53 protein-coding genes and 1 tRNA gene (1 of these 54 running past the window's edge) are annotated in these 56,888 nt (G+C 67.5%); 23 read left to right on the forward strand and 31 right to left on the reverse strand.

All coding sequences use genetic code 11. The annotated features are described in order from the left end of the window. The 6 genes from VH88_RS04275 to guaB form a co-directional block, all read right to left on the reverse strand. Positions 1 to 951: integrase arm-type DNA-binding domain-containing protein (locus tag VH88_RS04275; protein WP_045810165.1), on the reverse strand; the 951-nt coding region annotated here is incomplete at its 3' end. 317 nt (positions 952 to 1,268) lie between these two features. Further along, positions 1,269 to 2,831, reverse strand: a complete 1,563-nt coding sequence (gene guaA, locus VH88_RS04280) for a glutamine-hydrolyzing GMP synthase (protein WP_045810166.1) — start codon at positions 2,829 to 2,831, stop codon at positions 1,269 to 1,271. Continuing rightward, on the reverse strand, positions 2,828 to 3,541 hold the full coding sequence (locus VH88_RS04285; protein ID WP_045810167.1) for a 5'-methylthioadenosine/S-adenosylhomocysteine nucleosidase: 714 nt from the start codon (positions 3,539 to 3,541) through the stop codon (positions 2,828 to 2,830). Before VH88_RS04285 ends, guaA begins: the two co-directional genes overlap by 4 nt. Continuing rightward, complete coding sequence (locus tag VH88_RS04290) at positions 3,538 to 4,947, reverse strand: RsmB/NOP family class I SAM-dependent RNA methyltransferase (RefSeq protein ID WP_045810168.1); 1,410 nt, start codon at positions 4,945 to 4,947, stop codon at positions 3,538 to 3,540. The genes VH88_RS04285 and VH88_RS04290 overlap by 4 nt, the downstream gene beginning before the upstream one ends. Positions 4,948 to 4,956: 9 nt before the next feature. Then, the gene (locus tag VH88_RS04295) at positions 4,957 to 5,352 is read right to left on the reverse strand and encodes an MAPEG family protein (protein WP_045810169.1); all 396 of its coding nucleotides are present in this window, start codon (positions 5,350 to 5,352) and stop codon (positions 4,957 to 4,959) included. Between the two features lie 6 nt (positions 5,353 to 5,358). Then, a complete protein-coding gene (gene guaB, locus VH88_RS04300) occupies positions 5,359 to 6,816 on the reverse strand; it encodes an IMP dehydrogenase (RefSeq protein WP_045810170.1) in 1,458 nt (485 codons plus the stop codon). Positions 6,817 to 6,943: 127 nt separating this feature from the next. Between guaB and VH88_RS04305 the strand changes: the two genes are divergently transcribed. Further along, positions 6,944 to 7,489 carry a DUF2061 domain-containing protein gene (locus VH88_RS04305; RefSeq protein WP_045810171.1) on the forward strand — a complete coding sequence of 182 codons (546 nt, stop codon included), beginning with the start codon at positions 6,944 to 6,946 and terminating at the stop codon, positions 7,487 to 7,489. A gap of 4 nt (positions 7,490 to 7,493) precedes the next feature. Here the strand turns inward: VH88_RS04305 and VH88_RS04310 are convergent, their stop codons facing one another. Next, positions 7,494 to 8,219, reverse strand: a complete 726-nt coding sequence (locus tag VH88_RS04310) for an RlmE family RNA methyltransferase (RefSeq protein WP_045810172.1) — start codon at positions 8,217 to 8,219, stop codon at positions 7,494 to 7,496. Between the two features lie 72 nt (positions 8,220 to 8,291). On the opposite strand from VH88_RS04310, the gene VH88_RS04315 reads away from it, so the two are divergent. From VH88_RS04315 to VH88_RS04325, 3 genes are all read left to right on the forward strand, one after another. After that, on the forward strand, positions 8,292 to 8,753 hold the full coding sequence (locus VH88_RS04315; RefSeq protein ID WP_017504078.1) for a peptidylprolyl isomerase: 462 nt from the start codon (positions 8,292 to 8,294) through the stop codon (positions 8,751 to 8,753). Positions 8,754 to 8,822: 69 nt separating this feature from the next. Continuing rightward, positions 8,823 to 9,920 (forward strand): glycosyltransferase family 4 protein, encoded by a 1,098-nt coding sequence (locus VH88_RS04320; protein WP_052689487.1) that lies wholly within the window; start codon positions 8,823 to 8,825, stop codon positions 9,918 to 9,920. Beyond that, complete coding sequence (locus tag VH88_RS04325) at positions 9,913 to 10,965, forward strand: glycosyltransferase family 1 protein (RefSeq protein ID WP_052689488.1); 1,053 nt, start codon at positions 9,913 to 9,915, stop codon at positions 10,963 to 10,965. The genes VH88_RS04320 and VH88_RS04325 overlap by 8 nt, the downstream gene beginning before the upstream one ends. Here the strand turns inward: VH88_RS04325 and VH88_RS04330 are convergent. From VH88_RS04330 to VH88_RS04360, 7 genes are all read right to left on the reverse strand, one after another. Beyond that, entirely contained in the window at positions 10,911 to 12,143 is a 1,233-nt protein-coding gene (locus VH88_RS04330; protein ID WP_052689489.1) for a glycosyltransferase, read from the reverse strand. The two genes, VH88_RS04325 and VH88_RS04330, sit on opposite strands and share 55 nt — an antisense overlap. Beyond that, the gene (locus VH88_RS04335) at positions 12,119 to 13,306 is read right to left on the reverse strand and encodes an O-antigen ligase (protein WP_156146749.1); all 1,188 of its coding nucleotides are present in this window, start codon (positions 13,304 to 13,306) and stop codon (positions 12,119 to 12,121) included. The genes VH88_RS04330 and VH88_RS04335 overlap by 25 nt, the downstream gene beginning before the upstream one ends. Before the next feature lie 35 nt (positions 13,307 to 13,341). Beyond that, on the reverse strand, positions 13,342 to 14,256 hold the full coding sequence (locus VH88_RS04340) for a glycosyltransferase family 2 protein (RefSeq protein WP_045810175.1): 915 nt from the start codon (positions 14,254 to 14,256) through the stop codon (positions 13,342 to 13,344). Beyond that, on the reverse strand, positions 14,253 to 15,401 hold the full coding sequence (gene glf / locus VH88_RS04345) for a UDP-galactopyranose mutase (RefSeq protein ID WP_045810176.1): 1,149 nt from the start codon (positions 15,399 to 15,401) through the stop codon (positions 14,253 to 14,255). The genes VH88_RS04340 and glf overlap by 4 nt, the downstream gene beginning before the upstream one ends. Beyond that, complete coding sequence (locus tag VH88_RS04350) at positions 15,385 to 16,638, reverse strand: oligosaccharide flippase family protein (RefSeq protein WP_045810177.1); 1,254 nt, start codon at positions 16,636 to 16,638, stop codon at positions 15,385 to 15,387. The genes glf and VH88_RS04350 overlap by 17 nt, the downstream gene beginning before the upstream one ends. 101 nt (positions 16,639 to 16,739) lie before the next feature. Then, on the reverse strand, positions 16,740 to 17,153 hold the full coding sequence (locus tag VH88_RS04355; protein WP_039245498.1) for a DUF2177 family protein: 414 nt from the start codon (positions 17,151 to 17,153) through the stop codon (positions 16,740 to 16,742). 11 nt (positions 17,154 to 17,164) lie between these two features. Beyond that, the gene (locus tag VH88_RS04360; protein WP_045810178.1) at positions 17,165 to 18,190 is read right to left on the reverse strand and encodes a cyclopropane-fatty-acyl-phospholipid synthase family protein; all 1,026 of its coding nucleotides are present in this window, start codon (positions 18,188 to 18,190) and stop codon (positions 17,165 to 17,167) included. Positions 18,191 to 18,524: 334 nt separating this feature from the next. On the opposite strand from VH88_RS04360, the gene VH88_RS04365 reads away from it, so the two are divergent. Beyond that, positions 18,525 to 19,250 carry a CoA transferase subunit A gene (locus VH88_RS04365; RefSeq protein WP_045810179.1) on the forward strand — a complete coding sequence of 242 codons (726 nt, stop codon included), beginning with the start codon at positions 18,525 to 18,527 and terminating at the stop codon, positions 19,248 to 19,250. Positions 19,251 to 19,252: 2 nt separating this feature from the next. Beyond that, positions 19,253 to 19,909, forward strand: a complete 657-nt coding sequence (locus VH88_RS04370) for a 3-oxoacid CoA-transferase subunit B (RefSeq protein WP_045810180.1) — start codon at positions 19,253 to 19,255, stop codon at positions 19,907 to 19,909. Between the two features lie 20 nt (positions 19,910 to 19,929). Here the strand turns inward: VH88_RS04370 and VH88_RS04375 are convergent, their stop codons facing one another. After that, positions 19,930 to 20,709 (reverse strand): hypothetical protein, encoded by a 780-nt coding sequence (locus VH88_RS04375; protein ID WP_045810181.1) that lies wholly within the window; start codon positions 20,707 to 20,709, stop codon positions 19,930 to 19,932. 76 nt (positions 20,710 to 20,785) lie between these two features. Between VH88_RS04375 and trmFO the strand changes: the two genes are divergently transcribed. Then, entirely contained in the window at positions 20,786 to 22,180 is a 1,395-nt protein-coding gene (trmFO, locus tag VH88_RS04380; protein ID WP_045810182.1) for a methylenetetrahydrofolate--tRNA-(uracil(54)-C(5))-methyltransferase (FADH(2)-oxidizing) TrmFO, read from the forward strand. Positions 22,181 to 22,199: 19 nt separating this feature from the next. On the opposite strand, the gene VH88_RS04385 is transcribed toward trmFO, so the two are convergent. Further along, on the reverse strand, positions 22,200 to 23,405 hold the full coding sequence (locus tag VH88_RS04385) for an MFS transporter (RefSeq protein WP_052689490.1): 1,206 nt from the start codon (positions 23,403 to 23,405) through the stop codon (positions 22,200 to 22,202). Positions 23,406 to 23,471: 66 nt separating this feature from the next. On the opposite strand from VH88_RS04385, the gene VH88_RS04390 reads away from it, so the two are divergent. Beyond that, positions 23,472 to 23,963, forward strand: coding sequence for a MarR family winged helix-turn-helix transcriptional regulator (locus VH88_RS04390; RefSeq protein ID WP_039245510.1), 492 nt, complete (start codon positions 23,472 to 23,474; stop codon positions 23,961 to 23,963). 1 nt (position 23,964) lies between these two features. On the opposite strand, the gene VH88_RS04395 is transcribed toward VH88_RS04390, so the two are convergent. Both VH88_RS04395 and VH88_RS04400 read right to left on the reverse strand, forming a co-directional pair. Next, the gene (locus tag VH88_RS04395; protein ID WP_045810183.1) at positions 23,965 to 24,600 is read right to left on the reverse strand and encodes a squalene/phytoene synthase family protein; all 636 of its coding nucleotides are present in this window, start codon (positions 24,598 to 24,600) and stop codon (positions 23,965 to 23,967) included. After that, entirely contained in the window at positions 24,597 to 25,613 is a 1,017-nt protein-coding gene (locus tag VH88_RS04400) for a polyprenyl synthetase family protein (protein ID WP_156146750.1), read from the reverse strand. The genes VH88_RS04395 and VH88_RS04400 overlap by 4 nt, the downstream gene beginning before the upstream one ends. Before the next feature lie 123 nt (positions 25,614 to 25,736). On the opposite strand from VH88_RS04400, the gene VH88_RS04405 reads away from it, so the two are divergent. From VH88_RS04405 to tgt, 3 genes are all read left to right on the forward strand, one after another. Beyond that, a complete protein-coding gene (locus VH88_RS04405) occupies positions 25,737 to 26,495 on the forward strand; it encodes a tRNA1(Val) (adenine(37)-N6)-methyltransferase (protein WP_082064375.1) in 759 nt (252 codons plus the stop codon). Positions 26,496 to 26,558: 63 nt separating this feature from the next. Continuing rightward, positions 26,559 to 27,032, forward strand: coding sequence for a hypothetical protein (locus VH88_RS04410; RefSeq protein ID WP_045810184.1), 474 nt, complete (start codon positions 26,559 to 26,561; stop codon positions 27,030 to 27,032). Beyond that, entirely contained in the window at positions 27,033 to 28,145 is a 1,113-nt protein-coding gene (gene tgt, locus VH88_RS04415) for a tRNA guanosine(34) transglycosylase Tgt (protein ID WP_045810185.1), read from the forward strand. Between the two features lie 3 nt (positions 28,146 to 28,148). Here the strand turns inward: tgt and VH88_RS04420 are convergent, their stop codons facing one another. Then, positions 28,149 to 28,688 carry a hypothetical protein gene (locus tag VH88_RS04420; protein WP_045810186.1) on the reverse strand — a complete coding sequence of 180 codons (540 nt, stop codon included), beginning with the start codon at positions 28,686 to 28,688 and terminating at the stop codon, positions 28,149 to 28,151. A gap of 112 nt (positions 28,689 to 28,800) precedes the next feature. Between VH88_RS04420 and VH88_RS04425 the strand changes: the two genes are divergently transcribed. Then, positions 28,801 to 31,230 carry a PAS domain-containing protein gene (locus tag VH88_RS04425; protein WP_156146751.1) on the forward strand — a complete coding sequence of 810 codons (2,430 nt, stop codon included), beginning with the start codon at positions 28,801 to 28,803 and terminating at the stop codon, positions 31,228 to 31,230. Between the two features lie 45 nt (positions 31,231 to 31,275). Here the strand turns inward: VH88_RS04425 and VH88_RS04430 are convergent. Continuing rightward, positions 31,276 to 31,352, reverse strand: a tRNA-Lys gene (locus VH88_RS04430). Between the two features lie 88 nt (positions 31,353 to 31,440). Here VH88_RS04430 and VH88_RS04435 point away from each other — a divergent pair. The 4 genes from VH88_RS04435 to VH88_RS04450 all read left to right on the forward strand — a co-directional run bounded on the left by VH88_RS04435 (position 31,441) and on the right by VH88_RS04450 (position 38,935). After that, positions 31,441 to 32,529 (forward strand): CaiB/BaiF CoA-transferase family protein, encoded by a 1,089-nt coding sequence (locus VH88_RS04435; protein ID WP_197070991.1) that lies wholly within the window; start codon positions 31,441 to 31,443, stop codon positions 32,527 to 32,529. Positions 32,530 to 32,601: 72 nt separating this feature from the next. Continuing rightward, a complete protein-coding gene (locus VH88_RS04440; RefSeq protein WP_045810188.1) occupies positions 32,602 to 32,865 on the forward strand; it encodes a hypothetical protein in 264 nt (87 codons plus the stop codon). Between the two features lie 44 nt (positions 32,866 to 32,909). Continuing rightward, positions 32,910 to 34,700, forward strand: coding sequence for an autotransporter assembly complex family protein (locus tag VH88_RS04445; RefSeq protein WP_045810189.1), 1,791 nt, complete (start codon positions 32,910 to 32,912; stop codon positions 34,698 to 34,700). Next, entirely contained in the window at positions 34,697 to 38,935 is a 4,239-nt protein-coding gene (locus VH88_RS04450) for a translocation/assembly module TamB domain-containing protein (RefSeq protein WP_045810190.1), read from the forward strand. Before VH88_RS04445 ends, VH88_RS04450 begins: the two co-directional genes overlap by 4 nt. Positions 38,936 to 39,281: 346 nt before the next feature. On the opposite strand, the gene arsC is transcribed toward VH88_RS04450, so the two are convergent. Both arsC and VH88_RS04460 read right to left on the reverse strand, forming a co-directional pair. Next, positions 39,282 to 39,623, reverse strand: a complete 342-nt coding sequence (gene arsC / locus VH88_RS04455; protein WP_045810191.1) for an arsenate reductase (glutaredoxin) — start codon at positions 39,621 to 39,623, stop codon at positions 39,282 to 39,284. After that, complete coding sequence (locus VH88_RS04460) at positions 39,623 to 40,165, reverse strand: hypothetical protein (protein ID WP_045810192.1); 543 nt, start codon at positions 40,163 to 40,165, stop codon at positions 39,623 to 39,625. The genes arsC and VH88_RS04460 overlap by 1 nt, the downstream gene beginning before the upstream one ends. A 97-nt stretch (positions 40,166 to 40,262) precedes the next feature. On the opposite strand from VH88_RS04460, the gene VH88_RS04465 reads away from it, so the two are divergent. From VH88_RS04465 to VH88_RS04485, 5 genes are read left to right on the forward strand one after another with little or no spacing between them, the layout of a single operon-like run. Further along, the gene (locus tag VH88_RS04465) at positions 40,263 to 41,513 is read left to right on the forward strand and encodes a hydrolase (RefSeq protein WP_045810487.1); all 1,251 of its coding nucleotides are present in this window, start codon (positions 40,263 to 40,265) and stop codon (positions 41,511 to 41,513) included. Between the two features lies 1 nt (position 41,514). Then, a complete protein-coding gene (locus tag VH88_RS04470; protein ID WP_045810193.1) occupies positions 41,515 to 42,522 on the forward strand; it encodes an arginine N-succinyltransferase in 1,008 nt (335 codons plus the stop codon). Then, positions 42,519 to 43,934 (forward strand): succinylglutamate-semialdehyde dehydrogenase, encoded by a 1,416-nt coding sequence (gene astD / locus VH88_RS04475; protein WP_045810194.1) that lies wholly within the window; start codon positions 42,519 to 42,521, stop codon positions 43,932 to 43,934. Before VH88_RS04470 ends, astD begins: the two co-directional genes overlap by 4 nt. Then, the gene (gene astB, locus VH88_RS04480) at positions 43,931 to 45,268 is read left to right on the forward strand and encodes an N-succinylarginine dihydrolase (protein ID WP_045810195.1); all 1,338 of its coding nucleotides are present in this window, start codon (positions 43,931 to 43,933) and stop codon (positions 45,266 to 45,268) included. The genes astD and astB overlap by 4 nt, the downstream gene beginning before the upstream one ends. 7 nt (positions 45,269 to 45,275) lie before the next feature. Beyond that, a complete protein-coding gene (locus tag VH88_RS04485; protein ID WP_045810196.1) occupies positions 45,276 to 46,562 on the forward strand; it encodes an MFS transporter in 1,287 nt (428 codons plus the stop codon). A 6-nt stretch (positions 46,563 to 46,568) separates the two neighbouring features. On the opposite strand, the gene phhA is transcribed toward VH88_RS04485, so the two are convergent. Together phhA and hspQ are read right to left on the reverse strand one after the other, a co-directional pair. After that, positions 46,569 to 47,444, reverse strand: coding sequence for a phenylalanine 4-monooxygenase (phhA, locus tag VH88_RS04490; RefSeq protein WP_045810488.1), 876 nt, complete (start codon positions 47,442 to 47,444; stop codon positions 46,569 to 46,571). A 55-nt stretch (positions 47,445 to 47,499) separates the two neighbouring features. After that, positions 47,500 to 47,808 carry a heat shock protein HspQ gene (gene hspQ / locus VH88_RS04495; protein WP_017504111.1) on the reverse strand — a complete coding sequence of 103 codons (309 nt, stop codon included), beginning with the start codon at positions 47,806 to 47,808 and terminating at the stop codon, positions 47,500 to 47,502. Positions 47,809 to 47,953: 145 nt separating this feature from the next. Between hspQ and VH88_RS04500 the strand changes: the two genes are divergently transcribed. Beyond that, the gene (locus tag VH88_RS04500) at positions 47,954 to 49,054 is read left to right on the forward strand and encodes a Ppx/GppA phosphatase family protein (RefSeq protein WP_045810197.1); all 1,101 of its coding nucleotides are present in this window, start codon (positions 47,954 to 47,956) and stop codon (positions 49,052 to 49,054) included. On the opposite strand, the gene VH88_RS04505 is transcribed toward VH88_RS04500, so the two are convergent. The 5 genes from VH88_RS04505 to gyrA are packed head-to-tail and all read right to left on the reverse strand — an operon-like array spanning position 49,055 to position 55,022. Further along, a complete protein-coding gene (locus tag VH88_RS04505; protein ID WP_045810198.1) occupies positions 49,055 to 49,930 on the reverse strand; it encodes a peptidylprolyl isomerase in 876 nt (291 codons plus the stop codon). Between the two features lie 24 nt (positions 49,931 to 49,954). Then, entirely contained in the window at positions 49,955 to 50,818 is an 864-nt protein-coding gene (locus tag VH88_RS04510) for a peptidylprolyl isomerase (protein WP_045810199.1), read from the reverse strand. A gap of 13 nt (positions 50,819 to 50,831) precedes the next feature. After that, positions 50,832 to 51,317 (reverse strand): pantetheine-phosphate adenylyltransferase, encoded by a 486-nt coding sequence (coaD, locus tag VH88_RS04515; RefSeq protein ID WP_017504115.1) that lies wholly within the window; start codon positions 51,315 to 51,317, stop codon positions 50,832 to 50,834. A 53-nt stretch (positions 51,318 to 51,370) separates the two neighbouring features. Beyond that, positions 51,371 to 52,204 (reverse strand): aminotransferase class IV, encoded by an 834-nt coding sequence (locus VH88_RS04520; RefSeq protein WP_045810200.1) that lies wholly within the window; start codon positions 52,202 to 52,204, stop codon positions 51,371 to 51,373. 40 nt (positions 52,205 to 52,244) lie between these two features. Continuing rightward, positions 52,245 to 55,022: a DNA gyrase subunit A gene (gene gyrA / locus VH88_RS04525; protein WP_082064377.1), complete on the reverse strand. Its 2,778-nt coding sequence runs from the start codon at positions 55,020 to 55,022 to the stop codon at positions 52,245 to 52,247. A gap of 122 nt (positions 55,023 to 55,144) precedes the next feature. On the opposite strand from gyrA, the gene VH88_RS04530 reads away from it, so the two are divergent. Continuing rightward, entirely contained in the window at positions 55,145 to 55,720 is a 576-nt protein-coding gene (locus VH88_RS04530; protein WP_045810201.1) for a superoxide dismutase family protein, read from the forward strand. 85 nt (positions 55,721 to 55,805) lie between these two features. On the opposite strand, the gene VH88_RS04535 is transcribed toward VH88_RS04530, so the two are convergent. Beyond that, positions 55,806 to 56,744 carry a DMT family transporter gene (locus tag VH88_RS04535; protein ID WP_045810202.1) on the reverse strand — a complete coding sequence of 313 codons (939 nt, stop codon included), beginning with the start codon at positions 56,742 to 56,744 and terminating at the stop codon, positions 55,806 to 55,808. 114 nt (positions 56,745 to 56,858) lie between these two features. Continuing rightward, positions 56,859 to 56,888, reverse strand: the 3' end of a protein-coding gene (ssb, locus tag VH88_RS04540; RefSeq protein WP_045810203.1) for a single-stranded DNA-binding protein. It continues 483 nt past the right edge of the window; only the last 30 of its 513 coding nucleotides appear in the window; the start codon falls outside the window, past its right edge; its stop codon occupies positions 56,859 to 56,861.

The following is a 56,888-nucleotide window of genomic DNA, read 5'->3' on the forward strand; positions in this document are numbered from 1 at the left end:
CCACCAAACCGAGGGAGGATCAGTGGCCCGCGACATCGGCGCGTCAGCGTCGTAGCGCGACGGCAGGACGTATTTCGAGTTACCGGCGCAGGTCTTGAGAGCGATGAAGATGTCGAGCATTTGCTGCGATAGATAGACGTTGTGCGCCTTCGAGCGCTTCATTCGCTCCTTGGGGATCGACCAGACGGCGTTCTCAAAATCGACCTCGTCCCAGACTGCATCCTGCAATTCGCTCTTTCGCACCATCGAGAGCAGAATCAGCTTTATCCCGAGACGGATCGTCGGCAGCGTCGGGACATGCTCAAGCTGTCCGAGCATGATGCGGATCTCCGCGGGAGATAGCGACCTGTCCTTCGGCACGAAGGTCGCGATCGACGATGGGCCAACCTCGTCGGCCGGGTTGGCGACCTTCTCCCCGTGCAGGATGGCGAAGGCGAAAACCAACTTCACAATGTCTCTGACGTGGACCGCTGTTGCCGGCGCCCCGCGTTCCTTTACCTTCGCGCACAACCCGCGCAGATCCTCCGGCAGGATCTCGGTTAGCAGTCGATTGCGAAACGCCGGGAGGATGTCGCGCTCGAAGATCGACCGCCGCATCGCGCGTGTACTGTCCGCCATCCTCGCTTCCTGAAGCCAGCGCTCACCGAACTGGCCGAAGCTCTTGGCTTCCTTGATCCTCCGCTTCTCGCGCTGCTTTTCCTGCGCCGGCGAGCGACCCTCGGAAATCGCGCGCTTGGCATCAATCAGCTTCTCACGCGCCCGAGCCAGAGACAGACCCGCCGGGCCATAACGACCCAACGTCAAGGTCTCCCGACGGCCGTTGAGCCGGTAGTCCAAGCGGAACACGATTGAACCCGAAGGTTGGACCACGACGTACATACCGTCACGATCCACAATCTTGTATAATTTATCTTTTGGTTTCAGTGCCTTGATGGCAGTGTCGGTCAGCATCTGCACCCTCCAGATCGGTCAAAAAATGCAGGAGAGCACCCAATTATACCGTCAGTCCAAAATTGGGTCGCCTGACAGGATTTTATTCAGTACTTACAGTTGTTTAGGCCAAAAAATATACCGTCAACAGCTCTCTTGCCCCTGACGGTATATGCGTTTTTCGGTTGAGACAAGACGCGCCATACCGCCAGCCATACCGTCAAACGGGAGGCTAACTCGGCGATAGATGCCGAAAGTCTCAGAGAGATTTTTTCAGCATTTTCATTGGCTTATGTCGTATTATAGCGTGATTTCGGATACGCCCGGAGGGGCAAAAATTATTCCCACTCGATCGTCCCGGGCGGCTTGGACGTCACGTCGTAGACGACGCGGTTGACGCCGCGGACCTCGTTGATGATGCGGGTGGCGGTCTTAGAGAGGACGTCCCAGGGGAACTGGTAGAAGTCGGCGGTCATGCCGTCGGTCGAGGAGACGGCGCGCAGGGCCAGGACCTTTTCATAGGTGCGGGCGTCGCCCATGACGCCGACGGTCTTGACCGGCAGCAGGACGGCGAAGGCCTGCCAGATCTTGTCGTAGAGGCCGGCCTTGCGGATCTCGTCCAGATAGATGGCGTCGGCCTGTTGCAGGGTCTCGACGGCGTCCGGCGTGATCTCGCCGGGGATGCGGATGGCCAGGCCCGGTCCGGGGAACGGGTGGCGCCCGACGAAGGCGTCGGTCAGGCCCAGTTCGCGGCCCAGCGCCCGGACCTCGTCCTTGAACAGTTCGCGCAAGGGTTCGACCAGTTTGAGTTTCATATAGTCCGGCAGGCCGCCGACGTTATGGTGGCTCTTGATGACGTGGGCCTTGCCGCTGGACGAGGAGACGCTCTCGATCACGTCGGGATAGAGGGTGCCCTGGGCCAGGAATTCGGCCCCTTCGATCTTGGCGGACTCGCGATCAAACACCTCGATGAACAACCTGCCGATGGTCTTGCGCTTGGTCTCGGGGTCGGAAATGCCGGCCAGTTCGCCCAAAAATTCCTTCGACGCATCAACGTGCACCAGCGGGATGTTGTAGTGCTCGCGGAACAGGGTCGTGACCTGTTTCGCTTCGTCCTTGCGAAGCAATCCGGTGTCGACGAAGACGCAGGTCAGTTGATCCCCGATGGCCTCATGGATCAGGACGGCCGCGACCGATGAATCCACACCGCCCGACAGGCCGCAGATCACCTTGGCGTCGCCGACCTGTTCGCGGATCTGGGCGATCTTCTCGTCGCGGTAGGCGGCCATGGTCCAGTCGCCCTTCAAACCCGCGATGCCGTGGGTGAAGTTCTTCAGCATCTGATGGCCGCGCGGCGTGTGCATCACCTCGGGGTGGAACTGCACACCGTAGAAGCGGCGGGCCTCATCGGCGATCACCGCATAGGGCGACCCTTCTGACGAGGCGACCACGTCAAAGTCTTGCGGGATGGCGACGATCTTGTCGCCGTGGCTCATCCAGACCTCTTCGTTCTCGCCGACGGGAGCCAGATCGGCCAGCAGGGGCGAGGCCTTCTGAACCGTGATCTCGGCGCGGCCGAACTCGCGCGTGTGGCCGCCCTCGACCTTGCCGCCCAGCTGCTCGCACATCGTCATCTCGCCGTAGCAGATGCCCAGCACCGGCACGCCCGCCTCGAACACGCCCTGCGGCGCGCGAGGGCTGCCCTCTTCATGCACGCTCTCGGGACCGCCCGACAGGATGATGGCCGCCGGTTTCATGGCCGTCAGAGCTGCCTCGGCCTTCTGGAACGGATGGATCTCGCAATAGACGCTGGCCTCGCGCAGGCGGCGCGCGATCAGCTGCGTCACCTGGCTGCCGAAGTCGACGATGAGGACCTTCTGGTGGTCTTGCGGCGTGGTCATGGCGTGATCGAATCCGGGGCAGGAGGATGGGCGGGGTCTTGGCCGGGCGGGGCCGATATTTCAAGGGCGGGAAGCTCAAGAGCGGCGGGGCCGTCGGCCTCCAGCACGGCGATCAAGCGATCCAGGGCGGCGGCCAGGTTCTCGTCCACATGATGCAGGGTCGAGGTCCAGTCCTCCAACGCCTTCAACTCGGCGCGGCCGTCCGACACGCCGCGCAGGGCGATCAGGGGCACACCGAAGGTCTGGGCGGCGCGGACCAGGGCCCAGGTCTCCATGTCCACCATCTCGGCGTCGATGGCGTCATAGGCGGCGCCGGAGACGACGTTCGCTCCGGTCGACAGGGTCGCCGTCGGCACGCCGGGGATTGGGCACGGCAAAGACAGGACGGCGGGCTGGTCCAGCAAGGGGGTCACGCCCTTCGGAAATCCCAGCGGGCTGGCGTCCATGTCGCGATAGGCGACGGACGCGGCCTGATAGACCGCCGCATGGTCCAACACCCGCGACCCGCACGAGCCCAGCGATACGATCAGATCCGGCAAATCGCCCGCCGCCTCCAGCCGCGCCAGGGCGACGCCAAGGTTCACGGCGGCCTCGACCGGGCCGACGCCGGTCATCAACGGCGCGATCCGGGCCTGAAGGTGCAGGCCATATTCAGCAGGCGCGGCCATGACGTAGAGCAGCGAAACCCCGCCATGCCGCGCCAGCTTCATGCCGCGCGCTCGTAGACGGCGGCGAAGAAACCGTCCGTGTCGGCCGAGGCCGGCGACAGGCGCAGGCGCGCCCCGGACGCCAGCTCGGCGAACTTCGCCTGAGCCGCCGTCGTCAAAAATCCTCCCCCGTCCACGGGGGAGGGGGACCGCGAAGCGGTGGAGGGGGCGAACGCATCCCCGGCGCCGGAACTGGGGTCGCCCCCTCCACCACGCTGCGCGTGGTCCCCCTCCCCCGCTTCGCTGGGGAGGATCGGGACGGGATGGAATTCGGGATGCAAAGCCTCGAAGGCGTCCACGCTGGCCTCGTTTTCGCGCGCCAGCATCGAACAGGTGACATAGACCAGTCTGCCGCCCGGCTTCACCAGCTTGGTCGCCTGGCTCAAGATACGCACCTGAAGGCCGTGCAGCTTTACGACATCTTCGGCGGTCAGACGCCAGGCGTCCTCGGGCCGACGACGCCAGGTGCCGGACCCCGAACAGGGCGCATCGACGAAGACCAGATCGGCCTGCCCGTTCAGATCTTCCAGGCCCCCGCCGTTCTGGCCGATCAGGACCAGCTCCGCCTCGACGCCTGCGCGCTGCAGGCGAGGACGGATATTCTCCAGCCGCTTGTTGACGACGTCCGAGGCGACAAGCTTGCCTTGCGCCTTCATCGCCTGGGCCAGACCCAGCGTCTTGCCGCCCCCGCCGGCGCAGTAATCCACCACCGTCATGCCGGGCGCGGCGCCCGCCAGCCAGCAGACGACCTGGCTGCCTTCATCCTGGATTTCGAACCGGCCGGCCTTGAAGCCCTCCAGCGCCTGGATGTTGGGCGGCGGTTCCGACGGCGCGCGCAGGCCGACGGCCGACCAGGGCGTGCGCGACACGTCCAGCCCGGCGGCCTTCAGCTCGGCCTCGACCTCATCGACCGTGGCGGCCGCATCATTGACGCGCAGGTCGATCGGCGCGCGCGGCGCCATCAGGGCGTGGGCTTCCTCGGCCCAGCGGTCGCCGAAGGTGGCCTTGAAATCCTCGACCACGAACTCGGGCAGGCCGGCGGCGACCCAGCCCGGCAGTTCGCCCTGCCCCGCCGTGATGCGGCTGCGCTCCTGTTTGGACAGCGGACGCGGGCCATAGCCGTCGCCCGAATGCAGGGCCTCGATCTCTTCCAGCGAAAGGCCGTCGATGGCGTGCAGCGAACCGATGACCAGAGCCCGACCGTCTTCACGCCCGCCCATGATCCACGACAGGCGGCCGCGCGCGCGCAGCACCTTGTAGACCCGGTCGGCGATGGCGCGCCGGTCCTTGGACCCGGCGTAGCGGTTGGCCGTGCCCCAGGCCTTCATGACGGCCTCGGCCGGTTGGCGGCCCTGGGCGATGGAGTCCAGGACGGAGGCGGCGGCGGCGAGGCGAGCGGCTGGGGTCAATTCAGGCTTTCAAACGAAGAACAGGGACGCCAGGACCATGACCAGCCCCGCAAGCGAGACCACCCAGACCAGCGACCGGATATAGGGAACACCGAAGGCGTAGAGCGGCACATAGACCACCCGCCCCCAGAAATAGAGCGCCGCGCCCCACACTGTCAGGGCGCTGGACGCGCCGATGACATGGGCGATCAGCACCGCGGCGATGAACAGCGGCAGGGTTTCGTACAGATTGGCCTGGGCGCGTTCGAGACGGCCGGTCAGCGGCTTCTTAGCCTCCGGCGTCTCGTCGCGCGGACCCGCATTCCATTTCGAGCCGAACTCGGCCGTCCGCGCCCCGGCGGGCAGGAAGATCTGAACCAGGGCCAGGATCAGCGTCAGGGCCATATAGGTGAGTTCGGTCGTCATGGTCGCCTACCCTTGCCGATAGTTGGGCGCTTCACGCGTGATCATCACGTCGTGGACGTGGCTTTCACGCAGACCCGCGCCGGTGATGCGCACGAACCGGGCGCGTTCCTGGAACTCCGGGATCGTGCCGGCGCCGACATAGCCCATGGAGGCGCGAAGACCCCCGACCATTTGGTGCAGGACCGGGCTGATCGGCCCCTTATAGGGCGTCTGGCCCTCGATGCCCTCGGGCACCAGCTTCTCGGACGAGACTTCCTTCTGGAAATATCGATCCGCCGAGCCGCGCGCCATGGCCCCGACCGAGCCCATGCCGCGATACGACTTGTAGCTGCGGCCCTGGTACAGGAAGACCTCGCCGGGGCTTTCGTCGGTGCCGGCGAACATCGATCCCATCATGGCCACGTTGGCGCCGGCCGCGATGGCCTTGGCCAGGTCGCCCGAATATTTGATGCCCCCGTCCGCGATGACCGAGGCGCCCGTGCCCTTGGCCGCCCGCGCGGAGTCCATCACCGCCGTCAGCTGCGGCACGCCCACGCCGGCGACGATGCGGGTGGTGCAGATGGATCCGGGACCGATGCCCACCTTCACCGCATCCGCGCCTGCGTCGATCAGAGCCCGCGTCGCATCATAGGTGGCGACATTGCCGGCGATGATCTGCAGCCGGTTGTTCTCGCGCTTGATCCGCTCGACCACCTGGGCGACCGAGGCGGAGTGACCATGGGCGGTGTCGATCACCACCACGTCGCAACCCGCTTCGGCCAGCGCCATCGCGCGTTCGTATCCGGCGTCGCCGACGGTGGAGGCGGCGCCGACCAGCAGGCGGCCCTGCTCGTCCTTGGCGGCGTTGGGGAAGGCCTGGGCCTTTTCGATGTCCTTCATGGTGATCAGGCCGACGGCCCGATAATCCTCGTCCACCACAATGACGCGTTCGATCTTGCGGGTCTTCAGCAACTCGCGCGCCTCGTCGCGGCTGGCGCCTTCGCGCACCGTGATCAGGTCGCCCGTGGTCATCAGCGAGGCGGCCGTGACGTTGAGGTCGCTCTCGAAGCGCATGTCGCGGTGGGTCAGCATGCCGACCAGCTTGCCCGTCGCCGGATCCACGACGGGGAAGCCGGTGATCTTCTTGCGCGCCACGATCTCGCGCACTTCGCCCAGAGTCGTTTGCGGGTCGACCGTCACCGGATTGACCACCATCCCGCTCTCATAGCGTTTGACGGCGCGGACCTCGTCGGCCTGCTCCTCGATGGTCATGTTGCGGTGCAGAACGCCCAGACCGCCCGACTGGGCCATGGCGATAGCCAGACGGCTTTCCGTCACCGTGTCCATGGCGGACGACAGCAGCGGGATGTTCAGTTTGATGTCGCGCGTCAGCTGGGTCGAGACATCGACCATCGCCGGCATGAACTCGGATGCGCCGGGTTCCAGCAAAACATCGTCGAAGGTCAGTCCTTCGCGTATCTCCATAGGGAGTCTCCGTTTTGCGGGCCGCGTATAACGGGATGCGGGGGTCGGGGGCAAGGCCGATTGCGGTTATAGGCCCGATAGATTTTATTGCTTTGCAACCCGCAGGGCCGCTCACCATTCTCTCCGCATGGTCGGCGTCATCCTCAGCACCGCGCGCAAACTGGCTCTGAAGATCGCCAGCTATGGCGTCATGCACCTGATCGTCGCCATCCTGGTCGCCTTCGCGATCACCCGCGACTGGCGCATCGCCCTGGCCGTAGGCATGGTCGAGCCGATCTTTCAGACCATCGCCTACACCGTCCACGACCGCGTGTGGCACAAGGTCGAGCGGCGGCGCATGGCCTCCAGTATCGAGGAAGCGACCGAGGCCTTCACCGCCCGCCTCGACATCATGTCGCCCGAGGAACAGCGCCGCTCGCACGATGCCCATCACGGCCACAGCCATGCCCTGCCCCGGTCGTTCAAACAGATCGCGCTGAAGACCGTCACCTATGGCGTCATGCATTTCGCCGTGGCGGTCGCCGTGGCCTACGCCCTGACCAACGACATCCGCACGGCGCTGACCATCGGCATGGTCGAGCCTCTGGTGCAGACGCTCTTCTTCGCCCTGCACGACCGCATCTGGTCGCGCCTGGAAGATCGCAGAGCCCGCGCGAGCACAGCCGCCGCCTGACGCGTCAGCGCTTGTTCAGCGCGACCAGAAACACTTCGGCGCTGTCCTTACGGCTCGACGCCGGCTTGACGTATTTCACCGTCTCGAACTCCTCGCGCAGCCGCGCCAGAACGCCGCCGGCGTCTCCGCCCTGGAAGTTCTTGGAGACGAAGTTGCCGCCGGGCCGCAACGTGCGGATGGCGAAGTCAGCGGCGATCTCGATCAGGGCGATGATCTTCAAATGGTCCGTCTGGCGATGCCCGACCGTATTGTGCGCCATGTCCGACAGAACCAGGTCCGGCGCCCCGCCGATGGCGTCGATCAACTGCTGGTCCACGCCCGGATGGGTGAAATCGGCTTGAAGCAGGGTCGCGCCCGGGATCGGCGCGATCATCAGCAGGTCCACACCCGCTACGGCGCCCGCACCGCGGTTCAAGGCCACCTGGACCCAGCCGCCCGGCGCCGCGCCCAGGTCGATGACCTTCGACCCGCGCTTGATCAGCCGGAACCTGTCGTCGATCTCGATCAGCTTGAAGGCCGCGCGCGAGCGCCAGCCCTCGGCCCGCGCCTTTTCAGACCATTTGTCAGACAGCTGGCGCTTGATCCACTGCTGGCTCGACATCGACTTGGTGTCGGCCGTCTTCATCTTGGTGCCCATGCCGCGTCCGGCGGCGGTTCCGCCGCTGGGCGGTCTCACCATCCGGCGGCGTTCTCCCGCCGGTTGATTCTGGGGCTTTTCGTCTTCGCTCATCGTTCCCACATAGCCCCGACCGGCGTTGCGGGCTATGTCCCGCCTCAAATCAACCCAAAGAGGACGACCGACATGGCCGACACCCTGACCTTCACCCTGGACACCGGCGACGGCGAAGCCCGCGACGTGGTCATCAAGCTGCGCCCCGACCTGGCCCCCGGCCACGTCGAACGCATCACCGAACTGGCCAAGGAAGGCTTCTACGACGGCGTGGTCTTCCACCGCGTGATCCCGGGCTTCATGGCTCAGGGCGGCGATCCGACCGGCACCGGCACCTCGGGTTCCAAGAAGCCGAACCTGAAGGCCGAGTTCTCGGCTGAGCCGCACGTGCGCGGCGTCTGCTCGATGGCCCGCACCTCTGACCCCAACAGCGCCAACTCGCAGTTCTTCATCGTCTTCGACGACGCCACCTTCCTGGACCGCCAGTACACCGTTTGGGGCCAGGTCGAATCGGGCATGGAACACGTCGACGCCCTGCCCAAGGGCGAGCCGCCGCGCAGCCCCGGCAAGATCGTCAAGGCGACGGTCAACTAACCACGCAATCTTGACGTTTCTCGATGATGGCTTTCAGTTGCAACGCTGAGCCATCGTCGGGGGACGACATTGCGCATTCTTCTGGTCATCGAGCCGTCCGGCGGCGGCTCGGGGCGTCATGCGGTCGATCTGGCCCGCGCCCTGATCAGAAGCGGCCATCAGGTGTCTCTGATCTGGTCGCCACGCCGTGCAGAGCCTTGGTTTCAGGCCGCGGTCGCCGCTCTGCCCCTCCACGCCAATGAACGCCTGCCTATGCGACGCAGCGTCGGACCGTGGGACGTCGCCGCGCTTCACGCCCTGAATCGCCTGATCGCCCGCCTCGGCCCGTTCGAGATCGTTCACGGCCACAGCGCCAAGGCCGGCGCCCTGGTCCGCCTGGCCCACGCGCCCCGCGCCGCCAAGATCTACACCCCTCACGCCCTGCCGATGATGGGCCCGGCCAGCCCGGCGACGATCAGCGCCGGCGCGGCCGAGGCGCTTTTGGCCCGGTCCGGCGACGCCATCATCGCCGTTTCTGAGGAAGAGGCCGCCGTCGCCCGTCTCTGGGGGCTGGGCGGAAACCGCTTGCACGTCGTCCCCAACGGCCTGGCCGCTCCGCCCGCCAACGATCGTCTCGCAGCCCGCCAAGCCCTCGAGGTTCCCGACGACGCTCTGGTCATCGGATTCGTCGGCCGGCTTTGCGCTCAGAAAGACCCCGTCCGATTCGCGCACGCCGTCCGCCGGGCGAACGCCGTCGATCCGCGCATCATCGGCGTCATGGTCGGCGACGGCGATCTGGCCCCGTCGGTCAGGACCGCCGGCGGCGACGCCCTCCGTCTGCTGGGCGCACGCGACGCGGGGCCGCTGATGGCGGGCTTCGATCTGTTCGCCATGACCAGCCGTTACGAGGCCGATTCCTACGCCATGATTGAGGCGGCCGCCCTAGGCCTGCCCATCGTCTGCATCGACGTCGGCGGGATCGCGCGTCTGACCCAGATCGGCGCGCGCATCGACCGCTTGCCCGTCGACGCCTCGCCCGATCATCTGGCCGAGGCGATGCGCGCCGCGCTGGCCAGCCGCGTCGTGCCCCTGCCGATCGCGCCGGGCCTGCTGTCCGCTTCGCTGATGGTCGAACAGACGGTTCGGATCTACCGCGACGCCTTCGCCCGCCGACGCCTGGGTGGCTGACCCCGTCTTTATCAACGGCCGCTTCCTGACCCAGCCGATGAGCGGGGTTCAGCGTTATGCGCGTCAAATCGTCCGCGCCCTGGACCAGCGCCCCGGCGCCGCCGACCGCTATGTCCTGCTGACGCCCCCCGGCGCCGACAACCTGAACCTGCTCCACATCCCGACCCGCACGATCGGACGCGCTGGCGGCCATCTGTGGGAACAGACCGCCCTGGCCTGGACCGCGCGCCACGGCCGCCTGCTGTCGTTAGGCGGTTCGGGCCCGGTGCTGCACCGGCGGCAGATCGTCGTCATCCACGACGCCGCCGTCTTTCGTCATCCCGAGCATTTCCGAACCGGCTACGCCGCCTTTCACCGCGCCCTGAACAGGATCCTGGCGCGCCGTGCGCGGCTGGCGACCGTCTCCGACTTCTCCCGGCGCGAGCTGGCCTCGGTCCTGAACCTGTCGCCTGACAGCGTCGCCGTCGCCCCGAACAGCGCCGACCATCTTCTCAACATCACGCCAGACCCGGCCGTCATTGAACGTCTCGGTCTGACCACCCGCCCCTACTACGTCGCCCTGGGCAATCTGACGCCGAACAAGAACCTCGCCGGCGCCATCCGCGCCCTCTCTCGTCTTGCGGACCCTGCCGTCCGGCTGGTCATCATCGGCGACCGCCCCGCCGTCTTCGACCGTTCCGCCTTTCCCGCTGACCCGCGCCTGATCTTCACCGGCCGTCGCTCGGACGCAGAGATCGCCGCCCTGCTCGGCGGCGCGCAGGGGCTCGTCTTTCCCAGCCTCTACGAAGGCTTCGGCATTCCGCCGCTGGAGGCGATGACCCTCGGCTGTCCGGTCATCGCCTCCGACATCCCGGCGACGCGCGAGGTCTGCGCCGACGCCGCCCTCTATTTCGATCCCGCCGACGACGCAGCCCTGGCCGCCCATATGGCTGACCTGCTCAGCCGACCGGATGTCGCCCGTCCCGACGCCGGCCTTCGCCGCGCTGACCGTTACGCCTGGTCCCGCTCGGCCGAAGTCATCGAAGATCTTCTGCTCAGCACCTGACGATAGGCGGCCCTATGAGCCTCGACGATCGATGCCTCGGTCCAGGCCGGCGCACCGACCGCCGCGAAACGCCACCGTTCCGGCTGGTCCACAGCCGCCTGCATCGACGTCGTCAGCGCGTCTGCATTCCCCGGCTCGATCAGGGCCGACATGCCCGCCCCCTGCGCCGCTTCCGGCAAGCCGCCGATGCGCGAGGCGATCACGCCCCGTCCTTGCTGAACCGCCTCCGCGACGCTGCGTCCGAACGGCTCGGCCCACACCGCCGGCGCGACCAGCACATCCACCCTGGGCCAGAACGCCTCCCCCTCCACCTGCCCCAGCCAGACGATGCGCGGATCCTCATACGCCCGCCTCAACGCCTGCACGTAATCCTCCTCGCCCCGCCCGGCGATATTCAGCGTCCAGTGACCGTCCAGCCGCCTCGTCGCCGCCAGCAGAACCTCGATCCCCTTTTCCGGCTCGATCCGCCCGAGAAACCCAAACCGCATCGTCGGCGCCTCGGCCAACGATGGTCTTGGCGCGATCGCCGCCGCGCCCGCTGCATTGCCGATCACCGACCCTGGCGTCCGCCGAAAATAGCCCGCCGCCCGATGCGTCTCCAGCACAGGCCCGCTCAGCCCGATGACATGATTCACGCCTTGCGACCGCGCCCGCTTGCCCGCCGTCAACAACACGCACGACCCACACCGCCGCTCGCAACGCCGTCCGCGTCGAAACAGCGACGCCCGCGCGCACAGCATCGACCAGTCCCTCAGCGTCTGCACCATCGGCAGGTCTCGCCGCGTCGCCGCGCGATAGACCGACAGCGAAAACCCCGTCGTCAGGTGCAGGTGGATCAGATCCGGCCGCACCCGCGCGACCGCGCGATCCACCTGATCATCCATCAGCGAATTGGCCGCCTCCAGCCCATGCCAGATCGCCCGCCGGAACGCCGGCCGCCGCGCGCCGTCATAGGGCCAGTACAGATTTCGCAGCGGCAGCCGCTGCACGGGGACGCCGTCGATCCGCTCGTTCACCGTTTCGCGCCCCGGCTTCAGCGTCAGCACCGACGCCTCCACGCCGGCCCGCGTCAACCCTTGGGCCAACTGCGCCACGCTTCGTTCCGCCCCGCCGACCTGCGCCGGCGGATACAGGGTGTTGACGATCAGCACCCTCACGGCGCCAGCGGCCTTCGCCACGCCAGGGCGCCCACCAGACAGCACAGGAAGACCATCCCCGCCCCCTGCGTCAGATCCTCTCCGAACATCGCCGCCAGCACATAGACCGACAGCGGCGTCAGCGCGTCCAGCCGCGCCGCCGACGCCAGATGCAGCCCCAGCAGCACCAGCGCGCTCACCACCCCCGCCGTCCGCGCCGTGAACAGATAGCCGTTGTGGCTGACCGACAGCGCCCGAAACGCCCCCATCTCCTCCGCCGACGACCACCCCGTTCCCATTGGCCTTTCCACGACCAGATCGACCGTCCGCCTCCAGGTCAGCATCCGTCCGGCCAGATTGTCCCGCAGCGCCATCCTGTCGAACCGTCCCGCGAACCGGCCGCCGTCGAGGTCGAACCGCCAGGCCTGCAAAGCCATCGCGCCCGTGGCCAGCACACAGACCGTCAGCACCATCCCCAGCGGCCGAACCCGCTCGCGCCATCGCCAACCGACGACCATCCTCGCCAGCCCCGCCAGCATCGCCGCCATCATGCCGCCCCGCGACAGGGTGCTGACGAACCCCAGAACCGCCACGCCGACGCCGCCCCACGTCGTCCCGCCCCGCGCCCAGCGCCGTCCCGCCAGCATCACGCCGGCCGGGACCGCCAGTCCGATCATCGCCATCGCCGCATTCGGATGCTCGGCCAGGGTCGTCAACCGCACATGAGCGGCCGTCGTGGTCACCATCGCGCGCGGCGACGCCAGCCCCACGGCCTGCAAAGGCTCCAGCCCGACCAGCATCGCCATCCCATAGGTCGCCAGGTGACACGCCGCGCCCGCCAGCACGGCCAATAGGAACAGCCGCCGCCGTCGCTCGTCCCTGAGGATCAGGCTCGCCACAGCCGGCGCCGCCAAGGCCGAGGCGATCCACCGAAACCAGAAGACCGCATCCCCGATGTTCAGCCGATCGCCGCCCCGCGCGACCTGAACCAGCAGCGTCATCACCAGAAAGCCGGCCGCGACCACGACCGCCGCCCTCAGAACCGGCGCCATGCCTCGCCACGTCACACCCACGAGCGGCACAGCAACCGCCAGCGCCAGATCGCCCAGCCGCGGCCCGCTGACCTGCCCCGGCGTCAGAAAGAGCGGCAAGGTCACGCCCAGGCCCAGCAGGCTTAGCGCCACCCGCTCATAGGCCGCGCGCACCTGCGACCACCGCAGCGTCCCGCGCCGCGATGCGCTCAGGACGGCCTGCAATGCTCGACCTCGGGATCGAACCGCGCCCCGTCCATCACGCCCGCGACCAGCACCCCGGCCTGTCGCCAGCGTCCGCCCAGCGCCAGCCGACCTGCCAGCCTCAGCCGCGAGGCGGCATAGCGCAGCGCCGAGCGCCGCCCCTCGTGCCGCCGCTTGGCCAGGATGACGTTGCGCGTCAGATAGCGATGCAGCCGTTCGCGCCGCGCATCGGGCTCTGTCTCGATGGTCAGCCGTCCCGGCGCCGCGCGCACGTGCTCGACCCGGCTGGCCGCGACCAGATAGCCCGGCGCCTCGCGAGACAGCCGCAGCGTATATTCCGTATCGTCGCCCCAGATGAACATGGGCGCCAGCGGCAGGCCATGCCGCATCACCGCCGCCCGGCTGACCAGGACCGACACGAAGGTCGCCTGCCTCACCGGCGCCATCCCCTGCTCCAGCCGCTCGCCCCAAGCCGGATAGCCCAGCGCATTCTCCCTCCGGTCGATCTCGGGCGTATTGGTCAGATGCCCCTCAGGCGACCGCACGCTGGAACACAGGAAGGCCGGCACGACGCCCTCATCCGCCAGCCCCGTTTCCGCCGCCAGCAAGGCCTCCAGCGCATCCGGCGCCGCCAGCACGTCGTCGTCCATCAGCCAGACCCGGTCGGCCCCCGCCTCGATCGCTGCGCGGATTCCGGCGTTGAAGCCGCCTGCCCCGCCGGTGTTGACCGGCATCCGCACCACCATCGCCTGCCCCGCCCAGGCGTCAGCCAGCATCTCGGCGGTGCCGTCGTCGCTGGCGTTGTCGACCACCACAACCCCGTCGCAATGGCGCGTCTGGGCGATCAGATGCGCCAGACATTGCTCCAGCAGGGCGCGCCGGTTCCACGTCACCACCACGGCCCACACCGACGGCTTCATGCGGCTATCCTGGCGATGGCCGGCGCCAGCGACTTCTCAACCAGGCTCAGCGCCCGCCCGACCGCCTGGTCCATGTTGTAATACTGAAAATCGGCCAGCCGCCCGGCGAACCAGACCTTGCCCGCCAGCGTCGCGGCCATCTCGCGATACTGCCCCGCCAACGCGCGCGACGCCTCCGTCAGGATCGGATAATAGGGGTCGTTCACGCCCGCCTCATAAACCATCGGATATTCGGTCACCGTCGCCGTCGTCGGCCCATGCTCGCCGGTCAGGTGGCGGAAATCGGTGATGCGCGTGAAGTCGAAGTCATTGGGATAGTTGACCGTCCCGACCGGCAGGCCATCCTCGACATCCACGACCCGATGGTCGAACCGCACGCTGCGATAGGGCAAGGCCCCGACCGACCGGCCGAAATAGTCGTCCAGCGCGCCGCAATAGACCATCCGATCCCACGACCCCGCTTCGACCTGATCCATCGGCGTATTCACCGACACCGTGATGTTGGGATGATTCAGCATCCTCTGGAACAGCGCCCCATAGCCGTCGCGCGGCATGGCCTGATAGCGATCGACGAAATAGCGGTCGTCCCGGCTGACCGCGATCGGCACCCGCGCGGTGACCGAGGCGTCCAGCGCCTCGACCGGCAGGCCCCACTGTTTGGCGGTGTATCCGGCGAACACCTTGTCGAAGACATAGTCGCCCAGCCGCCTCAGATCCGGATCGTCCCCCGCCTGTCGCAGGTCATGGATGCTGGGCCGCGCCCCGAAACCGAACCGCTGAACCAGGGTCTGCGTCATCCGCTCGGCCACCGCGGCAGGAAACAGTGTCTCGATCGAATCCAGATTGAACGGCAGCGGCACCTGTCGCCCGTCGAGCAGCCCTTGGACCCGATGGGCGTAGGGCCGCCATGCCGTAAACCGGCTCAGATAGTCGAAGATGCGCGCGCTGTTGGTGTGGAACACGTGCGGGCCATACGGATGGATCAGCCGCCCGCCCGCATCGCGCCGGTCGTACGCATTGCCGCCGACGTGGTCGCGCCGGTCGATCACGAGCACGCTCTGGTCCAGCCCGCGCGCCAGCCGTTCGGCGACCACCGCACCGGTAAAGCCGGCGCCGACGATCAGCCAGTCATATCGCCGGGACATCGCGCCTCCCGCCGGTTTGGAACAGCGCGCCCCAATGCGCCCTCAGGCCGATCAGACAGGCCACGACCACCGCCGCCTCGCCGATGATCCGCGCACCCGCCATGCCGGCCGCGCCAAGGCCGGGCGCCAACACCACCGCCGGCCCCAGCGTCGCGACACAGCCCAGCGTCACGATCAGCGCAAACCGTCCATCCATCCGCAGCGGGTTCATCAGATGCAGCCCCAGCACCTGGCTGACGGCCACCAGGGGCAGCACCCAGGCCAGAAGACGCAGCACCTCGACGGCGCCCGCAAACCCCGGCCCGAACAACAGACGGATCAGCAGCGGCGCCGTCAGCGTCAGCGCCGCCGCCAGCAGCACGAACGCCCCCGTCGAGGCCGCCAGCGTCCACCGCGCCGTGCGAAACGCAGCCGCCGGATCCTGTCCCAGCAGTCCGGCGATCCGGGGCGCAATCAGACCCGCCAGCGGCCGCATCATCGACCCGGACGCCGCGACCAGCCGATCCGCCGCCCCGTAAAGCGCCGCCTGCGCCGGCCCGGCCAGCGCCGCGACGACCAGAACGCCCGCCCCCGTATAGGCGACGATGACCGCTCGACTGGCGAACAGCGGCCCGCCCTGGATCAGGACGCGTCGCACAAAGCCCCGCTCCGGCGCTTGAACCCTCTGCCGTCGCAGCAGCAGGACGCCGGTCGCGACCAAGCCGGCCCAGACGCCGCCCGCCTGGACGGCCATCACGCCGCCGACGCTCAAGTCGGGCAGCGCCAGCACGACGCACGTTCCGACCAGGGCGAAGCCGACCTCCAGCATCGCCGCCGGACCGGGATCGCGAATACCCTGAAAGAACCACAGCAGGCTGGCCCCCTGCCCGATACCCAGAACGACCGCCATGGCCACGACGCCGCTCGCCCCTTCCAGAACCGGATTGAAGGCCGCCAGACCAACGCCGACCGCAGCGGCGGGCAGGATCAGCACGCCGCGCATCGCCAGGGCCTGACCGATCAGGACGCCGCGCCCTTCGACCGCTCCGGCGATGTCGCGCGGCCCCGACAGCGATTGCCCGTAATCCACGACCACCGACACGACCAAGGCCAGGGCGATGGCCGAGGCGAATACGCCGAACCCTTCCAGCCCCAGGCGTCGCGTCAGAACCGGATAGAGCAGCAGCGGCGAGACATAGCGGGCGACGTGCGCGCCATAGACCCAGCCCGCATCGGCCGCGCCCCGCGCCGACAGCAATCGGTGCCTGCCATCCCCCAACTGTCGCCCCCGCGATCAACCCTGGCGCGAGCTTTAGACACGCAAGGTCGCAATCGCAAGCGCGGGCTCAGCCGGGCGGCTTAGCCGAAACGGCCCTCGGCCCAGCGCGCAGCGAAATATCCGCCGGTCGCCGACAGCATCGTCAGGGTCGTGCCCCAGATCAGGTCGATAATCGTCAGCTTGGTCTGCCACACAGCCAGCGTCGCCTGATTGGTCAGGTCGTAGGTGGCGTAGGCGACGAAGCCCAGCACCGCCCCGTTGATCGCGGCCCGCGTCCAGTTCCCTTCCTTCAGGGCCGGTGCAATCGCCAGAAACACGGTACCGGCGATGGAGATCAGATAGAAGGCCACCGCCGCCTTCATGTCCGGCTTGTCGGCCATGATCGGCCCGATGACGGGCTTGTACAGCCGGTTCGTCATGGTGGTCAGCCAGACGAAATCGATGGCTGCAAAGGTCAGGCCGGCCCCGAGATAGGCCGCGACATATTTGATCATCCTCGTCTCCCTTAAGCCGGCTTCAGTCGATAGTGACTGACCGCCCAGGTGCGGCCCTCGTCATTTCCGAACAGACCCGCCGTCGCCAGATAGAACCGCCGCCAGCGACGGGTCCAAAGTTTGGCTTCGTCGCCATAGGTCTCACGCATCAACACCGCGATCCGCGGGGCGTTCCGGTCCATGTTCGCCAGCCAGTCGTTGGCGGTCTTCGCATAGTGACCACCGTTCCAGGTCCATTCCTGCTCGACCGCGAACAGGTCGGGAAACTGCCGGATCAGCCCGTGGCTGGGCATGACGCCGCCCGTGAAGAAATGCTGGGCGATGAAGTCGCCGCTGTCGGTATGGTCAAACCGATAGGGCGCGTTGCGGTGCGTGAAGACGTGGATGAACATCCGCCCGTCCGGCGTCAGCCAGCGTCTCGCCTTGGTCAGCAGGGCGCGCCAGTTGGCCATATGCTCGAACATCTCCACCGAGACGATGCGGTCGAAGCGCTGCTCGGTGTCGAAGGCGTTCATGTCCTGGGTGATGACCGTCAGATTGGTCAGCCCCCGCGCCGCCGCCTGCGCTTCGATATGGCCGCGTTGGCCGTGACTGTTCGACACCGCCGTAATCTTCGACTTCGGATAGGTCTCGGCCATCCACAGCGACAGCGAGCCCCAGCCGCAGCCCATCTCCAGAATCGTCTGACCGTCCTTCAGATCGGCATGGGCGCAGGTCTCGGCCAGCGCCGCTTCTTCCGCCTGATCCAGCGTCTCGCGGCCCGTGGGATAGAGGCAGCAGGAGTATTTCAGCCGCTTGCCCAGGCACAGCTGGAAAAACTCGGGCGGCAGTTCGTAATGCTGCTGGTTCGCAGCATCCGTATGTTCGGCGATCGCGCGCTGGGCCATTTCGCGCGCAAAGGCCGCCTCGTCATGCGGGCCGTCGCGATCCAGACGCTTTCTGGCCTCCGTCACCAGGCTGTCGATCGCCGGACGCGTCACGAAGTCCGGGAACGGCGCGTCCTGAAGCTGGCGAATGGCGACATTGGTCAGGTTCATCGGCGTCCTCGATCGTCGGATCTTGCTGCAGGCTTGACGGCAATACGACGCCTCGGCCCCTACGGATCCCTCCGCCCTCTTGAACGCAACCCCAAGGATGCCGACATCCGCCTCCGGCGCCGGCCGATTCCGAAGAAAGTGCACCAATTGCACCCTCTTTTTGGAACCGGGCTCGGCGTCGTTTCAGACCAATTAGACGAATTAGACTCTGTTTTTCGCCTTCACCGTCTGAAATCGCCGCGTCGGATCGACGCCGCGTCTTGCCCCCCGCCCGCCCCCGCGTTAGGCGTGGTCAAAAGCCGATATTCATCAGGCAGTGAAAAAAGGGAGAGCGATGGGAAAGATCTACGCTGACGTCACGTCCGCGCTGGAGGGCCTGACCTTCGACGGCATGACGGTCATGTCCGGCGGCTTCGGCCTGTGCGGCATCCCCGAAAACCTGATCGCCGCTCTGCGCGACAGCGGCGTCAAGGGCCTGACGGTCATCTCCAACAACGCCGGCGTCGACGGCTTCGGCCTGGGCCAACTGCTGGGCACCCGCCAGATCGCCAAGATGATCAGTTCTTACGTCGGCGAGAACAAGGAGTTCGAGCGCCAGTATCTGGCCGGCGAGCTGGAGCTTGAGTTCAATCCACAAGGGACCCTCGCCGAGCGCATCCGCGCCGGCGGCGCGGGCATCCCCGCCTTCTTCACCGCCACCGGCGTCGGCACCCTGGTCGCCGAGGGCAAGGAGGTGCGCAACTTCAACGGCCGCGACTACGTCATGGAGACTGGCCTGGTCGCCGACCTGTCCATCGTCAAGGCCTGGAAGGCCGACGAGCGCGGCAACCTGGTGTTCCGCAAGACCGCCCGCAACTTCAACCCGATGATGGCCACGGCCGGCAAGGTCACGGTTGTCGAGGTCGAGGAGATCGTCCCCGTCGGTTCGCTGGATCCCGACCACATCCACACGCCGGGCGTCTATATCGACCGCCTGGTCCAGACCGTGTCCGAAAAGCGCATCGAACAGCGCACCGTCCGTCAACGTGCCGCCGGCGCCGCCGCCGGATCGGAGGTCTGATCATGCCCCGCACCCGCGAACAACTCGCCGAACGCGCCGCCCAGGAACTGCAGGACGGCTTCTATGTGAACCTGGGCATCGGCATCCCGACCCTGGTCGCCAACTACATCCCCGCCGGCATGACCGTGACCCTGCAATCCGAGAACGGCATGCTGGGCATGGGCCCCTTCCCCTATGAAGGCGACGAGGACCCCGACCTGATCAACGCCGGCAAGCAGACGATCACCGAAATCCCGGAGTCGTCCTACTTCTCCAGCGCCGACAGCTTCGCCATGATCCGCGGCGGCCATATCAACCTGTCGATCCTTGGCGCTATGGAAGTGGCCCAGAACGGCGACATCGCCAACTGGATGATCCCCGGCAAGCTGGTGAAGGGCATGGGCGGCGCCATGGACCTGGTCGCCGGCGTCAAGCGTGTGGTCGTCGTCATGGAGCACGCCAACAAGCACGGCCAATCCAAGGTGCTGAAAGCCTGCACATTGCCACTGACCGGCACGGGCGTCGTCAGCCGCATCATCACCGACCTGGCCACCTTCGACGTCAAGCCGGACGGCGCGGGCCTCGAGCTGATCGAACTGGCCGACGGCGTCACCCTCGACGAAGTCGCCGCCAAGACCGAGGCGGCCTACACCGTCGCACCGGGCTTGCAGGCCGCCTGATGAACCTGCGCCGCCTCGGCTTACCGGGGCGGCGCAGGCTCCAGCCGACGATAGGCGGCGCCTACAAAGGCCATCGTCAGCGGGGCCTGTAAGCCCGTCAGCACGACGGCGAAGACGAGCCAGCCCGCCGTCCCCGACAGCAGCCCCGCGCCCCACAGCAACACCAGCGCGATCTTCGGCGCCGCCGTCACGACAAGCCCGACCAGCAGGGGCCAGAAGCCGCCGCGCGCAATGCTCATGCTCTGCAGCGACACCATCTGCCCACGCCCGATCGTCGCCGGCGCGAACAGGGACAGGCGGACCGCGAAGGCGATGACGGCGAACAGGGCGAAGGCCGTGACGACCGCCAGCAGAATCAGCTTCCACGCCGGCCCCACCGCGCTCCACTGGCGCATCTCGATGGCCTGGGCGTTCAACTCGGCCATGCCAAACACCGCCAACAGGACCAGGGCCACGACCGACAGGATCATGGTGAGAAAGATCCAGCACAGCAGGCCCGCGCCCAGCAGCCGCACCTCCGGCCGTCCGAACTGCAACCCGACCGGCCCCAGGCCCAGCCGCCGCGCACCGGCCAGATCGTCGGCGATGGCGATCCGCGCCAGCGCGCCCGCCAGCACCAGCGTCGAGGCCAGAGCGCACGCCGCCCAGATCAGGCCCGCTGGACCCGCCGCCAGCGGCTTGAGGCTCCAGACCACGGCCGCCAGCACGATCGCGCCGCAGGCCCCGCGCCACAGGCGAGGCAGGGCGCGGGCCGCCGCCGACAGCGTCTCGCCCAGTCGCAAAATCCGATGCTCGCTCAATCTACGCCCCCGATGACCAGCGGCGGATATAGCAGGGGGCCATGACACCGCGCCACCCGCCCGCTAGAAGGCCGCGATGTGCGCTTCCCCCTCTCCTTGCCCCATCCACGTCATCGGCGGCGGCCTGGCCGGCTCCGAGGCCGCCTGGCAGATCGCCCAGGCCGGCGTGCCCGTCATCCTGCACGAGATGCGCGGCGTGCCCGGCGTCAAGACCGACGCCCACCACACCGATGGCCTGGCCGAGCTGGTCTGCTCCAACTCCTTCCGCTCGGACGACTGGCAGTTCAATGCGGTCGGCCTGCTGCACGCCGAGATGCGGGCGCTGGATTCGGTCATCATGGCCTGCGGCGACATCAACCAGGTGCCAGCCGGCGGCGCCCTGGCCGTGGACCGGGACGCCTTTTCCCAGGCGGTGACCGCCAGACTGACCGCCCACCCCCTGGTCACGATCGTGCGCGAAGAGATCGCCGGCCTGCCGCCGCAGGAGTGGGACAATGTTATCGTCGCCACCGGCCCCCTGACCTCCCCTGCATTGGCCGACGCCATCCTGAAGGCGACGGGCGAGGAGTCCTTGAGCTTCTTCGACGCCATCGCCCCCATCGTTCACGCCGATTCGATCGACTTCGACATCGCCTGGCGCCAGTCGCGTTACGACAAGGAAGGTCCGGGCGGCGACGCCGCCGCCTACGTCAACTGCCCGATGGACAAGGCCCAGTACGAGGCCTTTATCGACGCCCTGCTGAGCGGCCCGAAAGCTGAGTTCAAGGATTGGGAACACGTCCCCTATTTCGACGGCTGCTTGCCCATCGAGGTCATGGCCGAGCGGGGGCGCGAGACCCTGCGGCACGGCCCGATGAAGCCGGTCGGCCTGACCAATCCGCGCGACCCGCTGGTCAAGGCCTATGCCATCGTCCAGCTGCGCCAGGACAATGCGCTGGGAACCCTGTTCAACATGGTCGGCTTCCAGACCAAGCTGAAGCACGGGGCGCAGGCCGAGATCTTCCGCATGATACCGGGGCTTCAGAACGCCCAGTTCGCGCGCCTGGGCGGTCTGCACCGCAACACCTATTTGAATAGTCCCCAGCTGCTGGACAAGCAGTTGCGCCTGAAGGCCCTGCCGCGCCTGCGTTTCGCCGGTCAGGTGACGGGGGTCGAAGGCTATGTCGAGAGCGCAGCCATGGGCCTGCTGACCGGCCGTCTGGCCGCTGCGCAAGCGCTGGGCCGCGACCTGGCCCCGCCGCCGCCCGAGACCGCCATGGGCGCTTTGGTCGAGCACATCACCGGCGGACACCTGGCAGGGTCGAAGTTCCAGCCGATGAACATCAACTATGGCCTGTTGCCGCCGCTCGAGGCGCCCAAGGTCGACGAGGCCGGCGTCAAGATCCCGCTGAAGGAACGCGGCCGGGCGAAAAAGCGCCTGATGAGCCTCCGGGCGATGGAGAGCCTGAAAGCCTGGCGCGACGCGGGCTGATTTCCCGAGGCCGAGCCGCTCAGCGCAGCTTGGGCAGGCCCGGCCGGAACTCCAGCGTCATTGCGCCCAGCAGGATGACGCCGATGCCCATCAGCACCCAGGCCTGGGTCAGGTCGGCCATGTGGTCGCGCAGCAGGCCGGCGCCCAGCGGTGACAGGCTGGCGATGATGTAGCCGCCGCCCTGCACGAAGGCGAGCAGATCGCCCGAGCGCGCGGGGTCGTCGATCTGGTCCATCGCCAGGATCAGGCTGAGCGGGAAGATCGCGCCGATGCCGAGGCCCAGGAGGATCACGATCGGCACCGCCATGCCGAGGGGCGCGACTACGAGACCGGCCAGACCCGCCAAGGCCAGAATCAAGGCCGTCAGGATCGGTCCGCGCCGATCCGGGAAGCGCCCGATGGTCAGCGACACCAGCAGGCCGGCCGTCACCTCCGCCGCCGTCATGCCGCTGAGCAGATAGCCGGCCGTGGCCCTCGGCTCGCCCAGGTCGATGTAGAAGGGCGGCAGCCAGGCCAGCATCAATGTATAGGCCGAGGTCCCCAGGCCCATGATCAGGATCAGTCGCCACGCCCGCCCCTGACGCCAGAACGGCAGCTCGGGGTCCGTCGCCTCGATGACCGCGGCACTATCCGGCTCTTCGGATGCGGGGTCGCGCGACGCCGCCAGCCAGACCGATGCAGCGGCAAAGGCCGGCGCGCTCCACAGGGCCAGCGTCCCGGCCCAGCCGATCGTCTCGGCCAGACCAGCCGCCGTGGCCGCCGCGACGGCGGCGCCGCCCATGATGCCGGTGGTGTAGAGCGCCATGACCGTGCCGAACTGCGCCGGAAAGGCCCGTTTGATGACGACCGGCGCCAAGGCCTGGATCAAGGCGACACCGACCCCGACGACCACGGCGCTGGCGATCAGACCGGTCGCGCCGGTCAGCCCCGCGCGCACCAGGCAGGCCCCACCGATCAGCAGCGCGCCAAGCAAGATCCCGCGGCGCTCGCCCAGTCGCCGACGCAGGGGCCGGATCGATAGGGCGCCCAGACCGATCATCAGCACGGGCAGAGTGGTCAGCAGACTGGCGGCGGTCGAACCCATGCCCGTCGCGCCCTCGATCAGATCCAGCAGCGGCCCCACCGCCGCCATCGCCGGCCGTAGATTCAGCGCCAGGGCGACGATGGCCGCCAGCAACAGCAGCGAGGCGCCGCGCGCGGGCGTGGCGTCAGGTCGTGCGGTCATGGTGGGGACTCCGACTGAAAATCGCGCTAGTCTCTCGACCTCAAGTATCTCGATGTCAAGATAACCATGCCCGATAGAGCTTCTCGCGCCGCCGCCCAATGGGCCGTGCAACGCCCCGACCTGGACATGTTGCCGATGGAGGTGCTGGGACGCCTGAACGAGGCGTCGCAACTGGTGATCCGCGAGCGCCAGACGCCGCTGTTCGCGCGCTATGGTTTGCAGCACGGCGAGTTCGACGTGCTGGCGACGCTGCGCCGATCGGGCGAACGCGAGGGCCTGACGCCGACGGCGCTGTTCGAGGCGGCGATGATGTCTTCCGGCGGCATGACCGCGCGGATCGACCGGCTGGAAAAGGCGGGCTGGGTCGAGCGGCGCCCGCATCCCAGCGACCGACGGGCGACCCTGGTCCGCCTGACAGACAAGGGTTTCGACCTGATCGAGACGATCATGCCCAGCCATCAGGAGACGGCCAAAGAGGCGTTGAGCGGCCTGTCGCGAGAGGATCAGAAAACGCTGAACGCCCTGCTGACCCGCTTGATCGCCGGCCTGAACGGCTAGGTCAGATCCGGCCGCGCAGCACGGCCCAGAGCAGGCGCAGCCGCTTCAGCGGCTCCGGCTGGTCCGGATCGGTAAGGGTCGCGTGAGCCACGGCCGCGAATCCTTCGGGCGGAAGGCGTTTCAGCGCCCCATTGGCGGTGGATTTCAGGGACGCCGCCTCCTGGCGCCGTCCTGTCTGCGTCAGCCCCCAGACGCGGGCCGCATCGGCCACGGCGGCGTCATGCCCCTGCCCTGCCAGCACACGCGTCGCGACCTGCATCGGGCCGACGTAGAAGGCGTCGAGATCGTGCGGCTGTTCGCGCACCCGGCCGATGTGGGCGTCGATCAGGGCGTCGAACGGCGCGCGATCCAGGCCGTGACGCGCGACGAGATCGGTCAGGGCCTCCAGCACCGGATGGCCCTTGCGCGGCACACCGGCGAAGACGCCGTCCATCTGTTCCGCCCACCAAGTGTAGCGCATCTCGGCCAGCAGCGGCTGAGTCACGCGCGTGGGGATGGTCATCAGCTCGGCTTCGAAGGCGTAGAGCGTGATCAGGTCAGCGCGGGCGCGGTCATCCGCGACCAGGCGGCTGGACAGCCAGCGGTCGAGGTCGGCGGTGCGGGCCTGTTGGTCGAGCGTATCCGCAGTCTCGGTCAAGCGGCGCGCGACACCGCGAAATCGGCCAGATCTTCCAGCGCGGCGCGCCAGTCGCTGGCCGGCAGGACCGACAGGGCCGCCTTGGCCTGATCGGCATAGTCGCCGGCGAGGTCCAGGGTCGCGCCGATGGCGCCCGAGCCGATGATCAGTTCGCGCGCGCGGGTGAAGTCTTCGGGCGTCCGCTCGCCCTTGGTCACGGTGCGCTCCCAGAAGGCTTCCTCGCGGCCGCGCGTGCGGGCGACCGCCAGAAGCAGCGGCAGGGTCGCCTTGCCCTCGTTGAAATCGTCGCCGGCGTTCTTGCCCAGAGCCTCGGCCGTCGCACCGTAGTCCAGCGCGTCGTCGGCCAGCTGGAAGGCGATGCCCAACGCCATGCCGTAATCGCGCAGAGCTTTGATCGCGGCCGGATCGGCGCCGGCGCCTACCGCGCCCGCCTCGGCGGCGGCGGCGAACAGTTCGGCGGTCTTGGCCGAGATGATCTGCAGATAGGTGGCTTGGTCCAAATTGAGGTCGTGGGCGCGAGTCAGCTGCAGCACTTCGCCCTCGGAGATGACCCGCGAAGCCTCGGCCAGAATGCCCAGGGCGCGCATCGAATCCGTCTCGACCATCAGTTCGAAGGCGCGGGCGAACAGAAAATCGCCGACGAGGACGCTGGTGGGCGCGCCCCAGATCAGGTGGGCCGCGACCTTGCCGCGACGCAGTTCGGACGCATCGACGATGTCGTCGTGCAGAAGAGTGGCGGTGTGGATGAACTCGACCGCAGCCGCCAGCTTGCGCGGCGCGACGATGTTGTCCGTCGCGCCCACGGCGCGCGCAGCGGCGACGGTCATCAGGGGGCGCAGACGCTTTCCGCCCGCCGACACCAGATGTTCGGCCAGTTTCGGAATGATCGGCACATCCGACTGCATCCGATCCAGGATCAGGGCGTCCACGGCCGCCATATCGACCTCAGCCAGCCGGACAAGGGCGTTGACGTCCCCCTTCGGGCGGTGAGCGGCGGCGATGGCGACGTCCAAACGAATACTCTTTCACTGGCGCGGCGGGCCGCGGGAATGGCTTTTTGCGGCCGGGCCGGCTTGCCCCCGCGAGTTGCGGCGCACAATGATGTTCGACCCCTTGAGGGTCAAGGAGATTGAGGCTTGGAGCCGGTCGAAACCCTGCCGACGACGATCGTCGAGAACGGCCTGTTGAACGGCCGGGTGCGCTTGCGTCAACCCGCACGCGGCTATCGCGCCGGGATGGATGCGGCCTTGCTGGCAGCGGCGGTCCCGGCCGAGGCGGGCCAGAGCGTGATCGAGGCGGGCTGCGGGGCGGGCGCGGTCCTGATGCAGATCGCGGTGCGACGACCGGGCGTGACCCTGACGGGACTGGAGCGCGATCCAGCGATGGCGGCGCTGGCGACCGAGAATGCGGCTCTGAACGGCGCAGCTGGATCCGCTGTGATTCGTCACGGCGACGTGGCGGCCGGGTTTCGGGCCCTGGGCGTGGAACCGGCCGACTGGGCCATATCCAATCCCCCCTTCTTTGATGACGCCACGGCGTTGCGCGCCCCGGCCGAAGGCAAGCGGGGCGCCTGGATGGCCGACGACGGGCTGAAGGCGTGGACCGATTTCCTGTTGAAGGCGGTGAAGGAAGGCGGACGCATCGTGGTCGTTCACCGCGCTGACCGACTGGCCGATCTGCTGGCTCTACTGGGCGAAAAGGCGGGGTCGTTCGCCGTGCGGCCGATCCACCCCTTCGCGGACGAGCCGGCCAAGCGGGTGTTGGTGCACGCCATCAAGACCGGGCGCGCGCCGCTGCGGCTGCTGCCGGCGCTGATCTTGCACGACCGCGAGGGCGGCAAGCACACCCCCCAAGCCGAGGCCGTCCTGCGCGGCGAGGCGTCGCTGGGATGGTGATCGGGTGGTCAATCGCGACCGGAACGCCTAAATGCCGCCTCCTGACGAAATCGAGCCCGCCCCGTGTCACCCGACGACCTTCCGCATGACCTTCAAGACGGCCTGATCGCCGTCGGCGAGGCCGCGCGCGACCTGCGCGAGCCGTGGTGGATCTTCGGCGGAGCGGCCATGGCGCTGTATGGCCTGACCGACATCCATGTGCCCGACATCGACGTGTTGTGCGCGCCGCGTGATGCGCGCAGCCTGCTGGGCGCGCTGGGCGGCGTGGTGATACCCGATCCGGGCGAAGGCCTGTTCCGCTCCGCCGTCTTCGGGCGCGCGCCGGATCAGCCGATCCTGGTCGAGGTCATGGCCGATCTGGAGACACGCGACGGCGGCGACTGGGCCCTGGTCGCCTTCGGCTCGCGCCGCCGCGTTTTCGTCGAGGACACGCCCCTATTCGTCCCGGACATCCGGGACCACATCGCCCTGTATCGCCTGTTCGGCCGCCCCAAGGATCTAGCGCGCGTCGAACAGCTTGAACGACTGATCGCCTGAATGCCTTTCCCCTTCCAGATTTCCGCCACCGAGGGTCGCGCCCGCACCGGGGTGCTGAAGACCGCGCGCGGCGACATCCGCACCCCCGCCTTCATGCCGGTCGGAACCGCCGCCACGGTCAAGGCCATGACGGTGGATCAGGTCAAGGCGACCGGCGCCGACATCTTGCTGGGCAACACCTATCACCTGATGCTGCGCCCCGGCCCCGAGCGGATGGAGCGTCTGGGCGGCCTTCACAAGTTCATGGGCTGGGACAAGCCGATCCTGACCGACAGCGGCGGGTTCCAGGTCATGTCCCTGGCCGGCATCTCCAAGGTGAAGGAGGAGGCCGTGACCTTCTCCAGCCACATCGACGGCTCCAAACACGTTCTGACGCCCGAGCGGTCGATCGAAATCCAGGCCGACCGGATCGGCGCCGACATCTCGATGCAGTTGGACCAGTGCGTCGCCTATCCGGCCGAGAAGGATGCAGCCAGAAAGGCGATGGAGCTGTCGATCCGCTGGGGCGCGCGGTCCAAGGCCCGTTTCGGCGAGCGTGAGAACCAAGCCCTGTTCGGCATCCAGCAGGGATCCACCTTCGAGGACCTGCGCCGCCAGTCGTCGGAACAGCTTCAAGAGATCGGCTTCGACGGCTACGCCATCGGCGGTCTGGCGGTCGGCGAGGGCCATAAGGCGATGTGCGAGGTGCTGGACTACGCGCCCGAAATGCTGCCCGCCGACCGTCCGCGCTATCTGATGGGGGTGGGCAAGCCGGCGGATCTGGTCGAGGCGGTGTATCGCGGTGTGGACATGTTCGACTGCGTCCTGCCGACCCGCGCCGGCCGTCACGGTCAGGCCTGGACCTGGGACGGGCCGCTGAACCTGAAGAACGCCCGCTTCGCCGAGGACCAGGACCCGCTGGACCCGACAATCGACGGCCCATCATCGTCGTATTCGAAGGCTTATCTACACCACCTGATCCGCGCCGATGAAATCCTCGGCAAGGTGCTGCTGAGTTGGCACAACATCGCCTTCTATCAGGCGCTGACGGCGGCCATGCGCGCGGCGATTTCCGAGGGTCGTTTCGAGCAGTTCAGGCGCGACTTCCACGCCCGCCACACTGCGAACGGCTGACGCCTAAGGGTGCGGTCTGAACCAGCTGGGCGCCGCCGGCGGCGCGCAGTTCCGCTGCATGCCCATCCCCTTCAGGAAGGCGCGGCGCATCCGGCCGGACTGGATGGCCGGTTGAACGTGCTTTGAGTGCTGTTCGGCGCCGCTCAGTCGACGAATCCAGTTTCGGCCAGGAATAAAGTCGGTCGTCGTGTCGCGTATGGCGTTCAACGCCGCCTTGGCCGCCGCGTCCGCCGCCCGCTCGCTGAGATAGGAGCCGTCCTGACGCGGCGGTTCGTCCGTGTCGGGTCCCAGCGCTTCGTCCAACCGTGCGACCTCTGCGCCGATGGTCGTGCACTGATTCAGATTGCGCAGATCGTAGGGATTGGCTTCGGCCTGAAGCAGCACCGTCGGAATCATCTGACGACGCAGGTTGAAGTCCTCCAGCGGCGCCGTCGCCGCCGCCGCGAAGCCCGCCCCGACCTGTTCGGCGCCGCCCATCGCCGACCGACCGGCATTGCAACCGGAAAGCGCAACAAGACTGACTGCGAGAAGAAGGCGTTTCATGGGTTGGCTTAGACCACGCGTGGGCTGGCGATTAAAGCTTGGCGGCGGAAGCGGTCGGTAACGAAGAATTCTCTGATTTCAGGTCACTTTGACCTGTCGTTGGAGTTCGGTCGTGCCTTACATCGCCAAGAGCCTGGAAGCCCTGGACGCCCCTGCCGGTCCGTTCCAACGTCTTACGGAACTGGCCTGCACGATTTTCGATGCGCCCGCCGCCGTCGTCACCCTGGTCAGCGGCGACAACGCCGTCCTCTGGTGCAGCGATCGTGAACTGGTTCGAAGCCTACCGCGCGAACGCACCCTCGGCGACCGTCTGCTGCGCCAGGGCAAAGGGGCCGTCCTGGTGGTCGAAGACGGTCTGGCGGACCCCGCAGCGCGCAATCATTTCCTGGTGGCGCCCCCCTATAATCTGCGTTTCTACGCCGGCGTAACGATCTGCGGCCCGGACGGTCAGCCGCTGGGCGCGTTCGGCGTCATGGATCGCAAAGCCCGCTTTCACCCCTCCGACGCCCAGATCGCGACGCTGCGCACGCTTGGCGCCATGGCCGAAGACATCATCGCGTCGCTGGAAGTCGGTCGCGTCAGCGATGAGCGCCACGGCACGCTGGAGCTGATCGAAAACATGGCCGGGGTCGGTCATTGGCGGTTGGAACTGGCCAGCGGCAAGGTCCACTGGTCCGACGAGGTGTTCCGCATCCACGGTCTGGATCGCAAGACCTTCGATCCGCAGGTCGATTCGGCGATCGACCGCTATCATCCCGACGACAGGCCCGGATTATTGGCGGCGATCGCACACTCGGCCAAAACCGGCGATGGCTACAAAATGCGTCTTCGGCTGATCCGCGCCGATGGCGAGGAGCGTGCGGTTCTGACCCAGGCGCGCGCCGAACGTGACGACGCTGGGATCGTGAAGGTCCTTTACGGCGTGTTTCAGGACATCACGGACCAGCAGGCCCAGATCGCCCGCGCTCAGCGTGACGAGGCGCGCTATCGGCTGCTGGCCGAAAACGTGGGCGATGTGATCACCCGCGTTCGTCCAGACGGCACCAGCAAATATATCTCGCCGGCGATCGAAAGCCTGCTTGGCTGGACCACCGAAGAGATGAACGGCCGGCCCATGGACTATGTCCATCCTGATGATCGGGAGATGGTGACCCGGGCCGTGCTGGGCACCATCCACACCAAGGAGCCCTGCCGCCTGGAGCACCGCGCCCTTCATCGCGACGGTTCGATCGTCTGGGTCGAATGCACCTTCCGCGCGCTGGCCGCCGAGGTGGGCAAGCCGTCGGAGGTGGTTGTGGTCATCCGCGACATGACGGATCGCAAGATTCTAGCCGACGAACTGGTCACCGCACGCGACCGGGCCGAGGCGGCGGCGGCGGCCAAGAGCGAGTTCCTGGCGAACATGAGCCATGAACTGCGTACGCCTCTGACCAGCGTCATCGGCTTTTCCAACCTGCTTAAGGCCAGCGAGGCCTTGCCCGAGGCCGAAAAGGGCTATGTCGCGCGCATCGCCACGGCAAGCGAGGCCCTGCTGTCGGTCATCAACGACGTGCTGGACTATTCCAAACTTGAAGCCGGCATGATCGAGCTGGAGCCCCAGCGTTTCGACCCGGCTGCCCTAGCGCACGAGACGGTCCAGATGATGGAGGCCCAGTGTCTGGCCAAAGGTCTGGCGCTGCACGTCGATCTGGCGCCGGACTTGCCGGATCGCCTGATGGGCGACCAGGCCCGTCTTCGGCAGATTCTGCTGAACCTGCTGGGCAATGCGGTGAAGTTCACCAGCCAGGGCTCGGTCAGTCTTTCGGTCGGCGGAGCCTTGGAGGCAGACGGCGCATGGCGGCTGACGGCGGAGGTGACCGATACCGGCATCGGCATGAGCCCTCAGACCCACGCCCATCTGTTCGAACGTTTCTCGCAGGCGGATCGGTCGACGACCCGGCTTTACGGCGGCACCGGCCTGGGGCTGGCGATCTCGCGGCGGCTGGCACGGGCGATGGACGGCGATATCGTCGTCACGAGCCAGCCCGGCCTGGGATCGACGTTCACGGTGACCGTCCCGCTGCACGTCGCCGAGGGCGGATCGGAAGACGAAGGGCCGCGCCTCAGCGTCATGCCCGAGGGACGTGTGTTGATCGCCGACGACGCGCCGGCGAACCGCGAGCTGATCAGCGTCATCCTGGTCGGCATGGGACTGGAGGTCGCCACGGCCAGCGATGGGGCCGAGGCGGTGCATGCGGTGCAGTCCGAAGTCTACGACCTCGTCCTGATGGATATGCAGATGCCGGTCATGGACGGCCTGACGGCCACGCGCGAGATTCGCCGCCTCGAGCAGGGCGGCGCACGCCGACTGCCGATCATCGCCCTGTCCGCCAATGTTCAGCCGGACCAGATCCAGCTGTGTCGCGACGCCGGCATGGACGACCACCTGGCCAAGCCGCTGCAACTGCCAGCCCTGGTCGCCACCCTGTCGAAATATCTCGACAAATCGAACGCTCCTATCGCGGCGTATGCGACTGCGCCCGGTCGTTTCGCGACCCACTGAAGGCAAGGCCCGGACAGCAAAAAGCCCGCCGAAGCGGGCTTTAAATGGTACGTCCTCTCGGGCTCGAACCGAGGACCCTCTGATTAAAAGTCAGATGCTCTAACCAACTGAGCTAAGGACGCACCGCGCGACGTCGGGGCTGGCCCGAACCGTCGAAGGGCGCCTTCTGTTGTAATCCGGCCTTCCGGTCAAGACCCGGTTTGCTACTCATTGGGCATGAAACCGTTAAATGGCGTCCGCATCATCGAATTCGACGGCTTGGGGCCGGTCACCTTCGCCGGAATGATGCTGGCGGACCTAGGGGCGGAGGTGGTGCGTCTGACGCGCGACGCCTCCGCCGGACCGGCGGTTTTCGACGAGGTCGGAGGCGAGGTCCTGCATCGGGGACGAGCGGCCGTTCCGGTCGATCTGAAATCACCGGCTGATCGCGAGCGCATCCTGCAACTGATCGATGGGGCCGACGCAGTGATCGAGGGCTTTCGGCCCGGCGTCATGGAGCGGCTGGGCTACGGCCCCGACGCCCTCCAGGCGCGAAGGCCCGCGCTGGTATTCGGACGTGTGACCGGATGGGGTCAGACGGGTCCGCTGGCGAATGCGGTGGGGCATGATCTGAATTACATCGGCCTGTCGGGCGTGCTGCACGCCATGGGCGAGGCGGATCGTCCCCCCTCCCCGCCGTTGAATCTGGTCGGAGATTACGGCGGCGGGGCCATGCTGCTTGTAGTCGGGGTGCTGGCTGCGCTGGTGGAGGCCAGGACGACGGGCAAGGGACGCGTGGTCGATGCCGCCATGACGGATGGGGCGGCCCTGCTGGGCGGCCTGTTCCAGGCGTTGCGGGGACGAGGACTGTGGAGCGACCGGCGCGGATCGAACCTGCTGGACGGGGGAGCGCCCTTCTATCGCTGCTACGCCTGTCGCGACGGCGAGTTCGTGGCGGTGGCGGCGTTGGAGCCGCGTTTCTACGCTGCGCTGCTGGCCGGCCTGGAGATCGATCCGGCTGATGCGGTTCAATATGATATCGCCGCCTGGCCGGCCCTGCAGGCGCGGCTTGCGGCCTTGTTTGCGAGCCGAGACCGCGACGACTGGAGCGCCCATTTCGCCGGGACGGAAGCCTGTGTCACGCCTGTGCTGAGCCTGGCCGAGGCGCCGGATCATCCGCACAATCAGGCGCGTGGAACATTCCAAAGCGGCCTGCCGCAAGCCGCGCCCCGCTTCGACGGCTTATGTGCTGCGCCCGCCCCCAAGTTCGAACTGACCTTGGATCAAATGGTCACAAAATGGTCCGATCCCGCAGGATGACCGACGCAGATTTCGGCGCTAAGGGAACAGCTTAGCGCGACAGGCGTTGATCGGCGGAGACCGGGGACTTTCATGACACGCTCGATTTTTGTCTTGGCCGCCGCCGCAAGCGTGCTCGCGCTGTCGGCCTGCGACGACCGTCCTTCGCGCTCGGACGACGACTATCGCGAGATGTCGGTCGAGGCGGCGCCCCCGCCCGTCAAGGAAGAAGCTCCCCCGCCCGCGCCAGAGGTGCAGGACCCGACGCCCACGCCCCCGCCGTCCACGACGCTGCCGCCCGAGGAACGCTCGTCGGAGCAGTCGGTCCAGCCCGAGAGCGAGACGCTGTTCTACTGACGAACAGGTTTGCCGGGGGGCGTCCTTTTGACGAAAGATCGAGTTTGACGTTCAGGCCTACCCTGCTGGTCGCCCTCGCGGCGTTTTCGGCCTGCGCCCATGCAGCGGCGGCGGAACCCCGCGCGCAGATCCGGGGCGACATGGACGGCGATCTGCGGCGGGCGCTGGAGCGGGCCGTGGGCGAGGTGGACGGCGCGCCGGCCAGCCGATTCGAGGCGCGTCGTCGCGCCGAGAGCGCCGTGACCTCGGCGACTGCCCTGCTGCGGTCCGAAGGCTACTATCAGCCGGTCGTCGAAGACATCGTCGAGGGTGAGGAGACGCCGATCGCGGTGGTCTCGGTGGAACCGGGGCGCCGTTTCCTGCTGACCGATCCGACGATCCAGTGGGCCGACCCCGCGCCAGAGGCCGAGGCGGCGGACAAGGCCAAGACTGCGATCGCGCTGAAGGCGGGCGATCCAGGCAGAGCGGCAGACGTAATATCCGGCGAAGGTCGGGCCGTGGCGGCGCTGGTGCGTGACGGCTATGCCGACGCCAAGGCCAATCCACGCCGTGTCGTGGTGGATCATGCGGCCTTCACCGTCGCGCCGGAGTATCGCATCGCCTCCGGCGCGCTGGTGCGTCTGGACGGCGTGCGCCTGACCAGCCAGGGCCGCACCAATCCCGCCTGGGTCGCAGGCCTGGCGCCGTGGAACGAGGGCGATCGCTACGATCCCGAACTGGTCGCGGAGCTGGAACGCCGGCTGCTGGACACCGGCGTCTATGACGGCGTCAGCGTCGCGCTGTCGCCGCTGGATCAGATCACCGCTGATGGTCATCGCCCCGTAGTGGTCAGCCTGCAAGACCGCCCCCGTCGCGTGCTGGAGGCCGGCGCCACCTGGTCGACAGCCGAGGGCGCGGGCGTGGACGTGATCCAGACCCGCTACAATCGCTTCGGCCGCGCGGATACCCTAAGGCTGGAGGCGCGCCTGGCCGACATCGACAGCCGGATCGGCGCCGATCTCTCCCTGCCCCACTGGCGTCGGCCCGGCCGGACGCTGAAGCTGGGCGCGGCGGTCGTCAACGAGGACACCGACGCCTATCTGCGTACAGCCTTAGTTCTGTACGCCGACCTGCAACAGCGGATCGGCAAGACCTCCTATTTCAACTACGGGATCGGGCTGGACGCCGGGCGCTACAGCGAGACCCGCTACGACTTCACCACCCTGCCCCCGCAGCGCGTGACCTTCGACCGTGATCTGGCCATCATCACCGCGCGGACCAGCGCCTACATCGACCATTCCAACGATCCGCTGAACCCGACCAAGGGCTGGCGGGTCAATCTGGCGGTGCAGCCGACGGCGGTGACCGGCGAGAGCAACATCCTGTTCCTGCGGACCGAAACGCAAGGCACCGCCTACTTCCCCATCGCGGGTGATCGCACCATTCTGGCCGGGCGGATGAAGATCGGCTCCATCGTCGGCGGCAGCGAGCTGAACGTGCCGGCCGACCGTCTGTTCTATTCCGGCGGGGGCGGTTCGGTGCGGGGCTATTCGTACCAGAACGTCAATCCGCAGCTGCCGGACGGCACGCCGCGGGGCGGTCTGTCGCTGTTCGAAACCTCGTTCGAGGTGCGCCAGTCGATCGGTCAAAGCTTCCAGGCCGTCGCCTTCGTCGATGCCGGGTCCGTGGGCTTCCAGGAGACGCCGAACCTGACCAACATGCGCTATGGCGCGGGCGTGGGCGTGCGCTACATGTTGCCGTTCGGGCCGATCCGGGCAGACGTCGCCATGCCGCTGAACAAGCGTGAGGGCGACTCGGCCTTCCAGATTTACATCAGCATCGGGCAGGCGTTTTGACCGATACACCGCCCGAAGCCACGCCTGAAAGCGCAACGACGCCGGCAAAGGCCGCGCGGCCCGCAAAGCCGCGTCGCGGGCTGGTCAGACGCATCGCCCTGGGCGTGGGCGTGGTGCTGGCCGGACTGCTGGTGCTGATCGCAGCCGCGCTGGTCGGAGGGCGTTACTACATCGCCTCGGACAGCGGTCGCGACATGGTGCTGCAACGGCTTCAGGACCTGAAGATCAGCCGCTACGGCCGGCTGAAGGTCTATGGGCTGAAGGGCGATCTGCTCAGCGACTTCACCATCGACCGCATCACATTGGCCGACAGTCAGGGGATCTGGCTGGAGGCGAACAACCTCAGCATGGACTGGTCGTATCTGGCGCTGCTGGGCCGCAGCTTCCATGCGAACGACATCAAGGCCGAGACTATTCGCGTCCTGCGTCGGCCCGTAGTCGAGCCGCCCACCGGCGAGCCGCCCAGCCCCCAGCCGATCTCGGTCCGCATCGACAAGTTCGCGGCCAACATCGAACTGATGGAAGGTTTCTCTAAGGAATACGGCCGTTGGAGCCTGTCGGGGAACGCCAGTCTGCCGCGCACGGGCGCCAAGAGCGCGACGGTCAACGCCGACAGCCTGAACCGACCGGGCGATTTCCTGCGTCTGGCGGCGACATTCGGCGGCAAGCTGGAAGACACGCGCCTGAACCTGCGCGCCAATGAGGCCCAGGGCGGACCGCTGGCGGGCGCTCTCGGCTATTCGCCGGATCAGCCCTTCTCGGCGGTCGCGGTTCTGAACGCCGATGTGGTCAATGCGCGGGTCCAGACGGGACAGTTCGTCCCCCTGATCGTCCGGGGCCATTTCGGCGACAAGGGATCGCGCGTGGCGGGCTTCGCCGACTTCAGCAACTCGGATCTGCTGGCGCCCTTCGTCACCAAGATCGGCCGCACCGCGCGGTTCGGCTTCGCCATGGTCCCGACGCCGGACAAGGCCAGCCAGGGCGTGGCGTGGAAGCTGATTTCCGACAACGTCCAGTCCGAGGCGCGCGGCCTGATCCGCAACTCCGACCGCAGTTCGCCTGATGGAATCAGCCTCAACATTCAGACGGCCTCGTTGAGCCGGCTGGTCGGGTCCGATGTGGCGGGACCAGCGGCCTATTCCGGCCTGTTCAAGGGCGACGCCCAGACCTGGACGCTGGACGGCCAGGTCACCCTGCTGAACGCCAATGTCGCCAGCTATCGCGCCACGCGCATCGCCGGACCGCTGAACGTCGCGGTCAAGAACGGCCGCATCGATCTGGATGGCGACATTCGCGCCAACGGCGGATCGGGCGAAGGCATCATCGGGGGCCTCTTGGGTCCGGCCCCCCGCGTGCAGATGAAGGCGGCGCGGATGAAGGACGGCGCCATCCTGCTGACCAAGGTCGATCTGCAGGGCCAGGGCCTGACGCTGAACGGCTCGGGCTCGCGCAATCTGCTGGGCGGGATGAACTTCCGCGGCGAGGCGCAACTGACCGACGCCAGGCGCGTGCTGCCTGACGCGCGCGGCGCCTTCGGCGGTCCGATCCGGGCCTCGTCGGCGCGTGCCGGCGCGCCGTGGGTGCTGAACTTCGACGGACGGGGCCGCAATCTGACGGTGGGTCTGGACGAGCTGGATCGCCTGCTCGGCAAGACGCCGCGCCTGCAACTGGCCGGCAAGCTGAACGGCGGACGCATCGAGGTCGAGCGCGGCGAACTGACCGGCGCGGCCGGGCGCGCCGGGGCCAAGGGCATCATCGAAACCGCCGGCAAGCTGAGGCTGGCGCTGGACTGGAACGCGCGCGGTCCGTTCGCGGCCGGGCCGGTCGAGATCGGCGGCGACATGAACGGACGCGGCGCCCTGACCGGCACCCTGGCCCAGCCGCGCGTCGATCTGACCGCCGGCTTCCAGCAGGTGACGGCCGGCGCGCTGACGCTGAACAACGCCGACCTGACGCTGAGCTTCCGCAAGGGCGCGGATGCGTCGGACGGCCGGATTTCGGTGGTCAGCGGCTCGAACTATGGTCCGGCGCGCGCGTCGGGCAACTTCTTCCTGGGCGGCAAGCGCATCCGGTTGAGCGATCTGGACGTGGACGCCGGCGGCGTGACGGCCAGGGGCGCCATCGCCCTGTCCGACAGCATTCCCTCCAGCGCGGACCTGACCTTCTCGGCGCGCGCCGGGGCCTTCCTGGCCTCGGGCGAAGCCAACGGACGGGTGCGGCTGACCGACGGCGGCGGATCGGACAGCGCCATTCTGGATGTCAGCGGCCGCAATGTCCGGCTGGCGGGTCAGAGCTGGATCATTCGCAAGCTGGATCTGGACGGGCGTGGCACGCTGAACAACCTGCCCTTCACCCTGGCGCTGGACGTGGGCGGCCCCAACCCGGCCCAGTTCGATGGCACCGGCGTCTATTCGCGTCAGAACACGACCCACGGTCTGACGCTGCGCGGCGGCGGACGGGTGCGCGAGGTGGCGTTCACCACCCGCAGCCCGGCCTCGATCACCCTGAACGGCGCCACGCGCACGGCGCATCTGGATCTGGGCGTGGGCGGCGGCGTGCTGCTGGCCGACCTGCGACAGGACGCGCGCGGCGCCGCGATCCAGGCCGACCTGACCCGGGTCGATCTGGGCTCCATCTCGCCCGAACTGCGCGGCAGCGTGACCGGTCAGGTCGCCCTGCGCGGCGCCGGCAGCGACCTGTCGGGCACGGCCAATATCGCCCTTCAGAACGTGCGCAGCATCGATGCGCCGCGCGGCCTAGCCGTCGACGGACGCGTGGATGCCACCCTGGCGGGCGACCGGCTGAGCATCAAGGCGACGGCGGTCGACGAGGGCGCGGTTCAGGCGTCCGCCGATGTCGTGCTGCCGGTCGAGGCCTCGGCCGCGCCGCTCCGGCTGGCCATAGCCCGGACGCGCGAGATGTCGGGCCGGGTGTCGATCAACGGTCAGATCCAGCCGATCTGGGACCTGTTCCTGGGCGGCGACCGCAGCCTGGCCGGTCAGGTGGCGGGTCAGGCGACGATCGGCGGGACGCTGAACGCACCGCGCCTGAACGGCCGGTTCGATCTGAGCCAAGGCTCCTATCGCGAGAACGCGGTCGGTCTGGTGCTCAGCGACCTGACGCTGCGGACCCGGTTCGACGACACAGCCGCCCAGATCGAGACCTTCACGGCCAACGACGGCAAGGGCGGCACGGTGTCCGGCCAGGGCCGCATCGGCCTGCGCCAAGGCTCCGGGTCGAACGCGCAACTGATGCTGAACCGCTTCCGGGTCATCGACAACGATATCGCCGAGGCACGCGCCTCGGGCCCGATCACCATCGTGCGCGGCGCCGACGGCAATATCCAGTTGGGCGGCCGCATCGACATCGACGAGGCCAAGATCGAACCGGAGCTGCCCGGCGCGACCGGCATCGTCTCGATGGATGTGGTCGAGATCAATCGTCCCGGCGGCGATCCGGAGGAGACCGAGCAGAAGGCGCGCGGTCCGCAGATCGGCATGGACATCGTCCTGCGTTCCAGCGGCGGCAAGGTGCGGGTCAACGGGCGCGGCCTGAACGTGATCCTGGACGTGAACGCCCGGGTGCGCGGCACCATCGCCCAGCCGCAACTGACCGGCACGGCCAATGTGGTGCGGGGGGATTATGAGTTCGCGGGCAAGCGGTTCGTATTCGACGACACGGGTCGCGTCACCCTGTCGACCGATCCCAAGCAGATCCGTCTGAACCTGGCGGCGACACGTGAGGACGCGGCCCTGACCGCTTCGATCAACGTCACCGGAACGGCCGCCGAACCCAAGATCGCCCTGACCTCCACCCCGTCCCTTCCCCAGGACGAAATCCTGTCGCAGGTGCTGTTCGGACGCTCGGCGTCGCAGTTGTCGGCCTTTGAGGCGGCTCAGCTGGCGGCCGGGGTCGCGGCCCTGGCGGGCGGCGGCGGGTTCGACGTGATCGGCAACCTGCGCGAATTGGCGGGGCTGGACCGGCTGTCGTTCGGCGGCGATGCGTCTGCGGTGACGGTCGCGGGCGGTCGCTACATCACCGACGATGTTTATCTGGAGGTCATCGGCGGCGGGCAGAACGGTGCGGCGGTCAAGGTCGAGTGGCAGCCTCGACGCAACGTCGCCATCGCCTCGCAGTTCGGCGGCCAGGGCCAGACCAGCCTGTCGATCCGCTGGCGTCACGAAAGCCGCGAGGCGGGCGACCGTCGTCCGAACCGGGGCGGCCGCAACCGCTAGGCGCGGCGGCTGCCGCTATCAGGCTTTCCTCAGGCGCAACGGATTAGGCGGCCCAATTGCACGCGGCGAAAATGGTGCAACGGCGTGCAATTCTCCCAGCGCGCCGTTGTTTTTCATAACGAAAAAGACGGGACCGAATTGCACTGTGCGACGAAGTGCAATTTTGAAGGCCCAAAACACACGGCATCTGGTCAAGCATTGGCGACATCAAAGACCGGGCGCCGAATATAAGCCCGTTCGACATCGCGCTTAGATGAAAGCCGATACTAGCCTTCAAGCCACGGAAAAGGCGTAGGTTTGCTTCTGCATATGCGCTGGCTGCGAGGCGCAACCCGTCAGCGGGCGGCTAAAGAATCTTCAGCACCCGCTCGACCGGGCGACCGATCACGGCGCCCTTGTCGGTTTCGACGATCGGACGTTCGATCAGGATCGGCTGGTCGATCGCTGCGGCCAGGATGGCTTCGTCGTCTGCGCCGGCGTCCAGCAGCGCCTTGGCGTCGGCCTCCTTTTTACGCAGCAGGCCGGACAAACCGAAGCCGGTTCTGGACGCCAATCGCTGCAGCGTCTCGCGGTCCCATCCGGTCTTCAGATATTGGACCACCGTCGGCTCGACGCCCTGTTCGCGCAACAGGGCGAGGGCGTTGCGCGACGTGCTGCATTTCGGATTGTGGTAGAGGACGACCGACATCACGCCTCCTGCTTCAGACGATGCAGCAGCATGGCGCCCTGCAGCGACGCGACATAGATCACGCCCGACACGATCATGGCCGGCCAGGTCGTCAGGTTGATCCACAGCGGAAGATCCGGCGACGGCAGGGTCCCCAGCAGCCGCATCCCCAGATTGGCCACTACGCTGTAAGCGATCACCGCCAGCATGATGATCGGTATGGCGCGCGTCGTCGTGCGCCACTGCACCACCGCCAAGACGCTGTAGAGCAGGACGGAGAAGATGGCGCTCGAGGCGATCAAGTATGGCCACATGACCTTCATGAACTCGCGTTGAATCGCAGCCTGATCCGCCGACAGACCCATCTTGGCGTATTCCGCGCTCATCGCCGTCTCGAACCAGCCCGAGGTGAGCATCCACCAGGTCGGGATCAGGCCGACGATCAGGGCGATGACCAGCCCGATCACCATGGCGCGCGCCGAACGCTGAGCCTCGGCCATGCCGCGCGGCAGCTTCAGCGGGTTCATGGCGCGGAGCCAGAGGTCGATCGTCTTGCGTGTCATTTTGCGGCCCTGTTCGCGCCGGAACCTAGCGGTGATCGGCGATGACTTACAGGCCCCGACCTTCACCTTTGAGGTCGAGGCGTCTAGGGTCCGGCCGATGCGGATTCTGACCTCGGACCAGGCCGTCCTCGACCACGTCGCCGCGCGACGCGAGACGATCATCGGCCGCACCATCGATTGGGCGAACATCAACTCCGGCAGCCGCAACGCCGCCGGGCTGAAGGCTGTGCTGGATGTTCTGCAAGCAGCGGCGAGCGCCCTGCCCGCCCGTGTCGAACGCCTCCCGACGCAGGGCTCGACCACCGTCGCCGACGACGGGTCGGTGCGGACAGAGGCCCATGCCGACGCGCTGAAGATCACCGCCCGGCCGGATGCGCCGATCCAGGTCGTTCTGACCGGCCACTATGACACCGTCTTCCCCGCCGACAGCCGGTTCCAGACCGTGACCACGCGGGCCGACGGCGCCCTGAACGGGCCGGGCGTCGCCGACATGAAGGGCGGGATCAGCGTGCTGCTGGCCGCACTGGAGGCGTTCGAAACCCATCCAGACAGACACGGCGTCGGCTGGACGGTGCTGCTGAGCCCCGATGAGGAAATCGGCTCGCCGGCGTCCGCACCGCTGCTGGCCGAACTGGGCGCGCGCGGCCATGTCGGCCTGACCTACGAGCCGGCGCTGGCGGACGGCACGCTGGCCGGCGCCCGCAAGGGCAGCGGCAACTATCATCTGATCGTGACGGGTCGCGCCGCTCACGCCGGCCGCGCCTTCGACGAAGGCCGCAATGCGGTAGCCGGCGCCGCCATCATCGCCGCCGCCCTTCACGGACTGAACGGTCAGCACGAGGGCGTCACCGTCAATGTCGCCAAGATTTCGGGCGGGGGCGCGCTGAACGTCGTCGCCGACAACGCCGTGGTGCGCTTCAACGTCCGGGTGCCGGACAAGGCGGCGGCCGACTGGATCGACGCGTCGGTGCGGGCCATCGCCGCGACGCCGCCGTTCGAGGGTCTGACGCTGGATCTGCACGGCGGCTTCACCCGTGCGCCCAAGCCGATGGACGCCGCCCAGACCGCCCTGTTCGAGGCAGTTGCGGAGGCGGGCGCCCTGCTGGGCCAGCCCATCGCCTGGAAACCGTCGGGCGGAGTGTGCGAGGGCAACAATCTGCACGCCGCCGGCCTGCCGAACATCGACACGCTTGGGGTGCGGGGCGGCGACATCCATTCGGATCAGGAGTTCGCCTGGCCCGACAGCTTCGTCGAGCGCGCCCAGCTGAGCGCCCTGATCCTGTGCAAGATCGCATCGGGCGAAATCGATGCGGCCAAACTGAAATCCCTGCGGATGGAAACTCTGTAGAATGCTCGTCGTCCGTCCCGCCGGCCCAGCCGATCTCGATCATCTCCTGGAACTGGCCATCCTGTCCGGCCCCGGCTTCACCAGCCTGCCTGAAGACCCTGATGCGCTGGCCGATCGTCTGGAGCTAAGCCAGGCGAGCTTCGAAGGTCGCGTGCCGTGGCAAGAGGCCTGGTACACCCTGATGCTGGAAGACGGCGACACGGGCGACATCGACGGCGTCGGCTCGGTCAAGGCGACGGTGGGACTCAAACGACCCTTCTTCTCGTTCCGCGTCGTCAACAACACCGTCCAGTCGCCCTCGCTGGGGGTGAAGCTGGACCACCAGACGTTGGTTCTGGTCAACGAATGCACGGGCTGGACCGAGGTCGGTTCGCTGTTCCTGAAGGCGGATCGGCGAAAGGGCGGCGCGGGCCGTCTGCTCAGCCAGTCGCGATACATGCTGATCGGCGCCCAGCCCGAGCTGTTCGCCGACAATGTGCTGGCCGAGTTGCGTGGCGTCTTCACGCCCGACGGCGCCTGCCCGTTCTGGGACCATGTGGCGCACAAATTCTTTCCGATGGAGTTCGACCACGCCGACCGGATGACCGGCTCGACGGACAAGCAGTTCATCCTGGACCTGGCGCCGCGGCACCCGATCTATGTCGAACTGCTGCCTGAACCGGCGCGCGCGGTGATCGGCAAGGTCCATCCGCAAGGCGTGCCGGCCATGGCCCTGCTGGAAAGCGAAGGCTTTAGGCCCAATGGTCTGGTCGACATCTTCGACGCCGGTCCGACCGTCGCCTGCGGCCGCGACAATATCCGGACCGTGCGCGACGCCCGGCGCCTGACGGTTCAGATCGTCGAGGGCGTCGAGGCCGAACTACCGGCCCTTATCTCGACCGACAGCGTCGCCGCCTTCCGCGCCGTTCGCGCCAAGGCCGACATCGATGGCGACGTCGTTCGCCTGACCGCCGAAACCGCCGCCGCGCTCAAGGTGCGCAGCGGAGACTCTGTGCGAGTAAAATCATGACCCGTTTCACCTCCACCGATCCCGCCACCGAAGCGACCAACTGGGAGGGCGATGCCGCCAGCCCGGCCCAGGTTCAGGCCGCCGTCGACGCCGCCCGCACCGCCTTCCCCGCCTGGGCCGATGCGCCGCGCGCCGAACGGATTGAGGGCGTCAAACGCTATCAGGCCGTCCTGAAAGACCGCGCGCCCCAGATCGCCGAGGCCATCGCGCGCGAAACCGGCAAGCCGCTGTGGGAGACCAAGACCGAGGCCGCCGCCATGATCGGCAAGGTGGACATCTCGATCCGCGCCTATGACGAGCGCACCGGCGAACGGACCAGCGACACGGCGTTTGGCCGCGCGACCCTGCGGCACCGTCCGCACGGCGTCGCGGCGGTGCTTGGCCCGTTCAACTTCCCCGGCCATCTGCCGAACGGCCATATCGTCCCGGCCCTGCTGGCCGGCGATACCGTCGTCTTCAAGCCGTCGGAAGAAACGCCCCTGGTCGGTCAGGTGATGACCGAAGCCTTCGCCGCCGCCGACCTGCCGACCGGCGTGGTCAATGTGGTCCAAGGCGGGCGCGAGACGGGCGCGGCCCTGCTGGACGCCGGCATCGACGCCCTGATGTTCACCGGCTCGGGCGCGGCGGGCGCGCATTTCCGCAGGAAGTTCGCCGACGATCCGCATGTCATCCTGGCGCTGGAGCTGGGCGGCAATAACCCGCTGGTCGTGTGGGACGCGGCCGACGCCGAAGCCGTCGCGGGCATCGCGGTTCAATCCGCCTTCATCACCACCGGCCAGCGCTGCTCGTGCGCGCGTCGCCTGATCGTGCCGGAAGGCCCGCAGGGGGATGCGATCATCGAAGCCATCGCCGCCCTGTCCGACAGGCTGATCTTCGCCCCGTGGGACAGCGATCCCGAACCCTATGCCGGCCCGCTGATCTCGGCGCATGCGGCCGAAGCGGCGCTGAAGGCGTTGCAGGAACGGATCGACATGGGGGCCAAGGTCATCCGCGCCTCGGGGCCGGTCGCCAACCTTCCGGGCGCCTTCGTCAAGCCGGCCATCATCGACGTGACCGGGATCGACGTGCCGGACGAAGAGATGTTCGCCCCCTTCCTGTCGGTGACCCGCGTCGGGTCGTTCGACGCGGCGATCCAGGCGGCGAATGCGACCCGCTACGGCCTGTCCGCCGGTCTGGTCAGCGATGATCCGAAAAACTGGGACCACTTCATCCGCCGCATCCGCGCCGGCGTGGTCAACTTCAACCGGCCGACGACGGGCGCCGCCGGCGACATGCCGTTCGGCGGCCTGGGGGCCAGCGGCAACCACCGGCCCAGCGCCTATTACGCCGCCGACTATTGCGCCTATCCGGTCGCCAGTTTCGAGGCGGATGCGGTCGCCAACATCGAAGGCGAGATCAAGGGATTGCGATGATCAGCGCTGTCGAGGCCAACGCCGACGGTCTGATCGGACCGACCCATTCCTACGCGGGCCTATCGCCGGGCAATCTGGCGTCCAGCCTGAACAAGGGCGAGGCGTCCAACCCGCGCGCGGCCGTGCTTCAGGGCCTCGACAAGATGAAGACCCTGGCGGACCTAGGCCTGCCCCAGTTCGTCCTGCCGCCGCATGAGCGGCCGAACATTCCCTTCCTGCGGACCCTGGGCTTTGCTGGATCGGACGCCCAGGTGCTGGAGCGGGCCTGGCGGAGCGCGCCCTCGTTCGCCGCCGCCGCCTGTTCGGCCTCGCCCATGTGGGCCGCCAACGCCGCGACCGTGACGCCCAGCGCCGACGCCGCCGACGGCCGGGTGCATTTCACGCCGGCCAATCTGCACACCAATCTGCACCGCAGCCTGGAGCACCGGCAAACGAAGCGCGCGCTGGACGCCCTGTTTCCTGACGCCAGCCGGTTCGCCGTCCATGATGCCCTGCCCGCGGTCGCGCATCTGGCCGACGAAGGCGCCGCAAACCACGTTCGCCTGTGCGCCGAACATGGCGGCCGCGGCGTCAATCTGCTGGTCTGGGGTCGCGAGGCGTTCGAGCCTTGGGACGGCCCCTTCCCCGCCCGCCAGACACGCGAAGCGTCGGAAGCCATCGTGCGCCGCCACGAAGCCGGACGGCCGGTGCTGGCCCAGCAATCCCGCGCCGCCATCGCCGGCGGCACCTTCCATAACGACGTGGTCTGCGTCGGGGCGCTGGACACCCTGTTCTTCCACGATCTGGCGTTCGAGGACACGGCCGCAACCCAGGCCGCCATTCGCCGCGCGGCCGATGGTCTGTTCGAGCCGATCTTCGTCGAGGTCTCGTCCGCCGACCTGCCGCTGGCCGATGCGATTTCGAGCTATCTGTTCAACTCCATGCTGATCCAGGCGCCGGGCGAGGATCGCCTGACCCTGATCTGTCCGACCGAGACCCGCGACAACCCGCGCAGCCATGCAGTGGCGCAAGCGCTGGCCGCCTCCAACGGTCCGATCGGCCGGGTGCAGTATGTCGATGTGCGCCAATCGATGCGCAACGGCGGCGGACCGGCCTGCCTGCGGCTGCGTGTCGTGCTGACCGAGGCCGAGTTGGCGGCGACCAACCCGGCCATGCGCCTGACGGACGACCTGCATGCGCGTCTGTCGGATTGGGCCGGGCGCTGGTACCGGGACGAACTGCGCCCCGGCGATCTGGCCGACCCTGACCTGCTCACGGAAAGCCGCAGCGCGCTGGACGAACTGACGACGATCCTGAACCTCGGAACCGACTTCTACCCCTTCCAGAGAGGCTGATCCGGCCATGACGACCGCAGCACCCATGAGCCCCGCCCGCCGATTGAGAAATATCGTCGGCGGATCGGCCGGCAATCTGGTGGAGTGGTTCGACTGGTACGCCTATGCGGCTTTCACCCTGTATTTCGCGCCCGTCTTCTTTCCCAGCGAAGACCCGACGGCGCAACTGCTGAGCGCCGCCGCCGTGTTTGCGGTGGGCTTCTTGATGCGGCCCATCGGGGCATGGGTCATGGGCGTCTATGCCGACCGCAAAGGTCGTAAGGCGGGGTTGACCCTCTCGGTGACCCTGATGTGCACGGGTTCGCTGATCATCGGCGTGACACCCGGCTATGCCACCATCGGACTGGCGGCGCCGGCGCTGCTGCTGTTCGCGCGGCTGTTGCAGGGCCTCAGCGTCGGCGGAGAATACGGATCCAGCGCCACCTATCTGTCCGAAATGGCCGAGCCGCATCGCCGAGGCTTCTGGTCCAGCTTCCAGTACGTCACCCTGATCTCGGGTCAGTTGATCGCCCTGCTGCTGTTGATCGTGTTGCAAAATACGTTGAGTGAGACGGCGCTGGCCTCGTGGGGCTGGCGCATTCCCTTCTTCGTCGGCGCGGGCCTGGCGGTCGTCGTCTTCTGGCTGCGTCGCCGTCTGGACGAGACCCATAAGGCGACCGAGGCCAAGGACGCCCCGAAATCCAGCGCCGTGCAGCTGATCCTGAAACACCCGAAAGAGGCGTTCATGGTGCTGGGCCTGACGGCCGGCGGCACCTTGGCCTTCTACACCTACACGACCTATCTGCAGAAGTTCCTGGTCAATACGAGCGGGTTTTCCAAGAACACGGCGACCGAAATCAGCGCGGCGGCCCTGTTCGTCTTCATGCTGCTTCAGCCGGCGGTCGGCGCGCTTTCGGACAGGGTGGGACGGCGTCCCGTGATGATCGCTTTCGGCGTACTGGGGATGTTGTGCACCGTGCCGATCATGACGACCCTATCGACGGTCGAGAGCCCTTTCGTCGCCTTCCTTTTGGCGCTGGCCGGTCTGGTGATCGTGTCGGGCTACACCGCGATCAATGCGGTGGTGAAGGCGGAGCTGTTCCCCGCCCACATCCGCGCCCTCGGCGTCGCTCTGCCTTACGCCATCGCCAATGCGGTGTTCGGAGGCACGGCGGAATACGTGGCGCTCTGGCTTAAGGGCGCGGGCGTCGAGAGCGTCTTCTTCTGGTACGTGACCGGCATGATCGGACTGTCGCTGCTGACCTTCATCCGTATGCGCGACACCAAGCACAACAGCCTGATCACGCACACCTGACGCCGATCAGGCCGCGAACCGCCCGCCGCGCTGGGCGTAGGCCTGGGTGCCGCGGGTGAACACCTGGTCGGTCGGCAGGACGGTTTCGATGGCGAGGTCGTCCTTGCCTTTCAGCGCCGCATAGACCGGCCCGAAGTCCTTGAGCGTCTCGTCCTTCAGGGCTTCCAGGCTGTCGATGACGAAATAGACCTGCTGGAAATCGTCGATCCGGTACAGGGTGCGCATCACCCGCTCCAGGTCGAACCCCAGGCGGTTGGGCGACGGATCGTCCAGAGCAAAGACGCTCTCGGTCGCCGAGGAGACGATGCCGGCGCCGTAGATGCGAAGGCCGTCCACCTCCGTCATCAGGCCGAACTCCACCGTATACCAGTACAGGCGCGCCAGGTTCGGCAGCATGCCCAGGCTGGCCGCCCGCTGCCCGCCCTTGCCATAGGCCTCCATATAGGCGGCGAAATCGGGGTCGGTGAGCATCGGCACGTGACCGAAGACGTCGTGGAAGATGTCGGGTTCCTGCAGGTAATCCAGTTGGTCCGGCTTGCGGATAAACTGGCCCGAGACGAAGCGGCGATTGGCCAGATGGTCGAAGAAGACCTCATCCGGGACCAGGCCAGGCACACAGACGACGGTCCAACCGGTCAGGGCCTGAAGCTTGGGATTGATCACGTCGAAGTCGGGGATGCCGCCGGCGTTCAGGTCCAGTGCGTCCAGTCCCCGCATGAAGGCGTCGCAGGCGCGACCGGGCAGGATCTTCATCTGCCGGGCGTAAAGCGTGTCCCAGGTCTGATGCTCGACCTCGATGTAGGCGGCCCAGTTCTGGGGAATGGTCCAGTCGGCGGCCGCGCCCTCGGGCGGCTGTTCGAAGACGTATTCGAAGTCGGACATGGCGTATTCCTCTTTTGCCGTCATCCTAGCCCGGAGCCGCCACGGCTTCCAACCGTCAGTGAAGACGTTCGTCCAGCGGAGCGTGGTGGCCCATGCCGTCGGTGGTGAACCACCGCTCGGCGTCATCGGGCAGCAGGACGGAATCGCCGTCTTCAAGAGCGCCCTCGGCGGCGTAGGCGACAAAGCCGCCATCCTCGCCCAAGGCGAAGACGCGGTAGAAGGGCTGGTCCGGTCTGACCAGGCCGCTTTCACCTGCCGGTCCCTCATAGGCGTGATCGACATCCATCACGACGCCACGAAAGGCGTCGTCGCGGTGGCGGACGATCTGGCCGATGGCGAAGCGTGCGGTCTGAATGCGGGTCATCACACTTCATACGATTCAGCGCATGACCCCAATGCCTGCCGGTCTGTTCATCTTCCTGACAGAATGGCTTGGCGCGGACGATCTTGGCGGGTTAGGCTGACCAGGACGGGCGCCGCTTTGGACCGCCCACAACGGATGACGGCCCATGCCGGAGACCCACGGCGCGCCCCGACGGCGCGACGAGCGGTCCCAGCCTTCCCGTTCGCGGGATGCGTCGGGTCGAGATGCGCCGCTGTATGGCGCGCTCGATCTGGGGACCAACAATTGCCGGCTGCTGATCGCGCGGCCGTCACGCGAAGGCTTTCGCGTGGTCGACAGCTTCAGCCGCATCGTGCGGCTGGGCGAAGGGCTGTCGCGCACGGGCCTTTTGGACCCGCGCGCCATGGACCGGGCCTATGACGCCCTGGCCCTGTGCGCCGAGCGGATCGTCAGGAAGGGCGTCGACTCGGCGCGGCTGAGCGCCGTCGCCACCCAGGCCTGCCGGGCGGCCGAGAACGGCGCCGACTTCATCGACCGGGTACGCAAGGGCACGGGCCTGCGCCTGCGCATCATCGATCCCGCCGAAGAGGCGCGACTGGCGGTCGAGGGATGCCTGAACCTGATCGACCCAAAGGCCGAGGCGGTGCTGGTCATCGATGTCGGCGGCGGGTCGACCGAGATGTCGTGGCTGAAGCGCAGCGGGGCCGACTGGACGACCACCGCCTGGATGTCAGCGCCGGTGGGGGTCGTGACCCTGGCCGAGCGGCATCCCGAGCCGCCGAACTCCGGCGAGGCCTGGTACGAGGCCATGGTCGCCGACATGGGCGCGGCCATTGCAGCGGGCGGGATCGTCGACGAACCGTTGCTGGAGTTGTTCCGGCAGAATCGGGCGCATCTGGTCGGCACCTCGGGCGCGATCACCAGCCTGGCGGGCATCCACCTGAATCTGCCGCGCTACAATCGCGATCGGGTCGATGGATTGTGGATGACGCGCGCCGATTGCGAGGCCGCGGCGGATCGCCTGAAGGCGCTGGGCCCGGACGGCCGGGCGCGCGAGGCCTGCATCGGTCCCGATCGGGCGGACTTGGTGCTGGCGGGGGCCGCGATCCTGGAGGCGGTGCAGCGCGCCTGGCCGTCGGAACGCGTTCGGGTCGCGGATCGGGGCCTGCGCGAAGGCCTGCTGCTGCAACGGATGCGCGAAGACAAGAAGCCGCCGAGGGGACGGCGTCGTCGGCGCGGACGGGGGCGGCCAGCCCCCGTCGCCTGATCAGGCGGCGGGCGTCACGCGCACCGGCAGTTCGATGTCGCACACCGAGAAATCCGCGCCGCGCGCCTGACGCGCCTGCTGCGCCAGGGTCTGGAAGGTGGCGGAGTTGGTGTTGAGCACGGCGACCGTCGGACGTTCGGCTGCGGGCAAATCCGACGCCACGCGGACGCGGGTCATCTGATCCGGTCCCTGGACCAGACCATCCGGCGTGTCGCTGGCCTTCAGCGATCGCACGACATCCAGCCCTGAAACGACCCGGCCCCACACGGTGTAGCGTTTGTCTAGCGCCGGATAGGCCTGACGCATCAGGAAGAACTGGCTGTTGGCGGTGTCGTTGCCCTCGTCACGCGCCATGCCCGCGACGCCCGGGCAATAGAGAGCCCAACCGTGGACCTTCTTGTCGCTGGTGCCGGACATCAGGGCGTCGGGCTGGGTCTGGACCGGGATGGAATCGACAAAGCCGACCAGGGCGCCGACCGGAGCCGCCACCGGGGTGAAGGCCATGTCCGCGCCACGGCGGAAGGTGAACTCAGCCTTCAGGTCGGGATACCAGCTCTGCCCCTCGCCCGTGCCCAGCGGATCGCCGGTCTGGGCCATGAACCAGTCAATCACCCGGTGCCAGACCAGGTTGTCGAAGAAGCCGCGCGACGCCAGCAGCTTGATGCGCTCGACATGGGCGGGAGCGATCTCGGGCGCCAGTTCGACCAGAACCCGCCCCTTGTTGGTGTCTATGACCAGCAGGTTCTCGGGCGCGATGGTCCTCCATTCACCGGGCGGCGGCGGAGGCGCGGGAACGGCGGTCGCGTCTTGCGCCAGGGCGGCGCCCGCCGTCGCAGCCAGCACGGCCGCCGCCATCGCCATGGTTCGTATCGTCATCGTCCCTCCCCGTTTGCGAAAGCCTCAGCCGCCTGTCACTTCGGCGACCGGCTGAATGTCACAGACGCTGAAGGCCGCGCCGCGCGCGGCGCGCGCCGTGGCGATCCGTTCGGCGAAGGCGGCGCTGCCGGCGTTCAGCACGCGCACCGTCGGACGCTCGGCTTCGGGCAGGGCCGAGGCCATGCGGACGCGGGTCATGATGTCGGGATCGGTCACCTTGCCGTCCTCGGCGTCCGAACCCTTCTTCAGCTTGCCGACCACGTCCAGGCCGGACACCACGCGTCCGAAGGCGGTGTAGATGCCGTCCAGCTGTTCGCGCGCGCCCATCATCAGGAAGAACTGGCTGTTGGCGCTGTCCGGCGAACCCGAGCGGGCCATGCCCAGCACGCCGGGACAGAACAGGCCGTGGGCGTCGACCTTGAAGTCGGCGGTGACCATCATCTGGGCGTCGGGCTGGGTCTGGACCGGCAGATCGCCGACCAGACCGCGCACGCCCGCGCCGACGCTGGGCACCGCGACGAAGCCGGCGTCGCGTCCACGACGGAAGCTGAACTCGGCCTTCAGGTCCGGCAGTTCGCTGCCGCCCTCGCCCGTCCCCTTCGGATCGCCGGTTTGCGCCATGAAATCAGGAATGACGCGGTGGAACTTCAGACCGTCGTAGAAGCCCTGGTTGGCCAGGGTGCGGATGCGTTCCGCATGGTTGGGCGCGGCGACGGGGATCAGTTCGACCAGCACCCGCCCCTTCGACGTATCGATAACCAGCAGGTTTTCCGGCGCGATGGTGCGCCAGTCGGACGCCGCCGGCGCCGTTTGCGCTACAGCCGGCGCCTGGGCCGCGCCAGCCGCGAGAAGAGCGGCGACGGTCGCTGCGATGATGGCCTTACGCATGGTCTTGTCTACCCTAACCGTTCTTGACCTTGGCCCGCACGCGCTCGGCGATGGCGGGGCTGACGAAACTGTCGATCGCGCCATCCAGTCGGGCGATCTCCTTGACGAGGCGCGAGGCGATGGCCTGATGGCGCGGATCGGCCATCAGAAATACGGTCTCGATGTCCTGATTGAGGCGCTGGTTCATGGCCGTCATCTGGAACTCGTATTCAAAGTCGGCGACGGCGCGCAGACCCCGGATGATGACGCTGGCGTCCAGCTCTTCGGCGAAATGCATCAGCAGGGTCGAAAACGGCTGGACCACGATGTCGCCGCCGAGGGGCGCCATCTCGGCCTTCAGCATCTCGACCCGTTCGGCGGTGGAGAACAGCGGCCCCTTGTCGTCGTTCTGGGCCACGCCGATGACCAGCCGGTCCACCAGCTTCAGCGCGCGCTTGATGATGTCGGTATGCCCGTTCGTCACCGGGTCGAAGGTGCCCGGATAAAGTCCGATGCGCATGCGTGTCTCCCCGGCCTGTCGCGTGGCGTCAGCGTCGTTTAGCAGTTGCGAAATCAGCGGCCTAGCCGGCTGACGCCTTCGTCATCGTCATGATCCGCGATGCGTTGGGGCGCCTGCGCGCTCCAGGCCGCTTCGACCTTGGCGAGCAGGGCCGGGTCATTGGCGAACGAGACATCGTCGATAGCGATAATCGGACAGATGGGCGTGGCGCTGTTGCACAGGAAGGCGGCGTCTAAGGCGCTGATCTCGTCGAGACGGATCGGCCGCGTTTCACAGGTCAGCCCGATCTGGGGCAGCCCGCGCGTGATCAAGGCCTGGGTCACGCCCGCCAGCATGGGGGCCTGGGGCCAGACGATCCGGTCGCCCTGTACAAAGCCGATGTTCCACAGCGTGCCCTCTGACACCCGCCCTGCCCCATCGACAAACAGGGCGTCGTCAAACCCGGCGGCGCGCGCGGCGCGGCGCGCCCGAATCAGGCCGAAGGTGGCGAGATGCTTCAGATGCGGCGCCTCGCGTTCATAGGGCATGGCGGTGATCCGCACCCGGTTCGCCAGCGGCGGCGGCGCAGGGGAGACGCTGGTCATCACCTTCGGTCGGCCGACGTATGTCGGGTTGCGGTGGGCGATCTCGGGCGAGAACAGGCTGACGCGCAGCCAGCAGGCCTCACGGCCGGCGACGGCCAGCGCCATCAGACGCCGAAACTCAACCTCGCCATGGCTTTCGCCGAACAGTTCGACGGCGGCCTGCTCCAAACGCGCGAGATGGAGGTCGAGGCCGCGCGCGGCGCCATCCTCGACGCGGAAGGAGGTGTAGGCGCCGTAGTTGACCAAGGCCTGGTGGGCCAGATTATCAGGCGTGGCGGGAAGGCCGTCGATCAGGATGTCCATGCTCAAACGACCCTCCCCTGCTCCGCTACGCGGAAGCGGATCAGGCCTCGCCGCCCTCGTCGCCGGCGACATCGGCGTCATCCGCGCCGCCGCTTTCCGGCAGACGTTCGACCGACACGACCTTCTCGTCCTTGCCGGTGCGGAAGATGGTGACGCCCTGGCTGGAGCGGCCGACGATGCGGACCTGGTCGATGCGCGTGCGGATCATCTGACCGCCCGAGGTGACCAGCAGCAAGTCGTCCGTCTCCTCGACCGGGAAAGCCGCCGCCAGACGCGTGCCGGCGCGACCGCCAAGGCCGTGGGCCGTCAAACCCTGACCGCCACGACCGGTGCGGCGGTATTCGTAGGCTGAGGACCGCTTGCCGAAGCCGGTTTCAGTGACCGTCAGGATGAACTGTTCGGCGGCGCCCAGTTCGGCGATCCGCTCGACCGACAGAACGGCGTCGCCGGCGGCCTCGTCGTCGGCCTCGACAACAGGCGCGTCCTCTTCCGCATCCGCACCGGCCAAGGCCTTGCGCATGGCGTTGGCATGTTTGACGTAGGCGGCGCGTTCTTCCGGCGTCGCGTCGACGCGGCCCAGGATGGCCATGGAGATGACCTCGTCGCCGTCCTGCAGCCGCACGCCCCGGACGCCGGTCGAATCCCGGCCCTTGAAGACGCGCACGTCGTCGGCCTTGAACCGGATCGCGCGGCCCAGCGCCGTGGTCAGCAGCACGTCGTCGTCCGCCGTGCACAGGCCGACGCCGACCATGCGGTCAGAGCCTTCCAGCTTCATGGCGATCTTGCCGGCGCGGTTGACCGTGGCGAAGTCCGACAGCTTGTTGCGCCGCACGTCGCCGCTCGAGGTGGCGAACATGATGTCGTAGTCGCCCCAGGTCGTTTCGTCCTCGGGCAGGGGCAGGACGTTCATGATGCTGTCGCCCGGCTCGATGGGCAGCAGATTGACGAAGGCCTTGCCCCGCGACTGCGGATTGCCCAGCGGCAGACGCCAGGTCTTCAGCTTGTAGGCCTTGCCGTTGGTGGCGAAGAACAGGACAGGGGTGTGGGTCGAGGCGCTGAACACGCCGGTGATGGCGTCCTCGTCCTTCATCGACATGCCGCTGCGGCCCTTGCCGCCGCGATGCTGGGTCCGATAGGCGTTCAGGGCCACGCGCTTGACGTAGCCGCCGTGGGTGACGGTGACGACCATGTCCTCGCGCGGGATCAGGTCCTCGTCCTCCATCTCCCCGTCGCCTTCCCCGATCAGGGTGCGGCGCGGAACGGCGAACCGATCCTTCACGTCGATCAGGTCGTCGCGGATGATGGCCAGGACGTTCTTGCGGTCCGACAGGATGGTCAGGTGGCCCTGGATGGTGTCGGCCAGGCCATGCGCCTCGCCGAAGATGTCGTCGCGGCCCAGGCCGGTCAGACGCGACAGGGTCAGGGCCAGGATGGCGCGGGCCTGTTCGTCGGTCAGGCGGATCTTGTCGCCCTCGACGATGACGGTGCGCGGATCGGCGATCAGCTCGACCAGGGCCATCATGTCGCCGACGGGCCAGGCCTTGGCCTGCAGACGCTCGCGCGCCTCGGTCGGATCGGCCGAGGAGCGGATGATGTGGATCACCTCGTCGATATTGGCGACGGCGACGGCCAGACCGACCAGGACGTGGCCGCGGTCGCGGGCCTTGTTCAGCTCGAACTTGACGCGGCGAACGACGACTTCCTCGCGGAAATTGAGGAAGATCTGCAGCAGCTGGCGCAGGCCCATCTGCTCGGGCCGGCCGTGGTTCAGCGCCAGCATGTTGACGCCGAAAGAGCTCTGCATGGCGGTATAGCGCCACAGCTGGTTCAGGATCACGTCGCCGGACGCGTCGCGCTTCAGCTCGATCACGATCCGCATGCCCTGACGGTCGGATTCGTCGCGGACGTCGGAAATGCCCTCCAGCCGCTTCTCGCGCACCATTTCGGCAATGCGCTCGATCAGGGTCTGCTTGTTGACCTGATAGGGCAGTTCGGTGACGACGATGGCCTCGCGGTCCTTGCGGATCTCCTCCACCGAGGCGCGGCCGCGCACGACGACCGAGCCACGACCGTCGCGCAGGGCGTTGCGCGGCGCCGTGCGGCCCATGATCTCGCCGCCGGTCGGGAAGTCCGGACCGGGCACGATGTCCAGCAGGGCGTCGTCGGAGACGTTCGGATCATCCAGCAGGGCCAGGGCCGCATCCACGACCTCGCCCAGATTGTGCGGCGGGATGTTGGTCGCCATGCCGACGGCGATGCCGCCCGCGCCGTTGACCAGCAGATTGGGAATCCGGCTCGGCAGGACGACCGGCTCCAGCTCCTTCTCGTCGTAGTTCGGCTGGAAATCGACCGTGTCCTTGTCGATGTCGGCCATCAGGGCGACGGCGGCCGGGGCCATCCGGGCCTCGGTGTAACGCATCGAGGCGGGCATATCGCCGTCGACCGAACCGAAGTTGCCCTGGCCGTCGACCAGCATCAGCCCCATCGAGAACGGCTGCGCCATCCGCACCAGGGCCATATAGACCGAGGCGTCGCCATGAGGGTGGAACCGGCCCAGCACGTCACCGACCACACGAGCGCATTTCGAATAGCTGCGCTCGGGCGTCATGTTCAGGTCGTGCATCGAATACAGGATGCGACGGTGAACCGGCTTCAGCCCGTCACGGGCGTCGGGAAGCGCGCGCGAGACGATCACGCTCATGGCGTAATCGAGGTACGAACGCTTCAGTTCGTCCTCGATCGTGATCGTGGAAATGTCGGAGCCGCCGCCTCCCGGAACGATCGGAGATGCGGCGTTTTCGTAGCTGTCGTCGGTCAATGAAGCGTGGCTTTATGCGGCCGGAATCGGAACGTGATCCGCTGTGACGATTTCTAGCATTCCAGGGCCTCGGTGGCAAAGCGACGTCGCCGTGAAAGCCCGTCTCTGAAAGGACTTTCGACATGCGCGCCACCCGCCTCGCCGCCGCCCTTCTCCTCGCCTCCCCCTTGGCCCTGACAACCGCCTGCGCCGCGACCGGAAACGCGCCCCAGGCGGCCGTCGAACGCGCGCCCGTCGGCGCGACGGGACAGGCCGTTCTGATCAACGCCTCGGGCGCCAATATCGGTCGCGTCGATCTGCGTCAGGGGCCGACCGGCCTGCTGATGAAGATCGAGGCTTCGGGTCTGACGCCCGGGTGGCACGGCATCCACATCCATGCGACCGGTGAATGCGCCGCACCTTTCACCTCGTCCGGCGCCCACATCAACCACGGCGAGCCCAAGGCCCCGCACGGCCTGCTGAACGCCGCCGGGCCGGACGACGGCGACCTGCCCAACGTCTGGGCCGGTGCGGACGGCAAGGTGAACGCCGAACTGTTCACGACCCGCGCGCGGATTTCGTCCGAAGGCCCCGGCCAATGGCTGTGGGACGCCGACGGCTCCGCCATCATCATTCACGCCAACCCCGACGACCATTCGACCCAGCCCATCGGCGGCGCCGGCGATCGGGTGGCCTGCGCGGCGCTCAGCGCTAGCTGAGCCTTTCTACAGTACGAAGGATGGCCCGCTGGACAGCGTTCAGCGGGCCTTTTTCATGTGACATCAGCCAACGATCAGGAACAGATCAAGCCTTGGCGGCGCCGGCGCGCAAGCCCCGTTCCGCCAGGGCCACAAGGGCGACCCCGCCCATGGTGATGGCCGATCCCGTCAGAATCTGCGGCGTCAGGATGTCGCCCATGAAGCTCCAGCCTATGAACATCGACACAACGGGCGTGACCAGCAGATAGGGCGTCACCCGCCCCGCCTCGCGCCGCTGGACCAGCCAGAACAGCAGGGTGGTCGCCAGCACGGACGACACCACGCCCGCCCATAACAAGGACGCCCAGACCATGGGCGTGGCGTTCTTCACCGCCTCCCACTGGCCATGCTCGAACACCGCCGAGCCGAAGGCCATGACGGGAAAGGCCCCCAGCGCCAGCAGACCCTGCATCTTCAACGGCGGGATGGAGGTGGTGCGACGCGCGACCACCGTCGTCACGCCCCAAGCGGCGCCGGCCGCGATGGCGACCAGAATGGCCTTCCAGTCCTGCAACGCATGAGCGTCCAGCGTCATCCAGGCCACGCCGACGAAGGCCACGCCCATGCCGACCAAGGCCGCCTTGGACAGCCGCTCGCCCAGGATCAGGAAGGCGAACAGGGTGGTGAAGGGGATCCACAACTGGTTGGCCACGGTCACCGGGCTGACGTCCGTCGCCAGCCAATAGGCCGTGTAGGCCAGGCCGTACTGGATCGGCCCGCCGATGATGACGATCAGCATCAGGCTCTTCCAGTCCGGGAACGGCGGCCGCACGAAAGCGATCAGACAGGCGGTGGCGATGCCGAACCGGATGGCGCCGACCAGCAGCGGCGACAGCTCCTGCGTCGCCAGCTTGGCCCCGGCGTTGTTGACGCCCCACACCACGATGATCGCCACGATGGCGGCGATCTCCAGCCCCGTCAGGGCGTGGGGCCTCTTGGGCAGGGGTGCGGGCGCATGCGCAACTTCGGAATGCACGTCGGTCATAACCGCCCTATGGCACGACCCGACCGCCGCGTCGGCTCAATTTGGATGACCTCAGGTTTCCGCTCAGAAATCCGGCTTGGCGACCGCCTGCAGCGATCGCCAAGCCGGACTGCCTCAGAACGGGATGTCGTCGTTCAGGTCGTA

Origin of the sequence: Brevundimonas sp. KM4 (genome assembly GCF_000964075.1) — a bacterium.
GTDB lineage: Bacteria > Pseudomonadota > Alphaproteobacteria > Caulobacterales > Caulobacteraceae > Brevundimonas > Brevundimonas huaxiensis.

What these genes read in the sequence shown, in the direction of transcription:
- VH88_RS04340 (WP_045810175.1), bottom strand. Translation starts at nt 14,256, where the DNA reads ATGAAGCCGTCGGTGTGGGCCGTGGTGGTGACGTGGAACCGGCGCGCC.
- VH88_RS04485 (WP_045810196.1), top strand. Translation starts at nt 45,276, where the DNA reads ATGACGACCGCAGCACCCATGAGCCCCGCCCGCCGATTGAGAAATATC.
- glf (WP_045810176.1), bottom strand. Translation starts at nt 15,401, where the DNA reads ATGTCCCGGCGATATGACTGGCTGATCGTCGGCGCCGGCTTTACCGGT.
- VH88_RS04505 (WP_045810198.1), bottom strand. Translation starts at nt 49,930, where the DNA reads ATGACGATACGAACCATGGCGATGGCGGCGGCCGTGCTGGCTGCGACG.
- VH88_RS04295 (WP_045810169.1), bottom strand. Translation starts at nt 5,352, where the DNA reads ATGACGACCGAACTCACCTATATGGCCCTGACGCTGATCCTGGCCCTG.
- coaD (WP_017504115.1), bottom strand. Translation starts at nt 51,317, where the DNA reads ATGCGCATCGGACTTTATCCGGGCACCTTCGACCCGGTGACGAACGGG.
- phhA (WP_045810488.1), bottom strand. Translation starts at nt 47,444, where the DNA reads ATGTCCGACTTCGAATACGTCTTCGAACAGCCGCCCGAGGGCGCGGCC.
- trmFO (WP_045810182.1), top strand. Translation starts at nt 20,786, where the DNA reads ATGTGCGCTTCCCCCTCTCCTTGCCCCATCCACGTCATCGGCGGCGGC.
- VH88_RS04420 (WP_045810186.1), bottom strand. Translation starts at nt 28,688, where the DNA reads ATGAAACGCCTTCTTCTCGCAGTCAGTCTTGTTGCGCTTTCCGGTTGC.
- VH88_RS04465 (WP_045810487.1), top strand. Translation starts at nt 40,263, where the DNA reads ATGCGGATTCTGACCTCGGACCAGGCCGTCCTCGACCACGTCGCCGCG.
- VH88_RS04360 (WP_045810178.1), bottom strand. Translation starts at nt 18,190, where the DNA reads ATGAACCTGACCAATGTCGCCATTCGCCAGCTTCAGGACGCGCCGTTC.
- VH88_RS04530 (WP_045810201.1), top strand. Translation starts at nt 55,145, where the DNA reads ATGCGCGCCACCCGCCTCGCCGCCGCCCTTCTCCTCGCCTCCCCCTTG.
- guaA (WP_045810166.1), bottom strand. Translation starts at nt 2,831, where the DNA reads ATGACCACGCCGCAAGACCACCAGAAGGTCCTCATCGTCGACTTCGGC.
- VH88_RS04440 (WP_045810188.1), top strand. Translation starts at nt 32,602, where the DNA reads ATGACACGCTCGATTTTTGTCTTGGCCGCCGCCGCAAGCGTGCTCGCG.
- VH88_RS04460 (WP_045810192.1), bottom strand. Translation starts at nt 40,165, where the DNA reads ATGACACGCAAGACGATCGACCTCTGGCTCCGCGCCATGAACCCGCTG.
- tgt (WP_045810185.1), top strand. Translation starts at nt 27,033, where the DNA reads ATGCCTTTCCCCTTCCAGATTTCCGCCACCGAGGGTCGCGCCCGCACC.
- VH88_RS04510 (WP_045810199.1), bottom strand. Translation starts at nt 50,818, where the DNA reads ATGCGTAAGGCCATCATCGCAGCGACCGTCGCCGCTCTTCTCGCGGCT.
- VH88_RS04285 (WP_045810167.1), bottom strand. Translation starts at nt 3,541, where the DNA reads ATGAAGCTGGCGCGGCATGGCGGGGTTTCGCTGCTCTACGTCATGGCC.
- astD (WP_045810194.1), top strand. Translation starts at nt 42,519, where the DNA reads ATGACCCGTTTCACCTCCACCGATCCCGCCACCGAAGCGACCAACTGG.
- guaB (WP_045810170.1), bottom strand. Translation starts at nt 6,816, where the DNA reads ATGGAGATACGCGAAGGACTGACCTTCGACGATGTTTTGCTGGAACCC.
- VH88_RS04470 (WP_045810193.1), top strand. Translation starts at nt 41,515, where the DNA reads ATGCTCGTCGTCCGTCCCGCCGGCCCAGCCGATCTCGATCATCTCCTG.
- hspQ (WP_017504111.1), bottom strand. Translation starts at nt 47,808, where the DNA reads ATGACCCGCATTCAGACCGCACGCTTCGCCATCGGCCAGATCGTCCGC.
- VH88_RS04310 (WP_045810172.1), bottom strand. Translation starts at nt 8,219, where the DNA reads ATGAGCGAAGACGAAAAGCCCCAGAATCAACCGGCGGGAGAACGCCGC.
- VH88_RS04535 (WP_045810202.1), bottom strand. Translation starts at nt 56,744, where the DNA reads ATGACCGACGTGCATTCCGAAGTTGCGCATGCGCCCGCACCCCTGCCC.
- arsC (WP_045810191.1), bottom strand. Translation starts at nt 39,623, where the DNA reads ATGTCGGTCGTCCTCTACCACAATCCGAAATGCAGCACGTCGCGCAAC.
- VH88_RS04365 (WP_045810179.1), top strand. Translation starts at nt 18,525, where the DNA reads ATGGGAAAGATCTACGCTGACGTCACGTCCGCGCTGGAGGGCCTGACC.
- VH88_RS04355 (WP_039245498.1), bottom strand. Translation starts at nt 17,153, where the DNA reads ATGATCAAATATGTCGCGGCCTATCTCGGGGCCGGCCTGACCTTTGCA.
- VH88_RS04370 (WP_045810180.1), top strand. Translation starts at nt 19,253, where the DNA reads ATGCCCCGCACCCGCGAACAACTCGCCGAACGCGCCGCCCAGGAACTG.
- VH88_RS04305 (WP_045810171.1), top strand. Translation starts at nt 6,944, where the DNA reads ATGGTCGGCGTCATCCTCAGCACCGCGCGCAAACTGGCTCTGAAGATC.
- VH88_RS04390 (WP_039245510.1), top strand. Translation starts at nt 23,472, where the DNA reads ATGCCCGATAGAGCTTCTCGCGCCGCCGCCCAATGGGCCGTGCAACGC.
- VH88_RS04520 (WP_045810200.1), bottom strand. Translation starts at nt 52,204, where the DNA reads ATGGACATCCTGATCGACGGCCTTCCCGCCACGCCTGATAATCTGGCC.
- VH88_RS04500 (WP_045810197.1), top strand. Translation starts at nt 47,954, where the DNA reads ATGCCGGAGACCCACGGCGCGCCCCGACGGCGCGACGAGCGGTCCCAG.
- VH88_RS04385 (WP_052689490.1), bottom strand. Translation starts at nt 23,405, where the DNA reads ATGACCGCACGACCTGACGCCACGCCCGCGCGCGGCGCCTCGCTGCTG.
- astB (WP_045810195.1), top strand. Translation starts at nt 43,931, where the DNA reads ATGATCAGCGCTGTCGAGGCCAACGCCGACGGTCTGATCGGACCGACC.
- VH88_RS04315 (WP_017504078.1), top strand. Translation starts at nt 8,292, where the DNA reads ATGGCCGACACCCTGACCTTCACCCTGGACACCGGCGACGGCGAAGCC.